Source organism: Roseobacter weihaiensis (genome assembly GCF_020622345.1).
GTDB lineage: Bacteria > Pseudomonadota > Alphaproteobacteria > Rhodobacterales > Rhodobacteraceae > Roseobacter > Roseobacter weihaiensis.
On the sequence record NZ_JACNMO010000010.1, the window covers coordinates 1 to 54,839 of the forward strand.

Genomic DNA, 54,839 nt, shown 5'->3' on the forward strand with positions numbered 1-54,839 from the left:
AAGACGTGCTTGCCATCGGCATCAATCACGCAAACGGCCACAGATCGTAGCGACACGTCCAAACCCACATAGTAATCCATCTCGTTCTCCTCAGGTTGCAGTAATCACCGCAACTCTATCGAGAACCCAACCCAGCCATCAGGCCAGCCCGATTACTCATGCTATGTCCCGCGATCCGGACCTTTCTTATGTAGACCGGTGTAACAGTGGGGTCCGATGCCGCGCCCATGTAGCCCGCTCTCGGGCGTTCGGTCCGGGCTTGCAATTTTTCCGCCTGGCCGCGAAAGTCTCTCTCGTTTGAAACCCGCGCGACGCTGAAAAAGGAAAATCGCAGAATGATTGACTGGCTGATCTTTATCCCGGCTTGCTTTGCGCTCAATCTCGCATTTGGTCCGAATAACCTGTTGTCGATGACAAACGGCGCGAGATCGGGGGTCACCTTCGCGCAAAGGGCCGCAATGGGACGTCTCTTGGTATTTGTTCCGATGATCGCCGTCAGTGCGCTGGGTTTGGGTGTTATCCTGACCACATCGGCATTCGTGTTCAGCGTCGTGAAGGTTATCGGTGCCGCGTATCTGATCTGGCTGGGTGTTTCTTTGTGGCGCAGTGCCAGAATTCTGGAGACGGATGGGATCGGCGCGGCGCCTTCCACTTTGGCAGGGGCGTTCCGGTCTGAAGCTCTGGTTGCCATCAGCAACCCCAAAGCCATCCTGATTTTTGCAGCATTCTTTCCGCAGTTTGTCGTTGTCGAAAGCTATTGGCAGAGCTACGCGATGCTTGGTGCCGCATTTCTGCTGATGGAGGCCTTGGCCATTTTTGCATATGCAGCCCTTGGAAAGTTTGCGTCTGCATTTGCGTCGAAAGGGTTGCCGACCCTGCAACGGGTTTCCGGTTGCACGATGTGTCTGTTCGGCGCGTTGCTGCTCGTCAGTCCCCAGCCAGCCCGGTCTTAGGAACCTATGAGCCTCGCCAACAAAAGAGCAGCTTTGCGCCCTCTTTTTGGCGCTTGAGACCCGCCGGCAGACGACCGGATGATGGAAACCAGCCTCGCGCCCGGCATCCTGTATTGACGCCGCGCTATTTCGACCGCCTTCGCGACATCCTCCGGAAGGGTTTTTCTATTCGGCTTCTGTTTCAAGGCAATGGCGGCGAAAGGCCCGTTTCAGCATGTCCAGTTCCGCGCGCAAGAGATCAACCTCGGCGCGCAGGTCATCTGCGAGCGTGTCGCCTGCCAGAAGCGTGATCTTATCCAGCGTGGCCCCGCTTGACGTGTCCGTAATGAGCAGGGTCTGAATGCCGTCCGAAATCGCCTCCGCCGGGATCGGAATTGTGAGCACCCAGGCGCCGTTCTCTTTGGTGGGCAAAAGGGTGACCCCCTCCACCGCCTTGTCGAGATGGGTCACCGAAAGGGCAGGCGTTGCAGCCGCCCCCAGCACCAGCCCCTCCCAGATACCGGCGCGCAGTGTGGTCTTGGTCAGCGTCAGGTCGGACATTGGTGATGGTTCCTATAGTTGCGCGCGGGGGCGGCGGCTGAAGGTCAGGTCCTGCACTGTGATCCGGTTCATCCTCGGATTGTCAAAGATCAGATCAACCCAGGCCTTCTCCAGCCGCGCTTCCTTCACATTGGCGTAGGCCAGGTCAAATTCGACGCTTGCCTCTTTCGCGTCAAAGGGAAACTCGCGCACGATCTGCTCTGTATTCGGGCCATGGCGGAGGTTCAGGCGGACAAAGACCTGAACGGGTCTGTCGACGTCAAGGACGTTACTGACCCGCAGGATATGGTTGCGGTTCAACCCGGTCACGGCCTCTTGCGGCAAATCGAGGACGCATGACAGGAAAGACCCGCCAAATTCGAATACATCAAGCCTGATGGCCCAAGCGGCCATGGAGTGGTCGTGTGGGTTGCTGATCTGGCGCAGCGCGATCTCCGATCGGGGGCAGTCGTGAAAGAGGGTGATCTCCTCCCCCACCCGCGTCCTGTTTTCGACAGAGGCCATCCCGCGCACAGGCAGGGGCACACACCATATCCGCGGCCGCCACGCCCAATCTGAATTTGGCGGTGTCGGGATGTCCGTTTGACCGGAAACCGGGGCCGCGAGCCGCGCGTCGGCGACTTGGATCAGCCGGTCAAGCTGGGCGCGCAGCAGGCGCGCTTGCACGCGTTGGCGGCGCAGAGCACCGAGTTTTGCGGTGCTGGCGCCCCGCGCCGATGCGGTCCAGCGCTTTACCGCGCGGCGAAGGAGCGCTGTATCCCAGAATGTTTCACCGCTTTTCCCCATATGCCCGGACAGCCCTTTATGCGCGTTGGTATCTTATCTGAGACAAGCGTTACGGCCCCCTAAACCGATAGGGTTCATCGGGTGTGCCTTCGCGCGGCACGCCGCACGAAGGCTGCCGGTGTCACAGCTCCATGTAGTCGTGGCCTTCCTTTGTCCCACCGGGGTGGGTGACCGCACCAAGGTATGTGGGGCCGACCAGCTGCGCGTATTTCCACAGCGCTCCCGCCCCGTAGATTGTCGGGCGGGCCCCGGCCCAGTCCTTCTTGCGCTCCGCCATCTCCGCATCCGAGACATCGACGCTGATGGTGCCTTCCAGCGCGTTAAGCGTTATCATGTCACCATTCTTGAGCAGTGCGATGGGCCCCCCGTGGGCCGCTTCTGGGCCTACATGGCCCACGCAGAACCCCCGCGTCGCGCCCGAGAACCGGCCATCGGTGATCAGCGCGACCTTCTTGCCCATTCCCTGACCGGACAGGGCCGCCGTGGTGGCCAGCATCTCGCGCATGCCGGGGCCGCCTGCGGGACCCTCGTTGCGGATGACAAAGACATCGCCTTCCTCGTAGGTGCGGTTCTGGACCGCTTCAAAGGCATCCTGTTCGCATTCGAACACCCGCGCAGGTCCGGTAAAGAGCAGATGCTGTGGCTCCATCCCGGCGATTTTCACAATCGCGCCTTCGGGGGCTAGGTTGCCTTTGAGACCCACCACGCCGCCGGTTTTGCTGAGCGGTGTCTCGACAGGGTAGATGACGCGGCCATCCGCCTCGAGGGTGACCTTGTCGATTTCCTCGCCGATGGAATAGCCTGTCACGGTCATGCAGTCTTCGTGGATCAGACCCGCCTTGCGTAGCTCTTTCATCACGACGGGCACGCCGCCCACTTCGTACATGTCCTTGGCCACGTACTGGCCGCCGGGTTTGAGATCGACGAAATAGGGTGTGTCGCGGAAAATCTCGCAGACGTCTTCAAGGAAGAAGTCGATCCCGGCTTCATGCGCCATGGCGGGCAGGTGGAGCCCTGCGTTGGTCGACCCGCCGGTGCAGGCGACGATCCGGGCAGCATTTTCCAGCGATTGGCGGGTGACGATATCGCGCGCACGGATGTTTTTCTCGATCAGGTGCATGACCGCTGCCCCGGAGGCTTCTGCGTAGGCGTCGCGACTTTCATAAGGGGCCGGTGCGCCGGCAGAGTTGGGCAGCGCCAGACCGATCGCCTCGGAGACACAGGCCATGGTGTTGGCGGTGAACTGCCCGCCACATGCCCCGGCAGAAGGACAGGCGACGGCTTCGAGTTTTTCCAGCTCGCAGGTGGTCATATTGCCGGCCTGATGCTGGCCCACGGCCTCAAAGACGTCCTGAACGGTTACATCCTTGCCATTGAGACGCCCCGGCAAAATCGATCCGCCATAAAGGAACACCGACGGCACGTTCAGCCGGATCATCGCCATCATCATGCCCGGAAGGGATTTGTCGCAGCCCGCAAGGCCCACCAGCGCGTCATAGCAGTGCCCGCGCATCGTCAGCTCGACGGTATCGGCAATCGCCTCCCGCGACGCGAGCGACGACCGCATGCCCTCGTGCCCCATGGCGATGCCATCGGTGACGGTGATGGTGGTGAATTCGCGCGGCGTGCCGCTTTCGCGTTTCACGCCCATCTTGACGGCCTGCGCCTGTCGGTTGAGGGCGATGTTGCAGGGTGCGGCCTCGTTCCAGCAGGTGGCCACACCGACAAGCGGTTGGTGGATTTGTTCGTCCGTCATGCCCATCGCATAGTAGTAGGACCGGTGCGGCGCACGTGCGGGCCCTTCGGTGACGTGGCGGCTGGGCAGCTTGGATTTGTCAAAGCGCTGGCTGGACATGAGATATCTCTCCCTTGGATCAGTGCATTGGAGATACCCAACCCCCCTGATGGCTGCAAGGCTCAAGCGTGCGCCAGTGCCGCCGTTCTTACCGTTTGTGCGCTTGTATTGGGAAATGCGCAGCCCTAAGTTGAGGGTCAGGCAAATTCTGCCCACGTCCTGCGGGTCCAGTCGGCCTGTCCTCAGGCAAGTATTGAAAGCCGGTTTATGGAACCCTCGTTATTTTCTTTCATCTGGAAGCACTCCAAGCGGGACCAGATTTTCCTGCTGTGCTTTACCGTGTTCACGTTTCCCTTCCTCTACGCGACGCTTGAGCTTCCCAAGCGTATCATCAACGATGCCATCGGCGCGCAGACCGAGATGGTCGATGTGTGGGGCGTGGACGTCACGCAGATTGAGCTGCTGATGATCCTGTGCGGGTGCTATCTGGGGGCGGTGCTGTTGCACGGCCTTCTCAAGATGCGTCTCAACACCATGAAGGGGATATTGGCGGAGCGTCTGCTGCGCCGGTTCCGGTTTCAGCTGCTGGGGCGCATGATGCGTTTTCCGCATGCCTATTTCCGGTCCACGAGCCAGGGTGAGCTGGTGTCGATGGTCACCTCTGAGGCCGAACCCATGGGTGGCCTGATGGGGGATGCCGTGGCGCAGCCGGTTTTTCAGGCCGGTCAGATGCTCATCATCGTGGTGTTTCTCTTTGCGCAAAGCGTCTGGTTCGGGTTGGCGGGTATTGCGCTCATTCCGTTGCAGGCCTGGCTCATTCCGATGCTGCAGCGACAGATCAACCAGCTCAACAAAAGGCGGATCGTGCAGGTCCGCCACTTTGCCGCCGAGATCGGCGAGACCGCCGCGGGCATTACCGACCTGCGCACCAATGGCGGATGGCGCTACCGGCTGGCGGCGTTTACCGACAGGTTGGGGCGGCTCTTTGATATCCGGTTCCAGATCTATCAGAAAAAGTTTTTTATGAAGTTTCTCAATAACTTCATTACCCAGCTTACACCGTTCTTTTTCTATTCTGTCGGCGGCCTGCTTGCCATTCGTGGCGATATCACCGTGGGCGCGCTGGTTGCGGCTCTGGCAGCTTACAAGGATCTCAGCTCTCCCTGGAAAGAGCTTTTGACCTATTACAACCAGGTGCAGGACATGTCGTTGCGCTGGGAAATCGTGACCGAACGCTTTGCCCCCCGAGGTATGATCGAGGAACGGTTGTTTGAGGGTGAGCCGGAAGAGATGCCGCATCTTGACGGGGCGATCTCGATCAAGAACGTCACGGTGCGCAACAGCGATGGCAACGCTGTTCTGGAAAACATCAACCTTGAGATCCCGGCAGGCGCGCGCGTGGCCGTCAAGGCCAGCAGCCAGACCGAACGGGAGGCCTTTGCGGAGCTGTTGACGCGCGAGGTCGTCCCGGCGCGCGGCGATATCACCATCGCCGGGCGGCAGCTGAACGATCTGCATCAATCGGTGATCGCGGCCCGCATCGGGTACGCGCATTCGCGACCCTACCTTTTCGATGGCACATTGGGGGACAACCTCTTTATGCCTCTCAAGGCGAGCCCGAAGACGGTCTTGTGGGACCCTGACAAAAAGGACCGCTGGACGCTGGAGGCGGAGCGCTCCGGCAACAGCCTCGACAGTACGCGTGCCGAGTGGCTGGACCCGGACCTTGCAGGGCTGACCAACGACGAGGAAGTGCGCGGCTGGTGGTTCAATCTGGTCGAGGCGATGGGCACGGATGACATCATGTTTCGCCGGATGCTTGGCGCTTTCATGGACCCTGAACGGCATAAGGAACTGGCTAAACGGCTCGTCAAGCTGCGCGATGAAGTGCACCAGAAACTTGAAGAGCGCGGTCTTGCGGCGTTGATAAACCGCTTTGACCCCGATGAATTCAACCCTTCCATTCCACTGGGCGGCAACCTGATGTTTGCCTCGCCCAAGCGCTACATCACGCAGGAGGGTCTGGCGGCCGAGACCGGTTTTCTCGCGCTGATCTCTGAACTGGGCCTGGCAGAGCAGGGCATCGCCATCTCACAGACGCTGATCGAAACGCTGCACCAGACCTTTGGCATGGACGGCACGAAACATCCGCTGTTTACAGCGCTGGGGATCGACGAAGAGCTTTACGAGCGGCTGGTGGATATCGCCACGCGTCGCCAGGATAAGGGCGATCAGGCGATCAGCGAAGAGGAATTCGCGTTGCTTCTGACCGTCCCCTTTGCTTTCACGGCAGAGCAGATCGGCCCCGGTTTCCCTGAAAGCTTCAAGCAGGAAATTCTTGAAATCCGGAAATTGAAAAGCGAGGAAATGCGCAACCGGATGAAAGACCTCTTTGTGCCGGTGTCGCCTGAAAACTACCTGCCGCGCCTGACGCTGATGGAGAATGTGCTCTATGGCCGGGTTTCGGCCATGGCGGGGGTGCAGGGCGAGTTGATCGAGGATCTGGTCGCTGAAATCCTGGAGGAGAACGGGCTGAAACGTCTGGTTGCCGAGACGATCCTGGATGTACCGACCGGGCTTGGCGGTTCGAACCTGGCAAGCATCTTTCAGGAGCGCGCAGCCTTCAGTCGGGCAGGCATCAAAAGACCCGACATCATGATCCTCGATACCGTTCTGGCCAGCCATGACGCCGTCTCACGCAAACGCACACGGAGCAGGTTGCAGGAACTGCTGCCAAAAACCACGATGATCTTTATCGAGGATAAATTCGAGAACCCGCAGTCCTACGACATTTATGTCGAGATCAAGAACGGCCGGATCGATGGCACCTCCGAGATTGATGAAATGGATGAGGGCGCGTCCGGGTCCGACGATCTGCGGCGCAAGATTCGGGTCATTTCGCGCACTGAGCTTTTTGCCGATCTCGACGCGCGCAGCCAACGCCTGCTGGCCTTTGCCGCACAGTGGTACGAAGCGCCAAAGGGCAAGCAGGTCTTTGCGCAGGGAGAGCGGGCGGATGCGGCATACCTGTGCCTCTCGGGAAGTGCGATGATGAGCTATGTGGACAACGAGGGCGTGCGCCGGGATGTGACCATCGTGGAGCCGGGGCGGCTGATTGGTGATCTGGCGATCATTCTGGATGAGCCGCGACAGCTTGACCTGATCGCCCAGGAAGACAGCCAGTTCCTGCGCATCGGAGCGGAGCAGTTCAGGGCCGTGATCGGCGATGATCCGCAGGTGTTGATGAGCCTGCTGCAAACCGTGGCCAGCCATCTGTCTGGTGCGGCCGAGATCATGCGGGACGCGGGTGTGAGTATCCGCGAATACGAGGAAGAACAGGAAGCCGCCGCCAAATTGGCGCGCGAAACGGCCCATTCGGGCGAATAGGGAAACCCGGCGTGCTGAACCTTTCCGCATATGTGGCGCATAACGCGCTGGTAGAGCCCGCACGCGCAAAGGCGCAGATGTGGCGTCTGGTGATCGGCGTGATCCTGATTGCCGGGGTGTTTTTGCTGATAAACCAGTTCCTGCACCAGACGCTCTTTACCTTTCTGGGCGCTCAGACCTACGCCGCGCTGACGGGGGCCGACGGCAGTATTTCGCAGATCTCGATGGTGTTTCTGCTGTTCTCTTTCGGGGTGCTCACACTGGGTGTGGGCGTGGCGCTCAAGGTGGCGCATGCGCGGGGGCTGGGGGAGGTGCTGGGCAACTGGCAGCTCTGTCGGCAGCAATTCTGGGCGGTGCTGACGATCCTTTTTCTGCTCAACGTCGTGGTGCTGGTCTTGCCGCCCTGGGATCTGGGCGCGCCGCTGGTGCGGAATGTGCAGACCGTGCCGTGGCTCATCATGCTGCCCTTTGCGCTGTTGGCCATCATGGTCCAGGTCAGCGCCGAGGAGATTCTGTTTCGGGGCTATCTGCAACAGCAACTGGCGGCGCGGTTCAGATCACCGCTGGTGTGGCTGCTGGTGCCCTCGATCCTGTTCGGCTGGGGGCACTACAGGCCAGAAGAGGCGGGCGAAAACGCGCAGCTCATTGTGCTCTGGTCGCTGGCTTTTGGCGTGCTGATGGCCGATCTGACCGCCCGTGCAGGGACCCTGGGACCCGCGATTGCGGTGCATTTCATGAACAACGTTGTGGCAATCCTTTTCATCTCGATGCCGGATAGCCTGTCGGGCCTGTCGCTCTATCTCAGCCCTTTCACGATGGCGGATACACAAGAGGTCCGGGCCTGGCTGCCGGTGGACTTCGCGATGATGGTGGTCAGCTGGCTTGCGGCGCGGCTGGCCCTGCGCCGCTGATTGCACTTTCGCCGGGACCCGATTATCTAGAGCGTGAGCATGCCGGAGGGGCGGAGTAATGAACTGGATCACCAACTACGTCCGGCCACGGATCAATTCGATCTTTTCGCGCCGGGAAACCCCGGATAACCTTTGGACCAAGTGCCCAGAATGCGGCACCATGCTGTTTCACCGTGAAGTGTCGGATAATCTGAACGTCTGCACAAACTGTGACCACCACATGCATATCACCCCGCGTGACCGCTTCATCGCGCTGTTCGACGGGGGCACGTTCACCGAAGTTGCGGTGACTGCACCAGAGCCTGATCCGCTGAACTTTCGCGACCAGAAACGCTATCCGGACCGGTTGCGCGCGGCACAGAAAGAGACCGCAGAGGCGGAGGCGATGTTGGTCGCGCGGGGTGATCTGGGGCGCACACCCATTGTGGCGGCAGCGCAGGATTTCTCTTTCATGGCCGGATCCATGGGCATGTATGTCGGCAATGCGATCATTGCGGCCGCGCGCGAGGCGGTGAAGCTCAAGCGTCCTCTGATCCTGTTCTCTGCGGCGGGTGGGGCGCGGATGCAGGAAGGCATCCTGAGCCTGATGCAGATGCCGCGCACGACCGTGGCGTTGCAGATGCTCAAAGAAGCGGGCCTGCCCTATATCGTCGTGCTGACCCACCCCACGACCGGCGGTGTCACGGCAAGCTATGCGATGCTGGGGGATGTTCATATTGCGGAACCCAACGCGCTGATCTGTTTTGCCGGCCCCAGGGTGATCGAACAGACCATTCGCGAAAAGCTGCCTGAAGGCTTCCAGCGGGCGGAATACCTGCTGGATCACGGCATGCTGGACCGGGTGACGCACCGGCTCAAGATGCGCGACGAGCTGATCACGATCACGCGGATGCTGCTGAACCTGCCGCCTGCGGTCCGGGCGGATTTGCCACCACCGGATAAAACGGCGGAGGCTGCCGAGGCCGTGCTGGAAGAAGCCGCAGACCCCGCCCCGGATGCCTCCGACAAATGACCTCCACCACATCGGACGCCATTCTGGACCGGATGATGGCGCTGCACCCAAAGGTTATCGACCTGACGCTCGACCGGGTCTGGCGCTTGCTCGAGGCGTTGGGCAATCCGCAGAATGACCTGCCGCCCGTGATCCACATTGCCGGGACCAACGGCAAAGGCTCCACGCAGGCGATGATCCGCGCGGGGGTTGAGGCCGCAGGCAAGACGGTGCACGCCTATACCAGCCCGCATCTCGCGCGGTTTCATGAGCGGATCCGCATCGCAGGCAGCCTGATTTCGGAGCCCGACCTCACCGCTGTGTTGGATGAATGTTATGCGGCAAACAAGGGCGCGGATATCACCTATTTCGAGATCACGACCTGTGCGGCGTTGCTGGCTTTTGCCCGGACGCCGGCAGATTACACATTGCTTGAGGTGGGTCTGGGGGGCCGGCTTGATGCGACCAATGTGATCGCCCGGCCCGCCATGACCGTGATTACGCCGGTGTCAATGGATCACGAACAGTTCCTGGGCGATACCATCGCCAAGATCGCCTTTGAAAAGGCCGGGATCATCAAGCGCGGCGTGCCCTGCGTCGTGTCGGGGCAAGACCCAGAAGGGCTGGAGGTGATCGAGGAGGTGGCGGCGCGTTGCGCGGCCCCGTTGCTGGCTTATGGCCAACAGTGGCACGTGGGACCCGACCGGGATCGCATGAGCTATCAGGATGAGACCGGCTTGCTCGATCTGCCACGGCCGAACCTGCCGGGCGCGCATCAGATCATGAATGCAGGTGCGGCGCTGACGGTTCTGCGCCAATTGGGCTTTGGGGCCGCGGCCTGCGAGGCGGCGGTCACCGACGCTTTCTGGCCTGCGCGGATGCAGCGGCTGTCCTCCGGCCCGCTTGCCGACAGTGCGCCGCAGGCGGAGATCTGGCTCGACGGGGGGCATAACCCGGCCGCAGGCGTGGCGCTGGCCGCACATCTGTCCGGCTTGCCCGCCCGGCCGACGTATCTGATCTGCGGGATGCTCAAGACCAAGGATATCAGCGGCTACCTGACCCCACTGGCTGATGTGGCAGACAGCCTGACCGCCGTGTCCATTCCCGGAGAGGCGAGCACATTGCCCGCCGAGGTGACCGCAGAGGCGGCCCGACAGGCCGGGTTTCAGGCGCAGGAGGCCTCAAGTGTGACCACGGCCCTCGCGGAGATCGTCCGGCAAACGCCCCATGCGCGTGTTCTGATTTGCGGCTCGCTCTATCTGGCCGGGGCGGTTTTGCGCGACAGCGCTTGAGGCCGCACATCCGTCTGAGGTTGAGTCCGGGCCAGAGCCGGCGCAGGGTCAGGCCCCCCAACCCTCCGCCTGCATTTCCCGCAGGCGGGACGCGGTACGCTCGAACTCAAAGGTCCCTTCGCCCTCAAGATAGAGCATCTCCGGCTTGGCCGCGGCAGAGCAGATCAGCCGCACCCGTGCCTCATAGAGCGCATCAATCAGCGTCACGAAACGCTTGGCCTCATTGAAGTTGGAGCGCGACAGCGTCGGGATGCCGTCGATCATCAGCACCTTGACCGTCTCGGCCAGCGCCAGATAGTCCGCCGGGCCCAGCGCCTTGCCGCAGAGCCGGTGAAATCCGGCCCGCGCGACACCGTTGCGAAAGGCGGGGATTTCAACCTCGCGCCCCTTGACCTTGAGGATCAGCGGTGCGCCCGGTCCCCCGGCAAGATCATCCCAGACCGTATCCATGGCCTGGCGGGCCGTGACATTCACCGGTGTGAAATAGACCTGCTGGCCCCCCAGGCGGTCCTGGCGGTAATCGGTCGGGCTCACAAGCTCATGCACCACCATCCGCTCCTTGATGAGCGCGATGAAGGGCAAAAAGAGATCGCGGTTCAGGCCGTTCTTGTAAAGATCATCCGGCATCCGATTGGAGGTCGTGATGACCACAACACCGGCCGCGAACAGCGCCTCGAACAGACGCCCGACGATCATCGCATCGGTGATGTCGGTGATCTGCATCTCATCAAACGCCAGCAGTCGCACATCGGCGGCCACATCCGCGGCAACGGGTGCTATGGCGTCCTCGACACCGGTCTTGCGCACCTCGTGGATGGCCGCATGGATCTCCTGCATGAAGGCGTGAAAATGCACGCGCCGGGCCGGGATGCCGTCAAGATGCTGCACGAAGAGATCCATCAGCATGGATTTGCCGCGCCCGACCCCGCCCCAGAAATAGACACCTTTCGGTGGTTCCGGCGTTTTGCGGAACAACCCCTTTTTGACCGGTTGCAGCAGCGCGTCATGCACGCGTTCGAACTCCGGCAGGGCGGCGATCTGGGCAGGATCCGCCTTGAGCGTCCCGTCCTGCGCCAACTGCATGTAATGCTCGGTCAAACTTGCCATAGGCCCCAATAACTTCTGATCTGACCCGAGGAAAGACCCCGGCGATATCAAGAAAAGTGATGGGGGCGTAAAAACTCCTGAATTGACCGCTGCGGGAACCCGTTTAGGGTGCGAGGGGTAAAGGACACCACCATGCAGCCTCGCACCCCGATTTTTACACCTGTCCTGCTGGTCGGCTGCGCCATCATTCTTGTCAGCTTTGCGGTCCGTTCCACCTTTGGCGTCTTCCAGATTCCGATTGCCGAGGAGTTCGGCTGGTTGCGCGCCGAATTTTCGCTGGCCATTGCCATTCAGAACCTGGCCTGGGGCATCGGCCAGCCGCTCTTTGGCGCTTTGGCTGAGAAGATCGGTGACCGTAAATCCATCGTCCTTGGGGCCGTGATCTACGCGCTGGGGCTGCTTCTGTCGGCGGGGGCGAGCACCCCGATCGAACATCAGCTTTATGCCTGGCTTTTGGGTTTTGGCATCGCGGGCACCGGCTTTGGTGTGATCCTCGCTGTTGTGGGGCGGGCATCCTCGGATGAGAACCGGTCGATGTCGCTGGCGATTGTCTCAGCGGCGGGCAGCGGCGGCCAGATTTTTGGCCCGCCGGTCGCGGAATGGATGCTGGGGGTGATGACATGGCAGGCGACCTTTGTGGTCTTTGCCATCGCCATCCTCGCCATCCTGCTGCTCTTGCCGATGATGCGGGCGCCGGTGATGGCCGGCAAGACCGAGCTAGAGGAAAGCCTGAGCCAGATCCTGGGCAAGGCCTTTCGCGACCCGTCTTTCACCTTCATCTATATGGGTTTTTTCTCCTGCGGGTACCAGCTGGGCTTTATCACCGCGCATCTGCCCGCCTTTGTGACGGAGCTCTGCGGCCCGATCATGCCCGGTGGCATGCTGGACAGTATGGGGATCAGTACAACCTCTGCCCTGGGGGCGGTGGCGATCTCATTGATCGGGGTTGCCAATATCGCGGGGACACTGCTGGCCGGGTGGGCAGGTAAATACTACTCCAAGAAGTACCTGCTGGCGGGCATCTACACGGCCCGTACGATTGTGGGCGCGCTGTTCATTCTGTTTCCGATCACACCCGCCAGTGTGATCCTCTTTTCACTGGCCATGGGGACGCTTTGGCTGGCCACGATCCCGCTGACCTCGGGTCTTGTCGCGCATATCTACGGGCTGCGGTACATGGGGACGCTTTACGGTATCGTGTTCCTGAGCCATCAGCTTGGCGGGTTTCTGGGCATCTGGCTGGGCGGCAGGCTCTACGATGTCTACGGAGACTATACGCTGGTGTGGTGGATCGGCCTCGCGGTCGGTGCCTTCAGCGCGATCATCCATCTGCCGATCCGCGAGCGCCGGCTCGAAGGCTTGCAGACCGCTTAATCCCCCGGTTGCAGGAAGGCTTCGATCCGGGCCAGCACCTGCGGCGTATGCGTGTAGGGCAAGCCGTGACCGGCCCCGTCGATGACATGGTGCTGAACATCCTTGTTCCAGCCCGCGAGCGTCTCCTTGGCGGAGAGCGGGATCACATCATCCGCCGCCCCCCAGATCGCCAGCACGGGCACTTGCTCCTGTCGCAGGGTCTCATGCTCCGGCTGGAAACTGTCGTTGAGCAGATCGAGAAGGCTCGCATGCACCGCAGGCACAAACCCGCGGTAGTCCAGCTCCGCATTCTGCAACCGGGTGATGTCCGGCACGCTGGACGGCAGATGCTCCTCCTCGCGCAGGCCCTTGCGCAAGATCTCGGGATAGCGAAACAGCATCAGCCACAGCCCGATAATCGGTGTGCCGGCCACATAGCGCAAGGTGCCCGCCGCCACCGATTGCATGCCGGCCGGGGCCAGTAAAACCACCTGCCGGATGCCCTGCGGCTGACGGGCGGCAAAGGCTGCCGCAATCGCACCCCCCATGGAATAGCCGATGACGATGATGTCATCGTCGACTTTCTGGCTTTCCAGCAGATCGTTGAGTTGGCGCAGAAAGAAGCCCCGATCCTGCACGCCGCGCGGGCGATCAGAATAGCCGCGCCCGTAAAGGTCATAGGTCAGGACCCGAAACCCAAGGGCGGCAAGCCCTTTGGCAATGCTGCCCCAGACAAAGCTGGGGGTCGTCAGCCCGTGGATGCACACAATGACGGGGCGGTTTTCAACACCGGTTTCAGGGGCATGCCACTGGTAATGCGTGACACCTTGCGACAACGTGACAAAAGACCCCGGCGCATCCAGCCGCGCCTTTTTGTTCATCGGCTTGCGGGTGGCCTCAACCACCAGCGGGACCGCGACCACCCCCGCCAGCAGGATCAACGCCCACGTCAGCATGGTCTGGCCTGCCATCTGTCGAGGATGTAACGGCTCGTCATCAGATCGAGATGCGCGCCCCCGCCGTTTTTAAACAGCGTAATCTCGTCCGGGCTCTGACGGGTGAAGGCGTCGAGATCGTAGTAATCCGCCACGATATGCTCTGCGGTGAAAGCCCCGGTTTCGATCGGGATCTTCAGTTCCCCGATATGGTTTATCGTCGTGTCCCGGCTGTCCACAAAGACCCTTGCCCGTTGCAGGGCGGTGTCATCGACCTCGCGCATGTCGGGGCGGTAGGCCCCGATCAGATCGATGTGCTGACCGGGGCGCAGCCAGTCGCCGCAGATCAGCGGCGCGGTGGACATGGTGACGGAGACGACAATATCCGCCGCGCCAACAGCCGCTTTGAGGTCGGTCGCAACGGACAGGTCGGGAAGCGCCGCCGCCAGCGCGTCGGCATTGGCGGCGGTCCGGTTCCAGACGGTGAACCGCGCCGCCGGAAAGAGCGCGCTGTAGGCGGCATGGACCCCGCGGGCCTGGGTGCCTGCGCCGACAATCAGGATGTCGCGACTATCCGGTCGGGCCAGACGCCGCGCGGCAAGCAGGCTGTCCCCGGCAGTTTTCCACTTGGTGACCAGGTGGAAATCGACCACGGCTTCCAGTGTGCCGGTGTCGTCGGCATAAAGCGTGACACCCCCGTTGACCGTCGCGGCCCCCTTTGCCGGGTTGTCGGGAAAAATTGTGGCGGATTTGATCGCCAGCCCCAGGCCATCGATCCAGGCTGCGCGGTTCAGCAAGGTGTCGGAGCCGCGATACAGAAACGTATCCGCGATCTCGGCCTTGGGCAGCCGGTGACCGGCGGCGAGCGCATCTGTCAGCCCCAGCCAGTCCAGCGGCACTTCGCCTTCTGCGAAGGGGATGAAGGGCACGGCGGTCACGCGGTTTGCGCCGGTGTCAGCAGCCCTGTGGTCCCGCGCTTGCCCGCCCATCCGCGTGATCCTTTAAAGAGGTGGGTCTGCCAGCCGCGCCCTTCTGCGCCCCTGGTGCTTTCGGCGCGGTCCTCGGTCACAAGCCGTGCCTCGCCGGGCAGCCCGGGATTTTCGTCGCGCCGGTCAGAATACTCTTCGGCGGTGCTGCAAATCGTCTCGGTGAAAGGCGCGCCATGATCAACGCGTTCAGCCGTCCTATACAGGTCAACCGCCTCGACCATCGCTTGGCTCGGTTTTGCAGCGACGACACCATCCTCAAAACGCCCTGGCTGCCATTCAATCAGCACGTTACCAATATCAAAGACAACAGCTTCTGATTGTAATTTTGTTACCATTTACCGCTCCATGTTGTAACTTTAGCCCAACGTCACCGCCTTTCGCAAGGTGCGTTCCAGCGCGTCCAGAAACCGCGAGCGGTCCGCTTTGGTAAAACCTTTGCCGCCACCCTGCCGAAAAAGGTCAGCGGCGCGCAGGTCCGTCATCAGATCACGGGTCGCCAGAACATTGCCGATATTGGCCCCCGTCAGAGCCTCGCCGTTGTGCTTGAGCACCTGCGCCCCGGCGTCGATACATTTGGCCGCAAGGGGGATATCGCCGGTTACGACCACGTCGCCGACCCCGCAGCGCTCCGCGATCCACATATCGGCCACATCGGGGCCATCGGGCACGATAACGGTTTCGACCAGCGGGTTCTGCGAGGGCCGCAGCCCCCCGTTGGAGACCACGAACATCCGCAGGCCATGACGCGTCGCCACCCGTTCGGCTTCGGCTTTGACGGGGCAGGCGTCTGCGTCGATGTAAAGCGCTGTCATGCGTAAAGCGCGTCCGCGTGAAAGGCGATATGCTCCTCCATGAAGGTCGCGATAAAGAAGTAGCTGTGATCGTAGCCCGGTTGCAGCCGCAGGATGGCCTGTTGACGCCGCGCATTGGCGGCTTCTGCAAAGGCTTCGGGCTTGAGCAGGTCGATGAACTGGTCCTTGGTGCCGGTATCCACCAGCACGGGACCGTCAAACCCCTTCTCGCGCATCAGATGCGTGGCGTCATGCGCGGCCCAGGTGCTTTGGTCGTCACCAAGATAGGCCGCGAATTGCTTGCGCCCCCAGTCGCTGGCCATCGGATTGGCAATTGGCGCAAAGGCGGAAACCGAGCGGAATCGCCCCGGCAGCGACATCGCGATGGTCAGGGCGCCGTGACCACCCATGGAGTGCCCGGTGATGGCCTGACGGTCCATGTCCAGATCAAAGTTGCGGCCCAGCAAGCTGGACAGTTCCTGGGTCACGTAGTCCCACATCTGAAAATGCGCAGCCCAGGGCGCTTGGGTCGCATTAACGTAAAAGCCCGCCCCCTGACCCAGATCATAGGCCTCGTCATCGGCGACACCATCGCCCCGGGGCGAGGTGTCCGGAAAGACCAGCGCGATGCCCTGTTCCGCCGCCCAGGCCTGCGCACCCGCCTTTATCATCGCGTTCTCATGGGTGCAGGTCAGACCGGAGAGAAACCACAGCAGTGGCGCGGGGCCGTCTTGCACTTCCTGCGGCAGGAACAGTCCAAAGGTCATGTCGCAGGCGCAGCTTTTGGAGGGGTGTGAATAGACCCCTTGCGTGCCGCCAAAGCAGGCGTTCTCTGAGATCGTTTCCATCGCGGGTCTCCCTGTTTTTGTTTCTTCTTGGCTAGCGTCTGTTGTGCGGCCCGGCAAGCCCCAAGCTTATACCGGGCTGATCGTGCCGATAATGGCACTGACGGTCACGATGCTGAGCACGGTGGAGACCAGAATGGTCGCTGACACCCGTTGGGGGGCGACGCCGTAGTGCTGGGCGAGGATATAGACGTTGCCCGCCACCGGCAGCGCTGCGGCAGAGATGACGACAGTGGCCGTATAGGGATCGACCGGAAACAGATAGATCACGCCGATGGCCACCAACGCGGGGTGCAACGCCAGCTTGCAAAAGCTCAGCCAGCCCGCAATCGAAAGCCGCTCAGCCGATTTTGAGGCAAGCGAGGCGCCGATGGCAAAAAGCGCGCCGGGTGTGGCGGCCGCCCCCAGAAGCGCCAGAAAGTCATTCATCGGAACAGGAATGGGAATTTCGAGAGCGGACCAGAGCAAACCGGTCGAAATCGCAAGGATCATCGGGTTCCTGATCAGGCCCAGTCCCACCGTTCGCAGCACGCGCAGGCTGAACCTGCCATCGCGCGAGCCGGTGATGAGGATGACGATCAGGCTGGAGAACACGATCAGATCGACGGCCAGCGCCATCATGATGGGGCCGATGGCCGCCTCACCCAGCAGGAGGGTCAGCATCGGGACCCCCAGAAACCCGACGTTTCCGATGGCGGCACATTGCGCCTCGACCGCTGCCGTGGCCACGTCTAGCCGCCGCAGCATCGCAACACCGGTGGCAATCAGATAGACCGCCAGCGTGCCGACCAGATACCCGGCGATCAGGTTCGCATCCCAGACATCGGCCAGCGTCAGGTTCGCGGAAAACCGGAACAGCATGGCACTGAGCGCAAAGTAAAACACGAATTTGGTGAGGTAGGCCGTCGCCTCTTCGGTGAAAAAGCCCGTGCGACCGGCCCAGTACCCCAGCGCGATCAGCGCAAAGAAGGGCACTGTTTCGAAAAAGATATCAATCATAGTGGCACGCCGGGCGTGCAGCCCTTTCCCTAACCGGACCCGATCAACACGCCCGCGGCAAAAACCAGCGCACCGCCCAGCACGACCTGAAGCGTCGCCCGGAAGAAGGGTGTATCCATATATCTGTTCTGAAGCCAGGCAATGGCCCAAAGCTCGATAAACACCACGATAATGGCTGTGACGGTTGCGGTCCAGAAGTCCGGGATCAGATAGGGCAGTGCGTGCCCCAGACCGCCCACCGTTGTCATGACGCCGGAGGCGATCCCGCGTTTGAGGGGGGAGCCGCGCCCCGAAAGCGCGCCGTCGTCGGAGGCGGCTTCGGTAAACCCCATGGAAATCCCCGCCCCAACCGAGGCCGCCAGCCCCACCAGAAAGGTGGTCCAGGTGTCCTGAGTGGCAAAGGCCGTGGCGAAAATCGGCGCCAGCGTGGAGACAGACCCGTCCATCAGCCCTGCCAGACCCGGCTGCGCCCAGGTCAGGATAAACTGGCGTCTGTCCTGCTCTTCCTCGGTCTTGCGGGCGTCCGCCGTCAGGTGTCGGGCTTCCAGCTCTTCTGCTGTGTGCTGGTGCCCGGCCTCCGCCGTGGCAAGATCACCCAACAGCCTGCGGGTCGCTGCATCGGTGGTTTGCGCTGCGGCCTTGGTATAGAACCGTTCCGCCTCCTGCTCCATGGCCGTGGCTTCAGCGCGTATCCTTTCAAGGCCAAGGTTCTCAACCAGCCAGATCGGACGGCGTGCGTAAAAACCGGCCACATGTTCGCGGCGGATCAGCGGGATCGCGTCGCCAAAGCGATGCTGGAAGAGGTCGATCAGGCGTTGCCGGTGCGTGTCTTCTTCGCGCGCCATCCCCTCGAAAACCTTTGCGCTGTCGGGAAAATCAGGTCTCAGTCGCGCTGCATAGCCACGATAAATGCGCGCATCGTCTTCTTCGGACGAAATGGCAAGGGCCAGAATCTCCTGCTCACTCAGGTCGCGAAAGTGTTTGCGGGATAAGGAAAAACGCATGGCAGACAGTCCTCACTTTAGAATTATTCTAAATAAGTTATCTGACGGGTCAGATCAAGTTTGGTGGGGCGGTCTGGATTTTCTTTTTGGCAACTGAACTGATCGGTTTATAGTTAACGGGGAACGATCCGAGGTTAGTATGACGATTGCAACCATTAACATCCGAAAGGGCCGGAAATTTGAGCAGGTTCTGGAGGGGGCCCGACAGGTGTTTCTATCCGGTGGGTTCGAGGCGGCCAGCGTTGATGAAATCGCGCGCGTGGCAAATGTTTCGAAGGCCACTTTATACAGCTATTTTCCGGACAAACGCCTGCTGTTTATGGAGGTGGCAACGCTGGAATGTCAGCGGCAAGCGCGCGAGGCCTTGGACAATATCGACATGGAGGCTTCGCCGCGTGCGGTCCTGACCCAGACCGGCCTGCATTTTCTGCGTTTTATCACATCAGATTTCGGGCAGCGTATTTTCCGGATTTGTGTCGCTGAATCCGACCGGTTTCCTGACCTGGGGCAGAAATTCTACAATTCCGGGCCTGCGGTGTTTCGTGGCGAGATGGCCGCCTATTTCAAACACGCCGAAGCGCGGGGAGAGGTGAAGATGTCAGACCATGATCTGGCGGCGGATCAGTTTGCTGAACTTTGCAAGGCCTGTGTCTGGCCCAAGCTGATCTTTGGCGTGATGAAGACCGTGCCGGACGTGGAAATCGTCCGTGTGATCGAAAATGCAGTGGAAACCTTCATGGCGCGCTACGGTGCTTGACCTAGCCAAGGGCGCGCACCCGGCGTATGTGCGCGTAAAATTCTGAAATTGAAAGATTTTATAAGGTTCGCGGTGTCAAACCCGGCAAGGTGCTGCAACAGGGCTTGATTTGCAACGGGATCGGCGCAACTGTTGGATCATGAATTACCAAGTACCGCCGGCAAATAATCTGCACCAGTTGCCGCCTGCCCAAGTTGCGTTTCACCGCACTGAATTGTCGGTTATCCTCTCCCTCTATGGTCGTTTTGTGGCAGCCGGGGAATGGCGTGACTACGGTATTTCCTGTCTGAAGGAGGTGGCTGTCTTTTCCGTGTTCCGCCGGACGGCAGAGACACCGCTCTACCGGATCGAAAAGCGCCCCAAGATGCGTGACAAACAGGGGATGTATGCTGTTGTCGGGATGGATGGTCAGATCATGCGGCGCGGCCATGACCTGAAAACCGTTTTGCGGGTCCTTGAACGCAAGCTGATCCGCGCTGTTGACTGACCTCTAACCGGTGCGCGGCAACCTTTTGAAGTGGGTGGGTTTACCATCCCCCTGGGTCTCAATCCGCACGATTGCCTCTGAAACGCTCTCGTACACAACAGCCATATGCCCCGCATTGGCATGAATGAGCGTCATTGCGTCGGTGACCAGTGCCACATGGCCATCCCAAAAGATCAGATCATTGCGCTGCAACGGTGTGTCCTCGGGCAAAGGGGTGCCTACCCCCTCCGCCTGCTGGTCGCTGTCTGCCGGGCAGGGGATGCCGCAGGCCAGACACGCGGCCTGAACAAGGCCAGAGCAGTCGATGCCAAGGTGCGAATTCCCGCCCCACAGGTAGGGTGCGCCCAAAAACAGGGCGGCAATCGCCGCCGGGTCCGTCGCCACCGTGTCACTGGTGCGGACATGCTGCCGGGGCACAAACCCCAGTGCCGTCTCGATAAAGGTCGGCGTTTCCGACAAGGCCGTGCAGGCGGCGCCAAAACTCAAACTTGCCTGATCGGGTGATTTGAAATCCGGTGCAGCATAGGCATGTGTTGCACGGGCTGTGACTCTATGGGTCGCTGGGGTTTGCGGTGAAATCGCCGACAGTGGGACATACCCGCAGTAGCCATCCTTGCCTGCGCGGATCAACGCATGGCTTTCCATACGATTAAGTATGGTAATGTGATCGCCAAAAAGCAGCTGACGATCCCGTGGACCGCCTGGATCACGCAACAGTTCAACAAGGGGGCTGCCAATTTGAGCTGGCTCTTCACTCACGACCTGGTCGGGATCAGGGGTTGTCCGGGGATCCCTCATGTTCTGCTGAGGCTGCCAAGTACATCCAACAGCGCGCGCGTGGCCTGACCGACACCGCCTTTTGGGCGGCCGGGGGCATCTGTCGGGTTCCATCCGTAGATATCGAAATGCGCATAGGTGCTGCTCTCCACAAACCGCCGCAGGAACAACGCGGCGGTGATCGATCCGGCAAAACCGCCCTTGGGCGCATTGTCCAGATCAGCGATGTCAGGTTCTATCATCGCCTCGTAGGGGGCGTGAAATGGCATGCGCCACACGGGATCATGATGCTGTGCCGCTGCCGCCTCAAGATCAGCAACAAAGCGGGGATCATCGCAGTAATAGGGGGCCAGATCGGGGCCGACGGCCACGCGCGCAGCCCCCGTCAACGTCGCCATGGAGATGATGATCTCCGGGTCTGCCTCCTGCGCGTAGGCCAGCGCATCGGCCAGCACAAGCCGTCCTTCCGCATCGGTGTTATTGATCTCGACACTCAGACCCTTGCGGGAGCACAGGACATCTCCGGGGCGGAAGGCATTGGCCGACACGGCATTTTCAACGGCAGGGATGAGAATACGCAGGCGTATGTCTGTCTTGGAGGCCATCAGCATATGGCCAAGACCCAGAACATTCGCCGCTCCCCCCATGTCCTTTTTCATCAATCCCATCGACGCGCCAGGCTTCAGGTTGAGCCCGCCCGTGTCAAAGCACACTCCCTTGCCGACAAGAGTGATGGCCGGGCCGGTCGTCCCCCAGGTGATGTCGATCAGCCGCGGCGCGCGATCAGAGGCACGACCAACGGTGTGAATAAGCGGGAAGTTCTGGTCGAGCAGCGCATCACCGGCAATCACCGTGATATCAGCGCCATGCGCGTGGGTCAGATCGCGTGCCTCCTTTTCCAGCTCCGCAGGACCCATGTCGTTTGACGGTGTGTTGATGAGGTCGCGGGTGAGCATTTCACCCTCTGCGATGGTTTCGAGCTGCCGGGTGTTCAGGTCATCCGGTGCCACGAGGCTTGCGGCCATTGCCTGCGTCTTGCTGTAGCGGTCAAACCGGTATCCGGCGAGCAGCCATCCCAGAACCTCAACCTCCGCCTCCGCCTTGGGCAACCCGGTCACAACGCGGTAAGCCCCTTCTGGCAGTTTGACGGCAGCAGCGGCGAGGTGAAAGCGGCCCCTGCGCCTGCTGCTCTGCGTGCCGTATCCCGCCAGCGCCATGTCCGGAGATCCATCAGGTGTAGGGACAAGCAGAGCCTGCCCAAGCCGGGCCCCGAAGCCATTGGCAGTGACCCAGGCGCGCAACTCGTCAGACTGCTGTTCAAGCCAGCCGCCCAGCTCATCCTGCGAGATCACATGGAGCGGCGTTTCTGGGGCATCTGTTGGAGCGAAAAGAGCGGTCATGGGGATGCCTTTCAAAAGCAGTTTCCCCGTAGCCTAGCCTGATCCCCTTGGGGTGCAAGGCATCAAATGGTGATGTCCTGCAGGTCCCAAATGGCGGTCAGGGATTGTTCCCCGATCCGCAACATGCGGGCGAGTGTTGCCGAAACCGCGGGGCTGTCGTTGGCGTCCAGTGTTTCGATTACATCCTTGGCTACACGGGCCAGCACCAGCATGCCGATCTGGTCGGAAATCGCGATCAGCGACCGGGCACATTTGCGCAGCTCGTCCCAATGGCCGGCACCATGCAGCCTGCTGCAATGGGACAGACGCAGCGCCAGTTCTTCCATCGCACGGCAAACAACGTCTTCCGCACCGGCCTCACCCAATTCGGCATATAGTGCGCCAAGTCGGTCCTGATCGACATGCACGGTCTCTTTCAACCTGATATTCAGGACATGATTCATCTTTTTACTCACCCTTTTATGCCCCCACGGCACGACAGTAATATCCGCTTTAAATCTCACCAAAGGGTTGAGACCGGACAATGTTTCCGCTCGAATTCAATTCGAATTGCGGCTACTCTGCGTCGTACAGAGCGCGAAAGACAAAGATTTATGGATCAGGCCAAACCGCTACCGGGCTATCTGGTACAGCGTTATCACGGGTGGAAAGCCACCGGATATACCGACAATAAAGCGTGGTACCGACAGTTGGCAAAAGGCGGGCAGCACCCACGTGCCATGGTGATTTCCTGCTGTGACAGCCGCGTGCATGTGACGTCGATTTTTGGCGCGGATCAGGGTGAATTCTTCATTCACCGCAACATCGCCAACCTTGTGCCGCCCTATCAGCCGGATGGCGATCACCACGGAACCTCTGCCGCCGTTGAATACGCGGTAACGATGCTGAATGTCTCGCATTTGATCGTTTTGGGTCATTCCAACTGTGGCGGCGTTCAGGGGTGTATCGATATGTGTCCGGGCAAAGCCCCGGAGCTTGAAGAGGAAAGCAGCTTTATTGGCCGGTGGATGGATATCCTCAAGCCCAGCTATGGGATCGTCGCCGCCGAGAACGACCCGCACGTCCAGGCACAAACGCTGGAAAAGCAGTCTGTTCTGGTCAGTTTGCAGAACCTGATGAGTTTTCCTTTCATCAAGGCCCGTGTGGACGACGGGCTTTTGACGCTGCACGGCCTTTGGACCGATATCGGTGAGGGGGGACTGGAGTTTTTCCACGCGGGCGATCAGGTCTTCCGCCCTGTCTAGCGGCGGGCGGGTGTGTTCGCGCTTGATGATCGGGGTAAAGCCTCCTAAACGCCTCTAAACCTTCTGCGGAGGCGCATGTGGACCAAATTCTGTCACTGGCGGCGACTAACCTTCTATCCCCTATCATCCTGTCCTTTGCCCTGGGGGTTGCGGCATCCCTTGCGCGCTCCGATCTCAGTGTCCCGGAGGCCGCCGCCAAGGCGCTGTCCATCTACCTGCTCTTTGCCATCGGCTTCAAAGGCGGGGTGAGCGTGGCGGATCACGGCATAGACGCAAAGCTGGGCATGACTCTGCTGGTGGGCATCATCCTGTCTGCCGGTCTGCCCATCATCGCCTTTGGGTTGCTCAAGGTCATGACGGGTCTCAGCCGTCTGGATGCGGCGGCGGTGGCGGCGCATTACGGCTCGATCTCGATTGTGACCTTCGTGGCGGCGACCTCCGTGCTGCAAAGCAGCGGCATTGCCTCCGAAGGATACATGGTCGCCGTTGCCGCCGCGATGGAAGCCCCGGCGATCCTGTCCGCACTCTGGCTGATTTCGCGGGGCGGCGGCGCGCAGCGGATGGACAGCGATCTGTGGCGCGAAATCCTGCTGAATGGCTCGATCGTTTTGCTGGTTGGCGCGTTTTTCATCGGGTGGATTACCGGCGAAGAAGGCCTGCGTGAAATCTCCAGCTTTATCGTGGCCCCCTTCAAAGGCGTTTTGTGCCTCTTCCTGCTCGACATGGGGCTGGTGGCCGGGCGCGGGCTGCGGGGGCGCAGCGGAGCGCTGCGGCCCGGCGTGCTGGCGTTTGGCATCCTGATGCCGGTCATCGGCAGCAGCCTTGGGGCCGCGTTTGGCTTGCTGCTGGGGCTTTCGACAGGCGGTGTGGCGCTGCTGATGGTGTTGTCGGCCTCTGCCTCCTACATCGCTGTGCCTGCCGCCATGCGCGTTGCCCTGCCCGAGGCGAATCCCTCGATCTACCTCACGCTGTCGCTCGGCGTGACGTTCCCTTTCAACCTGACGCTGGGCATCCCGCTCTATGTGGCGGTCGCCTCGGCGCTGACCGGAGTATGACCAGATGAAAACACATCAAGCCAAGCGGGTGGAAATCACCATCGAAGCCATCATGCAGTCGCGTCTGACCGATGCGCTGCGCAAAGCCGGGGTCACCGGCTACACCGTGCTGCCGGTTCTTGGGGGCTCCGGGCGATCCGGAGACTGGGTGCGCTCTGGCGAGATCGGGCGGGCCAGCGGGATGGTTCAGGTCGTCTGCATCATCCGACCTGACCGTCTGGATGGTTTGCTTGAAGCTGCGTTTTCAGTTGTCGACAAACACATCGGTGTGGTGTCGATTCTTGATTGTGACGTGGTCCGCGCGGAGCGTTTTTAACCCTTTTTAAACGAAGTTTAAGCAAATGTGCCAAGTATGAATAAGCGCGCTGTCACCGTCGAATTACCCGCCGATATTGCCCTTGCAGTCCACGATCTCGCCACCGAAAAGGAGGGAACGGTGGCACAGTTTGTCGAAGCTCTGGTGGTTGAGCATCTGGCCCAGAAAAAAGGGGCCAAGGCCAAGCCGTCGCTGGCCAACGAAAGGTTGGTTTTTGCCCTGCAAAAGCTCCTGTTTCGCGATATGGCCGAGGCTCAGAACTGGGATGATCTTGACCGGCGGATGCAAAAGCATGGCTACTTTCTCAAGATTGGATGGGGCGGGTTGTCGCTGCATACAGAGACCAGCGGGCAAAAGCTGTGCCATAGTCATGACCTTGGGTTTTCCTACGGGACGTTCCTGCGCCGATTCGGACCGGGCAAACCAAAGGACCCGCGGGAGGTCTGAGGCGGGATAGGTTTCCGATGGTCAGGTAGGCCGGATTGACCTGTCGGTTTTACTGCCGTGCGGGTGTGCCGAACAGAGGTTCGATGAGGCCTAATCCGGCTGTTCATCAAGACTGAGCATCCATGTCATTGCCCAGTCGCCAAGAGGTTCGAGATGGCCAAACAGGTCTTTCGCGGTCTCGGTCAGAGCATATCCGCCAGACGTCCTTTCAACCAGCCCAACGCTGCGCAGCTCCTCTATGCGGCCTCCACCGTCTATATCAGGTGCTTCGTCACCCGCCCGCCGCTCGAGATGGCGACAGGCTCGATGATCGTGGGAACGGTGTTTGTCGGGGTACTCGTTCTGATTTCTGGTGACGATATCCGGTCGATTGAGCCAACCCTGCCCTCTCTCGGCACGATCCTTTATCTCGGCCCGTTCTCGACGGGCTGCGCAAATCTGATCTATTTCCACCTTGTGCCCCGGCTTGGTGCGACACGGATGTCGCAGGTAGATTTTGCCGTGCCCGTGGGAGGAGCCCTGCTGGGCTATCTGTCGCTCGGCGAAGCCATGACCGGGCCGCGGCTGGTGGCGCCGCTGATCATCATAGGCTTGGGTTGTCTTGGAACAAGATCAGGTCGTCGGTCCGGGTTGCAAAATGCGTAACTGCAATGATCGCCGCGCATGCGGGACTGTCTTGGGGCGCTGACAAAAGCCGTTCTGCACAAGCGAACTCCAATCCGGCGAAAGGTGCCGCCTTGCCAAGATAAAACGCACCCCAGAGCTGCCTCCGGCGCGCGTTTTGCAACAGGGGGCCGGGACGGCTAGCCCTTCTTGAGGATTCGGTTGCCCAACAGCTCCGCGATCTGCACGGCATTGAGCGCGGCCCCTTTGCGCAGGTTGTCGGAGACGCACCACAGGTTCAGCCCATTGTCGATCGTGCTGTCCTGTCGGATACGGCTGATGAAGGTGGCAAAATCGCCCACACATTCCACCGGTGTCACGTAGCCGCCGTCTTCGCGTTTGTCGATCACCATGACACCGGGGGCTTCGCGCAGGATCTCGCGGGCCTCATCTTCGTCCAGATGATCTTCAAATTCGATGTTCACCGCCTCAGAGTGACCGACAAAGACCGGCACCCGCACGCAGGTCGCCGTGACCTTGATCTTTGGATCCACGATCTTTTTCGTCTCGGCCACCATCTTCCACTCTTCCTTGGTGGAGCCGTCCTCCATGAAGCTGTCGATATGCGGGATCACGTTGAAGGCGATCTGCTTGGTAAACTTTTTCGGCGGTTTGTCATCGGTCGGGTTGTAGATCGATTTGGTCTGATCCCAGAGCTCGTCCGCGCCTTCCTTGCCTGCGCCCGACACCGACTGGTAGGTGGAAACAACCACGCGCTTGATCGTCGCGCGGTCGTGCAGCGGTTTCAGCGCCACGACCATTTGTGCTGTCGAGCAGTTGGGGTTGGCGATGATGTTCTTTTTCGCATAGCCCTCGATAGCATCGGCATTCACCTCGGGTACGATCAGCGGGACATCCGGATCATAGCGGTAGAGCGACGAGTTATCGATCACCACACAGCCGGCCTTGGCGGCCCCGGGCGCGTATTTCTTGGTTGCCTCGGAGCCCACGGCAAAAAGTGCGATGTCCCAGCCGGTGAAATCGAACGTGTCGAGGTCCTTCGTCTTGAGCGTCTTCTCGCCAAAGCTCACTTCCGTGCCCAGCGACTTGCGCGAGGCAAGCACCGTGATCTCATCCACCGGGAAGTGGCGTTCGGCAAGGATGTTCAGCATTTCGCGGCCCACATTGCCTGTGGCACCCGCAATAACGACGCGGTAACCCATCTGTTTTGCTCCAGTATAGAAAGGGATGGTCCGCGCCTCATATACCGCTCTGCGTGCTGTGGAAAGAGGGGGCGTGCGCGCAAAGCGGCCCGCATTCGCCCGAGGGCGATTTTTTGTGTTAGGCTGCTCACAGATGACAAGGCGCGGGCCGACGGATGACTGCAACAAACACAGCCTGCGCATTCTACGACAGCCTGCCGCGCGAAAGCGCCTTTGCACAACTGACCCAGGATCAGCGCTACCATCCTTTGCCCGGCGATTGGTCTGTCGGGGTGGCCGATATCGTCAATTCCACTCATGAGGTTGCTGCCGGGCGCTACAAGACCGTCAACATGGTTGGGGCCGCGATCATCTCGGCCGTGATGAATGCGCACCGGGGCCGGGCCTTTCCCTTTGTCTTTGGCGGTGATGGCGCAGGCTTTGCTGTCAGCGCGCAGCAGGTCGCGGCTGCCCGGTCGGCGTTGGCTGCCGTGGCAACCTGGGCGCAGGCGGAGTTTCAGATCACCATGCGGGTTGCACTGGTGCCCGTCAGCGATGTGCGCGCGGCAGGTCATGACGTGCGCGTGGCGCGGTTTCAGGCCTCGGAAGGGGCGGATTATGCGATGTTCTCCGGCGGCGGCCTGCTTTGGGCCGAAGCCGAGATGAAGGCCGGGCGCTTTGTGATCGAGAGCGCACCGCCCGGCGCCACGCCTGACCTGACCGGGTTGTCGTGCCGCTGGGCGCATATGCCGGCCCGTCACGGGACCATTCTATCGCTGGTCGTGGCGGCGGCGCCCGAGGCTCATCCGAAAGATGTGGCCGGGGTCTACAGCGATGTGGTCGAGATCGCCGCCGGTCTTGAACGGGGCGGGCATCCTGCACCACGTGTCGGGATGCAGGCCCGCTGGCCACCTGCGGGCGCTACGCTTGAGGCGCATGCGGCCCGCGGCACAAAGAGCGTCAGCGCGGCAAAACGGCGTGCTCTCTTTGAAACCTTGATGGCGTGGCTGCTGATCCGCACAGGGCTCAAGGTCGGTGGGTTTGACGCGCGCCGCTATGCCCGCGTGGTTGCCGCCAATGCAGATTTTCGCAAGCTGGACGACGGGTTGAAAATGACCCTCGACTGCGATCCGCAGACCCACGAGCGGCTGGACGCCCGGCTGTCGCAGGCTGCAGCGGACGGGTTGATCCGCTACGGCATCGCTACCCAGGACGAGGCCATGATGACCTGCATTGTCCCCTCGATCCTGACGGACGATCATCTGCATTTTATCGACGGGGCGGCGGGGGGTTACACGCAGGCCGCGACCCGAATGAAAGGGCGCTAGGCTGGCTTCCACCTTGCGACGGAGGCTTTTGCGCCGTTGAGCAAAAGCGCGATGTCCATCGCCACCGCCACAAACCGCGCACCCGCCTCCAGTGAGGACTGGACCATGGCCTCATCCGAGGTCAGGATGCCTGCAGCCTTGCCGGTGTCACTGATCCGCCTGATCGCGTCCAGAATGGTGGTCTGCATGTCCGGGTGCATGGTCTGGCCCAGATATCCCAGACTGGCCGAGAGATCTGCCGGGCCGATAAAAACGCCATCCACACCGTCGACGGCCAGGATCTCGTCGAGATTGTCCAGGCCGGTTTTGTTCTCGACCTGCACCAGCAGGCTGATCTGGGCGTCCGCCGTGGGGCCGTAATTCTCCATCTGACCGAAGTCCGAGACGCGACCCACGGCATAGCCCACCCCGCGTGTGCCATGCGGCGGATAGCGACAGGCGCGTACCAGGTCGCGGGCCTGATCCGCTGTTTCGACCATCGGGACCAGCACGGTCTGCGCTCCGACATCCAGGACCTGCTTGATGATCCAGGTCTCGCCCACGGGGACCCGCACGACAGGATGGCTGGTGCTGCCTTTCAGCGCGATCATCTGATCCCGGATCGAACGGATATCATTGGGCGAATGCTCTCCGTCGATCAGCAGCCAGTCAAACCCCGCCTGACCCATGATCTCGGCGGTATAGCCTTCCGCCAGGCTCATCCAGCACCCGAAAAGCGTCTCCCCCTCTACCAGAGCTTTCTTGAATGTATTCAGCGGGGCGGGCATGGGCGATATCCTTTCGGGCTGTGCTTTTCCCGCAGTGTAGGGGGATTGCCACAAAGAAGGCCAGAGCCGCCGGCGCGTGTATTTTATATTGGAGCAATCCCTAAAGGGCCGTTAGGGTCACGGGAATTACAAGCGTTCAGACGGGCGCATTTTGAGGTTTGATATGGCTGACAATATTCACCCGATGGCACCGCACCACCTGCCCCCTTTTTTCTCTGGTCCTGACGGTGGAGATTCGCTGTTTACGATCATGATCTTTGTGGTCGTGGGGGCCATTCTGCTCTTGGGCGTGCTCTATTTCACGCTGCACTCCCTGCCGGAGCGGATGGCGCACAAGGGCAATGCAACACAGCTCCAGCTTATCAGCATCCTGTGCATTCTGGCGCTCTTTACCCACAACAACATCTTCTGGGTCATCGCGTTGGTGTTGGCAGCCTTTCGCCCGCCTGATTTTGCCACGCCGTTGAATTCAATGGCAGATTCGCTGCAGAAAATTGTCAGTCGGGACCGTCCAGATGATTGAGCTTTTCCTCTGTTCGCTGGTCACGATCCTGCCCGATTACCTGCTGCGCCGCCGTTTCCAGGGCAAACGGTTTGGCGAACATATCACCTTTTTCACCGTCTGGTACGAGCTGCGCTGGGGCATCACCATGTGCGCGATGCTGACAATCACTCTCGTCACGATTGTGTTTTACTATCACCCGTCGACCTCCAATGTCGTCTCTTACTTCAGAACCGTGACTATTCTGTCGGAATCCGCCGGGCGGGTGGATGAGGTCTTTGTGCGCAACAATCAACGGATCGAGGCGGGGGACCCGATCTTCACTCTCGATAGCAGTCGCCAGCAAGCCTCACGCGACACGGCCCTGCGCCGGATCGACGAGGTCGACGCGGCCCTTGTTCTCGCACAGGCAGACCGGGCCGCAGCAATCGCCGCAGTCGAACAGGCAGAGGCAGAGTACCAGCAGACCTCTGACGATCTTGACCGGCGCCGGACGCTGCAGGCCGGTGGCTCTACCGTTGTGTCTCAACGAGACGTCGAAGTGCTGGAAAACCAACTGGCCGCACAGCAGGGTGCGATCGATGCGGCGCGGGCGCAGGTGGCGTCGGTGGATGCTAACACGGCTATCGCGCTTCCTGCGCAGCGCGCCAGTGCCGAAGCGGCCTTGGCGCAAGCCGAGGTGGAGATCGAAAAGATGACCGTTTATGCCGGGACCTCGGGCACGGTGGAACAATTCGCCCTGCAGGTCGGCGATATCGTGAACCCGATCCTGCGCCCTGCCGGGATACTGGTGCCGACGGGCTCGGGCGAGGGCCGGTTTCAGGCCGGGTTTCCACAGATTTCCACGCAGGTGATAAAAGCTGGTGGCGTGGCCGAGATTATGTGCATCTCCAAACCCTTCACGATTATTCCCATGGTGATCGTTGAGGTGCAGGACGTGATTGCAGCCGGTCAAATCCGGCCTTCCGATGCTTTGATCGACGCGCAGGTGCAAAGTGCCCCCGGCACGATTGTCGCCATATTGGAGCCTCTTTACGCCGGTCAAACCGATGACATCCCGCCAGGAAGTCGCTGTACGGCGAATGCCTACACGAGCAATCACGCGCGGCTCAGCGAACCTGATATCGGCTTTGGGCAGTCGGTCTTCCTGCATGTGGTGGATACGGTTGGGGTGATCCACGCGGCCGGGTTGCGAATCCGGTCGCTGTTGCTGCCCCTGCAGACGTTGGTGCTGACCGGCCATTAGGACCTCTTTTGTGGACACTTGGGCTGTTATCTGACGCAAAACGCCCTGCCGCAAAACGCCTTTGGGCGGTGTCGATCCTTCGGGGGCTGCTTTGGCTAGATGACCTTGATGACATCCTTGTCGATGGCCAGCATATAGCCGCGCCGGGCGATGTTTTTGACCAGCAACTCCGACACAATCTGATTGCCAAGGGTATCGCGCAAGCGTTTGATTCGCGTCGCCCCCGCTGCCTCATCGCAATCCACCGCGCTGCGGCCTGAGATCATCCCCTCGATTTCCGAACCCGAAAGCACGTCGTCATCCATGCGTGCCTCGGCCAGCACCGACATCGTTTCCATCGCGGCATCGGTCAGTTTGAAGCCCAGATTGTTGAGATAGACTGTGTTTTCCTCGCGGCTGATGAGCAGGGAGTTGACCTGAATGCCTGCGCGTTCAATCTGCGCCATGCGGCGATTGAATACCACCAGCAGCACCAGAAAGATCAGGGCAGCCACCAGCATGGCGGTGGCAAAGACCAGCAACACAAAAATGACCAGCCGGTAGCTGGCCAGCGTGTCTGAAAAGGCGGTGCCGGATTGGGCAAGGATTTCCAGCAGCTTGACCTCGGAGGGGGCGGTCAGGTTGTCGTTCTCCACAAAAATCCGCTCGACCCGCGCGTTGAAGGCATTGGCATCGGGAAGTGTCCAGAACAGGACAGCCGCCGCAATCATCAGAATGGCCACAATGCCCGTGATGCCAAAGGTCACGGTCCGCCCGCCGGATCGACGCATGTCAGAAGCGGAGGTAGTTACGTCCTGCACTTTCTTTCCTTTCTGCCAGCCCGCTCTGATCGAAGACCGACATCACATTGAGCAGTGTCCATCCTTGTGCGGCGAGGCGCGCCGATAGCTCGGCCTCGGCAGCCTGTACCGAGCACTGCGAGATTTCCGCCACACCGTAGTGCAGGCGCAGCGGGTCATCCTGCTTGGCCTTGTAATCAGCATAGCACTCTGCCGCATGCCCCGGTTTTGCCCCGGCGGTCAAGGCGATCAGCGTGAAAGTCAGGAGGATGTGTCTCATATGTCAAATCTGCGCGGGATGGGCGGAGTATTCAATAACAAAAGGGGTTTAGCCGCGACGCTATCTGATAACAGCGCAACGTTATTGCCTGTCGGGGCAGGGTCGCCCCAGATTGAGAGCACCACGGCATTCACCCTGGATGCTCAACAACGGCAAGAAAGGACTTTCTCATGACACGCAGGTTTATCGCCATTGTGGTCGGGGCTGCTGTGGCTGTGACAGCGATCGGAAACGCGCCCGCACGGGCGGATGACGATGTGGCGCGCGCGCTGGCCGCGATTGTGGGTCTTGCAGTTGTCGGCAAGGTGATCAGCGACCGCCTGGAGGATGATAATTACGGTGATGTGATCACACGGCGCTACGACAACCGCGACATATATGCGGCGCCCTCTTTGCGCAGACCGGACAGTATGATTCGCAGGGTAGATCCAAGGCCGCTGCCCCGGCGTGTGGCAAAGAGATTGTTACCGGGACACTGCCTGCGCAGCTTTGACACGCGCGACGGGCGCTACCGTATCTTCGGCAAGCGCTGCCTTGAGCGGAACTATGACTACACCCGGTCTCTGCCACGCGCGTGCAAGGTGAGTTTCCGCGCCAACCAAAAGAAACGCCATGGCTATGATGCCAGGTGCCTGCGCCATGAAGGATACCAGTTGGCCCGCCGCTAAGGACGGGTCGATCCAAGGCCGGGTGGGATCCCTGATCCGGTCTTGACCTGAGGGGGCGACGTTCGGGCGTTTCCCCCTCTTTTTTAACGAGTAATGCGCCTCCGCCGACGCGGGGGCGCGTTTTTGGGTGTGTTGGCCAAAGAATTTGCCGTCTCGGCCTTGCCATCCCCCTTGTGCTGATGGGCGGAACGTTGGATGACAAGGCATGGGACCGGATTTCAGGATGGAAGAGGCGGCGATGACTGCGGGGGCGGCTCGTGTTGCCGGGGTGGACGAGGTCGGGCGCGGGCCTCTTGCCGGGCCGGTAATGGCGGCCGCCGTGATCCTTGATCCTGACCGGATCCCGGAGGGGCTGAACGATTCCAAACAGCTGTCGGTGAAACGGCGGGGGGCCTTGGCGGAGATGTTGCACGCCAGCGCCCGGATCGGCATCGGGCTGGCCACGGTCGAGGAGATCGAACAGCACAACATTCTGCGGGCCAGCCATATCGCCATGCAGCGGGCCATCGCCAATCTGCCGGTCTTGCCGGATCACGTGTTGATCGATGGGTCGATGGTCCCGCGCGGGCTCAACATCCCCGCACAACCTGTGGTCAAAGGTGACACGCGCTGTGTGTCCATTTCTGCCGCGTCAATCGTGGCCAAAATCGCCCGCGACAGGGTGATGGTGGATTTGGCGCAACAGCATCCCGGATATGGGTGGGAGACAAACATGGGATATGGATCAAAAAGCCACATGTCTGCGCTCCAAAATCTTGGGGTCACCCCACACCATAGACGAACCTTCAAACCGGTACACAACATGTTGTATCAAGAATAATTCATAACATGTTGATTCAAAAAAGAAATTGACCGCGAATCAGCTTTGACTCATCTTGGACCGCAGACACGAGTGCAAAAATGCACCGGACCAGAGGCGGAACAATGATGATAAAGACCAAGGGCGCCACGGCGCTTCCTTTGAACACGGTATTGGGGGGCGACTGCATCGAGGTGATGAACAGTCTGCCGGAGGCGTCGGTGGACCTGATCTTTGCGGATCCCCCGTACAATCTGCAACTTAAAGGTGATCTGCACCGCCCGGACAACAGCCGCGTCGATGCGGTCGATGACGAGTGGGATCAGTTTGCGAGCTTCAAGGCTTATGACGCGTTCACGCGGGCCTGGCTGAAGGCGGCGCGCCGCCTGTTGAAGCCTGATGGGGCCATCTGGGTGATTGGCAGCTATCACAATATTTTCCGCGTGGGCGCGGCCTTGCAGGACCAGGGGTTCTGGATCCTCAATGACGTCGTCTGGCGCAAGTCGAACCCGATGCCCAATTTTCGCGGCAAGCGGTTCACCAACGCACATGAGACGATGATCTGGGCGGGCCGGGGCGAGACCAGCAAATACACCTTCAACTACGAGGCGCTCAAAGCGCTGAACGAGGGTATTCAGATGCGCTCTGACTGGGTGCTGCCGATTTGTACCGGACATGAGCGTCTCAAGGACGAAAAAGGCGACAAGGCGCATCCGACGCAGAAACCCGAAAGCCTGCTGCACCGGGTGCTGGTCGGGGCCACGAACCCGGGCGATGTCATTCTGGACCCGTTTTTCGGCACCGGCACGACAGGGGCCGTAGCCAAGATGCTGGGGCGTGATTTCATCGGCATCGAACGCGAGGCAGCCTACCGCAAGGTCGCCGAAAAACGGCTTGCCAAGGTCCGCAAGTTCGACCGCGAAGCGCTTCAGGTCAGCGCCTCCAAACGTGCGGAGCCGCGGGTGCCCTTCGGCCAGCTGGTGGAACGCGGCATGCTGCGTCCGGGCGAGGAGCTTTATTCGATGAACAACCGCTACAAGGCCAAGGTGCGCGCCGATGGCACCTTGATCGGCGGCGATATCAAAGGCTCCATCCACCAGGTGGGGGCGGCATTTGAAAAGGCGCCAAGTTGCAACGGCTGGACCTATTGGTGCTTTAAACGCGAGGGCAAGAAGATCCCCATCGACGTTCTGCGCCAGCAAATACGGTCAGAAATGACCAACTGACGGCTCTCACCTTCAACCAACACCGCCGGTGCCTGTGGCCTTCTGAACGAGGCTGCCTGTAAGGGGCACCCCCCTAAACCCCGCCTTCCCATGGCGGGGTTCTTTTTGTGGCGTGGGCCAGCCTCAAAACGCTCAGCGCGGCATCGGGTTGGTGGCCTTGTTGTACGCCGCCCACTGGGTGATCTCGGGGTAGTAGGTTGCGCGCCACTGCCGCACCCGCGGGTTCATGATCCGGCGCCACAGCGGCGGGACCATCGCTGCCATGGTCATCACCGGGTACCCATAGGGCAGTTGCGGCGCTTCTTCGGCGGAATAGGTCTGCAGAACCGGATAGCGGCGATTCGGTTTGAAATGATGGTCGGAGTGCCTTTGCAGGTTGATCAGCAACCAGTTCGACGCACGCTGGTCCGAATTCCAGGAATGCTGGGGTTTTACATGCTCGTATTTCCCGTCGCCCAGATGCTTGCGGGTCAGCCCGTAGTGTTCGATGTAGTTCACCAGCTCAAGCTGCCAGATCGCGGTGCCCGCCTGTACAAGAAACAGGGCAAGCCCCGGCCATCCGCCCAGGATAAACGCCAGCGCCAGCATGGCCGCCTGCAACGCCCAATACTTGAAAAAAGGGTTCGACCGATGGTGCCAGGGCAGATCCTTGCGGGCCAGCATCTTGCGTTCCGCCTCAAAGGCCGACTGCAGCGACTGCCGGAGCACGCGCGGATAGAACCGGTGAAACCCTTCGTTGTAGCGCGCCGTGACCGCATCTTTGGGTGTGCCGACATAGCGGTGATGCACCAGCAGATGCTCTGAGCGGAAATGCGAATAGAGCACCATGGCCAGCAGGAAATCGGCCATCCACCGCTCTGCCTTGTTTTTTTGGTGCATCAGCTCATGGCTGTAGTTGATCCCGACGGTGCCGGTGATCACGCCGATGCCAAAGAACAGCGCCACACGCTCAAAGCTGCTGAGGTGTTCGGCCTGGGGGACATACCAGATCAGGCTGAAGAGCATGATGAACTGGACCGGGGCCCAGACCATGGTGATGATCCGGTAAGCGGCCAGCGACGCCTCCGGAGTTTCAGGATCGGGGTTGTTGGAGTTGCGTCCGATCGCAAGGTCGAGACCGGAAAACAGGTACCATGTGTAGAGCGGCAACAAAAACACCGTCCACCCCCCGAAGGCCGCGCCGATATAGGCGAGCGGGACCAGCGTCAGCGACACCCAGAAGGGCGCGGCAGCGGGCAGGTATTTTGGATCTTGTGTCAGCATCTCTGAACTCATCACCCTATCTTAGGCTGTCTGCCGGTGTTTGGCCAAGATATAGCGTCGCGTCACCTGCGGAACTTGGCGCAGCCTTGCCGGGATACCGGAGGTTTCCTGAATCCTGCCGATATGGTGGGCCAAGAAATCTCGGTCCAGACGTCACGCAGTGCGGATTCAATGGCCGTTTTGGGGTGCATCAAGGCAAAAACACCTGATCGCAACCGCTTCCGAATTCTAGCTCGTTTTTGCACGCATCGTTAAATCAAGAGCTTCAAGAATTGTTTGCGCGACGGCGTCACACTCCTGAAGGTTGAGCCGAGCCGGTAGACGCACGTCGCAAGCCCGATCAAGCATTGCCCGGGTTTTTGGCAGATCAGGGTTGTTGCCCAGGAACTTCCAGTTCCAGAACACGCGCGCATTGTCCTCAGAACGCCCAAAAATCTGAACCTTCAGCCCCAGTGCGCCCGCTTTGAGGACAAAGTTGTCAACCTGCTCATCAGACATATCAACCAGATTGAACTGGATTGAATCAGGGGCGCGCTGCTCTTTTGGCAGCGATCGGGGTACGGAAATATGTTTGCTGCCATTTAAAGCAGCGGCAACGTGGTCATGATTGCGGCGTCCTGCCTTTACACGACTGCCAAGTGCATCAAGCTGAGGCCGGATCAGCGCTGCCGACATTGTGTTCAGTCTTTGGTTGTACAATGGCAGCCGGTTCTGCCATTTCGCAAAAGCCGTATGAAGCACCGGATGTCGTTGCCAGTTATGTTCATAGGCACCGGACATGATGACCGCTTTCGCAATGAGATCTTCGTCATCGGTGATCATGATACCGCCTTCGCCCGCATTCAGCAGTTTGTAGGACTGAAAGCTAAAACACCCGACCTTTCCGAGAGTCCCGATATTGCGCCCTGCCCAAGTTGTGCCGAGACTATGTGCGGCGTCCTCGATTACCGGGATGTCGGCGGCATCACAGAGCGCCATAATGGCATCCATATCAGACGTATGGCCACGCATGTGGCTGATGATGACGGCACGGCAGTCCGCGAGCTTGTTTTCAAAATCAGCCAGATCGATCCGGTAGTCGTCTCCGCATTCGCACAGCAGCGGAACACAATCGGCATGCACGACGGCTGATGGCACGGCTGCAAACGTAAAAGCTGGAATCATCACTTTGGCGTCACGTGGCAGGTCGAGTGCCTTCAGGGAAAGAAACAAAGCCGCGGAACAAGATGACACCGCCAATGCATACTTGCTGCCAAGCGCCTGGGAGAACTCGGCCTCAAGCAGGGCGACAGGTGATTGATCTGAGCCATACCTAAACAAGTCGCCTGTGCGCAATATCCGATCGACCTCTGCCATGGCAGCATCCGGGATTGGTTCAGCGGCGGTAAGGTTTGGCAGCTTGGCCATTCTCTTCTGTTCCTTTTCCTGTGTATGAATTGACGTGTCTGACAAAGAAATATGCATGTATTTCCACCTTGTGGTGGCTCAAAGGATGTTAGAGCCAGAGGATGTGTTAAGCGCGCCCGCAGGTCCGTTTGACAAAGCTTAGCGATTGGCTGGAAAGAAGAGAAGCCGACACTGATGTCCGCCGCAGCATCTGTCCTGATAGGCTCCAACCAGCCATCGGATGCGACACAGGGCCTGCTCAGTCCTAGCCTTGGCTGGACAGAGTCATGCGCTGAACGACCCCGGCCATCATACCACCCAGAACGGCCAGGGCGTCGGTCAGCTGCTTGCCTGGGAGATTGATTGCGAACCGGTGCCGCCAGATATGCGCGGTGCCTTTGGTCAAGAAGTTAAAGATACCGTAGATGTCCGCCAGGTCGCCGATCTTCTTGAACACCAGTTTCAGGATACCCTTAGCGAGCGATCCGAGGACCGGGACCAAGCCAATCAGCGTGATGATCCGTAGGATCCAGGTCCACGAAACGTCATATTCCCGTTTCCAGATCAACCGGTAAAGGATGGTTACCATGTCCTGTGCATCCACCAGCTGGTCGATACCGGGGATCATCGTCACGACCATGCGACCGATGATTTGGCTGGTCTCGGGATCTTCCTCGAAATCGCCTTTCAGGATGCCCTAGATCGGTAGCGGTAACGCCGAGAGATGCAAGAAGATCGCGGTAGGCCTCAAACAACTGGCGGGCTGCCGTTTCGGGCCAGTCTTCCTGCGTCCTGTGTTCGGAAGCGGCGAACTGTTCGTTGGAAACCATACTTCCCGGTCGTTGCTCACGACGAGGCGGTCCTGACACACCATGAACTCATCGTGGTGATTAATACTGATCTCAAGTGGGTGCTTCAGCCAAACTGCAAATTGTGCAGGTCCGCGCACAAAACTCACAAGCAGTCCTTGGTGGGCATGCCGCAAAATTCAGCACCGTCCGAGTGTCCATTCGTAGAGGACGTCCGGGGCGCCTTCTTCATTTGTTGTTCCATCGCCGAACGCGATCGGGGCGAAACCATGCGCCTCGTAGAACGCGCGAGCAGCGTGGTTTTCCTGAAAGCAATAAAGTTCAAGACGATGGGGGCTCTGTGTCTTCGCATGTGCCATCAGCGCGCTACCGATTCCTTCCCGGCGGCGGTCCGGTCGAAGGTATAGTTGCTCAATATGCTCGCCGTTGAGCGTCATCAGGCCACAGAGCACGTCGCCGCGATACGCGGTCCAACTTGTACCAAGGGGTAGTAAAGCATCGCGAATCCATGCCTTCGTTTCTGCAGGCCCATGGACCTCTTCAAGGAATGCCAACGCAGCGGCACGTGAGGCGACGTAAAGATCACCGATCTCCTCAGCGTCGACGGTGCGAGCCCTTCTGATCGTTGTTTGTTCCACCATAGGCCTAGGCAATCGGCGATTCCGGGCAATGTTTCAAGGCAGAACCCAATGGTCGATGCTTTCGTAAAACGTGTCAGTGGCGAAGCAGACTTTCGAACCGGCATCGGCAAAGGCCAGTTTGTCCGCTGGGTGTGCGCTGATGCACTATGCCGTTAAAGTCGGCCCGACCCAGACCGGCCGTTCATGAAACGCGCAGAAAATGCCGCGCCGAGCCCAATCTGACGGATTCCGCGCGATGGTCCAAGGGCGGCTGTCCGAAGAACCAATAGCTTCGCTTCTACTGGAGAGCTATAACGACAGTCGCACGTTAAGAAGGCCCGGACATAGAATGGACAACACGACACCTCCGTTGAACGCCCTGAAGGTTTTTGACGCCGTGGTTCGCTTCGGCTCCATGAGCAAGGCGGCAATTGAGTTGGGCATTGCACCGTCCTCAGTCACACAGCACATCCGAAACCTTGAAGATTACGTCGGAGGGGATCTGTTTGACCGCACTGCGAACGCGATTGCGCTCAATGCGCGCGGGAAGGCTTACTCCAAGAGCATTCTCACCGCCTTCGACTCCATCCACCAAGCCACCGGTGCGATCTTCAGAGAGATAAGCGATGCCCCGCTTCGGATCAGCTGTGTGCCGACACTTGCTGGCCCTTGGCTGGCAGAGCAGCTGGCAGTCATCAAAAACGAGTTTCCCGAGCAGGAAATCCGCTGCGAGTTTTCCCCAGCTCTCGCAGATTTTGCTTCGGACGAGGTTGATCTCGCCATTCGCTATGGGGCTGGTGACTATCCTGGTGCAACGACCGAACTCATATACACAGATGTGCTGGCCCCTGTTTGCGCCCCAGAAACGGTCGCAAAACTTAACGGCCCGGATGATCTGGGCGAATGCTTGCGCCTCGACAGCGTTGAGAGCGCGCCGAGCGGCCTGTCAATCTGGCGGTATTGGGCAAGTCTGGCGGGAGGTGACGCGCTTGAGAAACGACTGGAAGCAAAGAGCCCTTGGATCTTGCAAAGCGCGGCCTTTTCCATAGAAGTTCTCCAGTCAGTGCCCTCTGTCGCTATTCTTGAGCGCGCAATGGTTCAACCCCACCTCGACCGAGGGCTGCTTGTTTCACCATTCGATATGTGGGTATCCGCCCCTTATGGATACTACATTGTGACCTCAAACAGGCGTGTGTTGCAGCCGTCCGCGAAGCGCTTGAAAGCGCTGTTGAAACGGTCAATTAAGGACCATTGTCATTTGCCGGAATAGAATCTCCTTCATCAGCTGGACCTATCTAGCTTGATCGACGAGGGCGCTCCAAGGGCCGCGAGGGCAACACCCAGGATAATCAAGATACCGCCCACAATTGTCGTGCCGGAGAGGGTCTCTTGCAAGAATGCAACGCCAGCTGCGATGGAGAACAGCGGCACGAGTAGGAGAAATGGCGCGACATCATGAAGAGGATGGCGTGCCACAAGGTGGAACCAGATACCTTGTCCGATAACTGTCATTCCAAGCCCGAGATACAAAACCTGCATCCAGACCAAGGCCGAGGCTTGGCGAACTGCTGCTGCCTGTCCGTTCTCAAAGATGAGGCTCAATACCAGAAGCTGCGGAGCCGCCAACAAACAAAGTGCTCCCAACAGTTTGAGCCCACCATCGTTCAGACCGAACCGCCGTACCTGAATTTGGCCCAAAGCCCAGATGAACATGCTGACCATGACCATCATTATCGCAAAGTGTTGATGTTCAGCGGCAGGCGCTCCCACGACAAAAACGACGCCTGCAACGGCCAGAACGACCCCCGCGATGGCTGAACGATCTGGAACTTCTCGTAGTAGAACCGCAGATAATACGATCAGAATTGGCGCTTCCAACTGAACCAGCAGCACGGTGACTGAGACGTTGAGTTGGCTTAAGCCGATGTAGGAAAAGCTGTATGGGATGCCCAATGCGCAAGCTGAGGCGAACCAAAGCTGCCACAAGGGAACTTTGGGCCAGCCACACAGGATAACAAGCAGAATTCCCGCAAACCCAAACCGGAACATCGCCACCAAGATGGGTGAAAAATGTGAGGTCGCAGTTTTGCCAAAAACCCAACCTGCGCCAAAGACAAGTGACATGAGAAAAGCGAGCGCAAGGTGTGATCGAGACATCTCTGTGCGTATCCAATCCGAAGTGCCGGAAAGTGATCTCACAGCGTTGGAAAGTGCACATCCGCTCTAATCCTGAGGCACGTTTAGGTTATCCGAAGCCCACAGGCCTCGACCGTTCAGAGCCGTCGTTCGTCACGTCGCAGCGAATGGCAACGAAAATCCTGGTTCCAGTCATCTGTTGCTGCTCAAGGCCGCGTGACCGGCCAACGTCCGCTCCGGCGCAGTTGCAACACCGTCGTTGACCAAAATGTTTCCAGGTCAACGCCCAGATATCGGACAGTGCGATACATCTTGGTATGTCCAAGGAGGAGCTACACGGCCCGCAGGTTGTTCATCACCAGAAAACTTGGAATTCGCCGGACCCTAAAAGCGATCCGCCATGCATCCCGCGGCGTTGGCAAGCCTGAGCCCTATCCAACCTTGGCCGCGTTCCGCACGAGCGGCAGTTTTGGGTTTAACCGCTGGTCTGGCGCGTGCTTCTGACGGAAAGGTCAAACATATCTGGGGTTTCACATTATCGTGCCAGATCAAAGGCCTTGCGCATCACTGTCGGCAGATCGGTGGGGCGAAACTCGGTCGGTTGCATGAACCGTCCGGCGGCAGGGTCTGTGGTTTGCGCAACATCTGCACGGAACACATGCAACACAAGGTGGAAATGGGTAAAGGTGTGTCGGACGTCGCCCTCTATCCTTTGCCACTCTGCAGCGCAGGGTGGGCTGGCCTGGGGCAGAGGCTGTGCCGTGTCGGTCCAGTCTGATCCGGGCCAGCCGAGCATGCCGCCCAGCAGCCCCTTGTCAGGCCGGGTTTCCAAAAGCCAGGCACCATCCTCGCGCCGGGCCAGAAAAACAGTGCCGTGACGGGTGGGTTTTGGCTTCTTGGGCGCTTTCTTGGGTAGATCCTGCGCGGTGCCCCTGGCCTGCGCGACACAGGGCGTGCGCCAGGGGCACAGGCCACAGGCAGGGGATTTCGGCGTGCAAATCGTGGCTCCAAGGTCCATGACGGCCTGGGCATAGTCGCCGGGCCTTTCGGAGGGGGTCAGCGCCTCGGCATGCGCCATCAGCGCGGGCTTTGCCTCCGGCAGGGGTGTGTGGAGATCATGGAGCCGCGCCATCACCCTTTCCACATTGCCGTCGAGCACGGCGTGGCGCAGATCAAACGCGATGGAGGCGATGGCCGCGGCAGTGTAGGGCCCGATGCCGGGCAGCTTCAGCAGCGCGGCGTGATCCGCGGGAAAGCGGCCCGCGTGCTGGTCCACCACCTGACGCGCGCATTTCAGCAGGTTGCGGGCCCGCGCGTAGTAGCCCAGCCCCGCCCATTCCGCCATCACCTCGGCGTCTTCGGCGGCGGCCAGCGCGCCGACCGTAGGCCAGCGCCGGGTGAAGCGCTCAAAATAGCTTTTGACAGTGACCACCGTGGTTTGTTGCAGCATGACCTCGGACAGCCAGATGCGGTAGGGGTCGGGCTGCTCTCCGGCCTTGCGTGCCTCTGGGCCGACGCGCCACGGCATCTCGCGCGCGTGCCGGTCGTACCAGATCAGCAGGTCGCGGCTCATCCAGGTCAGATCATCTGCATTGTCACGCAATGTTTATGTCTCTCTTCTCTTGCTTGGGCTGGTTGCGGGGCCGGTCGGACGCTATGATGACAGCGAATATCAGGAAAGATAGCAATGCCACCGCGCCGCGCCACTACAAAAGGGTTTGCCCGGACGTCAAGTTTGTTGACGCAGCGTATTCGTGCGGCCTCTGAGACGCGGGGGTTCGCGCAAAGCCGGTTGCTGACGCAATGGGCCGAGGTCGCCGGAGCGGCCATCGCCGCCATTTCGCGCCCGGTTGAGGTCAGCTATGGACGGGGCGGCATGGGGGCGACGCTGACCCTGCTGACCACGGGGGCGAATGCCCCGATGCTGGAGATGGAAAAAGAAAAGCTGCGGGCCCGTGTGAATGCGGTCTATGGTTACAACGCCATTGCGCGCGTCAGGATCACCCAGACCGCGGCCACCGGATTTGCCGAGGGGCAGGTTGATTTCCAGCAGGGGCCCCGGACATCACCAACGCCCCCCAGTGACCCGGCGCTGCGCCAGAAGGCCGCAGAGGTGACACAGCCGGTGGCAGATGAAACGCTCCGCAGCGCTCTTGCGCGTCTGGGCGAAAACATTCTCAACAAGACAAACCGATGAAAAGGGACCTTCAATGTCGCGTATGATGATTATTTCGGCTGCCGTGGCAGTCATTGGCCTTGGCGCCTATTTCGTGACCACGCCAAGCTCAACCTCCGTCACGCCCGCCGATCCGCTGGGGGCCGCCCACGCACAGGAAGCAGGGGAGATCGACACATCGTCGGTCGTTGAGATGTCCATCGGCAACCCCGACGCACCGGTCACCGTGATCGAATACGCCAGCTACACCTGTCCGCATTGCGCCCGTTTCCATGAGGGGCCGTTCAAGCAGCTCAAGGCAGACTACATCGACACCGGCAAGATCAACTATGTCTACCGCGAGGTGTATTTTGACCGCTACGGTCTCTGGGCCTCGATGATCGCGCGCTGCGCGGGCACGCCGGAGGCCTTCTTTGGCATGAGCGATCTGATCTACGAACAGCAGTCCGTCTGGGCCAGCGCCGGTGATCCGGCGGCCATCGTGGAGGAGCTGCGCAAGATCGGGCGGCTGGCCGGGATGGACAGCGATGCGCTGGAGGCCTGCCTGCAAGACGGTGAAAAGGCCCGTACGCTGGTGGCGTGGTACCAGGAAAATGCCACAGCCGATGGTGTGGACAGCACCCCCAGCTTTGTCATCAACGGCCAGCGCTACACCAACATGGAGTACTCGGAGATGACAGCCCTGATCGACGCCGCGGCAGAGTAACTGCCAGCCTACCGGATGCTGGCCCGTAACACCCCGAGAGCGGACAATGGCGTGAGGCCCTCGTCTGCTTTGCTATTGGCGGTCCATGACCTGCGCGATCCGGGCCTTTAGCGCCGCACCACCATCCTCAAACGACAGGCGCACGGGCAGGGTGATGACCTTGCTGCGAAAGCTGGCAGGCAGACGCACCGCATCCTTCTCCGTGGTCACCAGTTGCGCGGCATGGCGTTTTGCATCCGCCTCCAGCCGGGTCATCAAGGCGGGGGTCAGCGGTTGGTGGTCGTCCAGGGGTTCGGTATGGATGACCTCCGCGCCCAGGCTGCGCAGCGTCGCAAAGAACTTTTCGGGATGCCCGATACCGGCAAAGGCCACCACGCGGGTCTCGGTCCAGACCATGCCGGTCTGCAGCGGTGTGAGCGCCGCGCGCAGATGCGGCAGCTGCAAGGGGAGCAGGTCGGTGTCAAAGCGCGCTTGCGCCTCCGGGGGACCGATGGACAAGACCGCATCTGCCCGTGCCAGCCCGACCGGGACCGGTTCGCGCAGCGGGCCTGCGGGCAAGCAACGCCCGTTGCCAAAGCCCTGGGCTGCATCCACGACAATGAGGCTCAGGTCTTTGTGCAAGGAGGGATTCTGGAAGCCATCGTCGAGCACGACAACGCTGGCACCGGCCTTTGCGGCAGCCTGGCCCCCGGCGGCGCGATCCTCGGCCACCCAGACCTCTGCGAAGGCAGCCAGCAGGAGGGGCTCGTCGCCGACCTCCGCGGCGGTGTGACGTGACGGGTCCACCCGCACCGGCCCCTTGAGCGTGCCGCCATAGCCCCGGCTCACAACGTGGGGTGTCTGCTGCAGGTCCGTCAGCGCGCCGAGCACGGCCATGACAGTGGGGGTCTTACCGGTTCCGCCGACGTTCAGATTGCCGACACAGATGACGGGGACATCCAGCTTGGCAGAGGCAGGATGCGCCACGCGGCGGGCCGTGGCGCGGGCATAGAGCCAGCCCAATGGCCCCAGCAGCCGGGCCTGCCAGGACGGCTGCTGGGGCGAGGTGAACCAGAATTCAGGCGCGCGCATTGTGCACCGTCAATTCCCCGTCAAGACCCGCCTGCACGAGCTCAATCACCCGGTCCGTCAGATCAGCGCCCTGACTGACCACATCCCACCCCGCATGCGCCATTGCGGCGGCCTGATCAGGGGCGATCAACTGCGTCACAGCCGCCCCCAGTGTTTCGGCGTCTTTCACGATCCGGGCCGCACCGGCCTTGGCCAGCCGCGAGTAAAACGGCATGAAGCGCCTGACATTCGGACCGTAAAGCACGGCTGACCCCAGGGTCGCGGCCTCGAAAGGATTGCGCCCGCTGTGGCCTGTGGCCAGCGAACTTCCCATGAACGTCACCGGCGCCACCCGGTAAAAAAGGCCCAGGTCGCGATGATCGGGTGCCAGCAGGACCTGTGTGGCATCGTCCGGGCTGTCGCCTGCTGACCAGTCCGCCAGCCGTAACCCGTCATCGGTGATTTGCCTTGCAAAAGCATCCATGGGGCTGCCTTCTGCGGGGTTCAGTACCAGCAGCAGCCGGTGCGCCAGTCGCATCGCCTGACGGTGCGCTTTGAGGACCGTTTTCAGCTCGGCCTGCTGCACGTTGCTGGCCAGCCAGACTGGCCGCCCACTCAGTGTCTGAGACAGGTCCGCCAGATCACTTTCGTGACAGGAGAGGGCATGCCCGCCCGCCTGCAGCGGCGGGGTCACATCAATGCGCCCGGTGCTGACGCCGAGGTTTTCGAGCTTCTTCAGGGCCGCACTGGATCGGACCAGAAGCGCGGCACAGGGCTGGAGCAACTGGCGCGACAGGTCAGGCAACCATCTGTCCCGCCTGCCGTCAAAGCCCGAGGCATCTGCATCTATCAGGGCGACAGGGCAGGTTTTCTTGTGCGCATGATAAAGCAGGTTGGGGCGCAATCCGCCCCATGCCCAGATCGCCATATCCGGCACCCAATGGCGCCAAAACGCGTTGACCGCATGGGGATGCTCGGTTGGGGCAAGCTCCAGATGCATGCGCTCGTCTGGCTGCCAGGTCGCCTGTGCTGCATCATAGCTGTGCTGATCGGGTAGGGTTATCAGAACATGCAGACCAAACCTTGCCATACAAAGCCGTTGGGCAAGATCCTGTATCGCCAGCAGGTTCTGCGCTTCGGCGGCATGTATCCAGACAAGCTGGCCCACCGGGCGCGCACCGCTGGGTACAAACTGGCCTTCTGATGTGCGGCGGGACAGCGCGCGATAGGCCGCCAATCCCAATGAGCGGCCCATTTGAATTCAGCCCAGCTCTTCGGTGGAGGATGCGGCGGCTTCCTCGTCGCGCAGGCGATGAAGATGCGCGATGTAGTAGCGCATATGCGCATTATCCACGGTGCGCTGCGCTTCTGCTTTCCAGGCATCGAATGCGGCAGCATAATTGGGAAAGATGCCAACGATATGAATGTCGTCCACATTTTTGAAAATATTCTGGCTGGGATCAACCAATTCGCCACCAAAAACGAGGTGCAGCCGTTGTGTCATGAGGTCTTCCTTAGATCAGAAGGTAGTGGGCGAAAGGTTGCCGATATGTCTTCCGGGGTCAAGCCGGTGCCCCGGTTATCTGCCCAAAGCATCAATCAGGCGTGCATGTAAAGGCTGCCCCGAAGCGACAACGCCATTGAGTAGCGGTTCGGGATTGTTAAAGCGCAGCGCCGCCCCGGTTTTGTCGCTGCAGGCGCCCTGTGCTTCCTCAACGATCAGGGCACCTGCGGCCACGTCCCATTCCCATGTCGGACGGAAGGTCAGCATGGCGTCAAACCGACCTTGGCCGACCAGACCCATCCGGTAGGCAAGCGATGGTCTGTAGGCGCGGTCAAAGCCCGGTACGCCATTGGGCCAATGATCCGGTGACAGGATCGGTTTGGCGGCAAGCACTTCGGCTGTTTCCAGATTGCTTGCCTTTGTCGTGACAAGCGGCGCACCATTGAGCATCGCGCCCTGCCCGCGTGCCGCCGTATAGAGCAGCCCGCGGCGGGGCAGAAAAATAGCGCCTGCCGTGATGGTGCCCTGATGCGCCACGGCAATGGAATGTGCCCAGGTTTTTGAGCCTTCAACAAAGCTGCGGGTCCCGTCAATGGGGTCGATGATGAAGACGGTGTCGCGCAACAAGCGGTCCCCGTTATCCTCGGTTTCCTCAGACAGCCAGCCATAGTCAGGACGCGCCAGCCTCAGAACCGTTTCCAGATAGCTGTTCACGGCCAGATCCGCTTCGGTGACGGGGCCGGCGTTGCCCGGCTTTTCCCAGCTCTGCGCGCCGCTCTCCACGTAGCTTGTTGCGATCCGCCCGGCTGTCCGGATGGCGTGCGTGATGAGCGTCAGATCAGTTGCCGGCAAGGGTCATTCCCGAAACCAGCAGCGATGGCACCACACGGCTGAGATGCGCGCGCGCATCATTGGCAGGTATGATGTTCAACAGCATATCGCGCAGGTTCCCGGCGATGGTGCATTCGTTCACCGCATGGGTGATCTCGCCATTCTCGACCCAGAGACCGGCAGCCCCGCGAGAGTAATCACCGGTATTGGGGTTGATGGTTGACCCGATCATCGAGGTCACCAGCAGGCCGGTCCCCATATCCCGGATCAGATCTTCGCGGCTGTTTTGCCCCGGTGTCAGCGCCACATTCCACGTGGTGGGTGACGGGCCGGACGAGGTGCCGCGCGCCGCATTCCCGGTCGACTGCATGCCGAGCTTTCGGGCGGTTGCCAGATCAAGGGTCCACCCGGTCAGGAGGCCTTCTGCCACGATGTCACGCGGCTGCGTGGGCAAGCCTTCGGCGTCAAACGGCCGGGAGCCTGATGCCCGTGCGCGGTGTGGGTTTTCATGCAGCGACAGCCCGGCAGGCAGGACCTGCGTTCCCAATGCGTCGCGGAGCCATGATGCCCCGCGGGCCACCGAGGCCCCATTTGCCGCCACCAGCAGGTGACCAATCAGGGTCGAGGCGATTCGTTCGTCAAAAAGCACGGGATAGCTGCCAGTAGGAGGTTTGCGCGCACCGGCCCGCGCGACAGCCCTTTCAGCGGCCCTGCGGCCAATGTCCTGCGGGTGGCGCAGATCCGATTGAAAGATGCGGCTGTCTCCGTCGTAGTCCCGCTCCATCTCCGTGCCTGTGCCGCAGATGGCGACGCAGGACAGGCCCCGATCGGTGCGCCGATAGCCGCCCGAAAACCCGTTGGTTGCAGCCAGGTGTACTTCACGCGCGGAATACCCGGCAGAAGCCGCCTGAACCTGCGACACCCCCTTGTTTTCAAGGGCCGCCGCTTCGGCTGTTGCGGCATCCTCCTGAAGGGCCGCAGGCGACGGCTCAGGCGCCGGATCGCTCAGCTCAAGGGCTGCGACGTCGAAATCCCTGCTCAACTGATCCGAGGTGGCCAGACCCGCGTTCGGATCTTCCGGCGCTTCCTTCGCCATGGCCACCGCACGGATCGCCATATCCTCAAGGGTCGACGGGCGGACGTCCGACGCGGACACATTTGCACTGCGGTGGCCGAGGAAAACGCGCAACCCCAGGTCAACGCCCTCGGACCTCTCGGCCTGTTCCAGCGCGCCCCCCCGGACCTCGATGCTCAGCGACGTGCCCCGCACGGCCATGGCATCGGCGCTATCGGCCCCCGCCCGTTCTGCAGCTTTCAAAAGGCGTTCGGTCAGATCGTTGAGAGGCTGCGTCATAGGGGGCTCCGCTTGCGTGCGCATGAGGTAGCCGCCCACAGGCCGATCGGCAAGGGGCGGTCTGAAAAAGCGCAGATGCGAAAGCCTATTGGATGCGCTGACCGTTGGCCAGAACATGGCCTTCTGCGTTGATTTCGATCTTTGAATTCAGCGTGTCGGGCTCGGCCCCGGGCACGGCTAGCAGACCCATCATCATACGCGCGCCCATCGCCTGCTCTTCGGGCAGGAGACCGGTGGCGACCAGCTTGTCGATCAACCCGTTGCCGCCGGTCAGCTTCAGATCGACAGACCCTTGCGGCTGTGGCGCACCATCGGCGCTGTTGTCAAACTCAAAGGCCCCCTGACCGGTCAACTCGGCCCCGGCAGCTGTGATCTGCACCCTCTGTATGTCCAGCGCATCGATTTCAGCGGGCGTGATATCCGGGTCGTTGCTGACATCGGCAGCCGAGGGGTCGAGGAAATCGAACAGCAGCCGTCCCTTGCCCACCAGATCCAGGGCAATGGTTGCCGGGTCCCTTGGGATCTGGCTGGTGGGATCAAACAGACCCCAGATGGCATCTGACACGGAAAAACCCTCGAGGTTGAAGCCCAGGGCAAAGTCGTCCGGCGTGTCCGATTTGCGCAGGGGCATCGCCATGTTGAAGGCGCTTTTGGCTACGTCAAAGTTGATCGGCACAGGGAATTGAGCCGAAGTGATCTCAACCTCAAGGTCGTTTTGCGTGACCTCATAGGTCATACCATCCGGCCCCATCACCATATCCAGATCGCCGTCCCCTGCCAGCACCGAGGCATCGACCGCACCATCCTCTCCGGACAGCGCGAGCGTCATCGCATTGGCGGCGAACGTGAAGGTACCATCGGCCGTAAAGCCCGCAGCGAGCATGGCGTCGATGTCACCGGGGTCGATGGCGCGCAACGGGATGACGCTGTCGCCCGAAAAGGTAATATCGCTTGTCTGCCCGGTGATATCGCTGGTTGCATCTGCCTCCGGGGCCGACACCTTGAATGCATATCGCACATTGCCGACCTGCAGCGCCTGCGTATAGCGACGCTGCGCGTCCAGCGTCATTTCCGTGTCACCGGTCATGTCCTCGAAGACGATCTCGATGACGTTGCTCTCAGGTGGCAGGATCTGCCCGTCGACTTCGAACCCGGTGCTCTCCAGCGTGACGCTGTCTGCCTCATAGTCATAGCGCATGTTCTCCGGCGTGCCGGAAGCCACGATGGCAAGGTCGGTATGCCGGTAGTCCATCGAGATCCGCGTCGTGCCACCGGTCTCGCTGGGGGTGGCCATCTCGAAGGGCATGACGGTCGGCAAATCAATCGTCACCGTGCCATCCGACTGCTCGGTCATCACGATCTGGTCCATCGCGATGGTCGCCGCGCCACCGGCGGCATCCGGTCCGGTGGTCATGGTCACACCCGTCACCGAAAAGACATTTCCGGCGCGGTTTTCCTGCCCGGTAACCTCATAGCCAAAGCTGCTGATGTAGGTTTTCCAATCGTTCCAGACGTCATCTGCCGAAAGATCGGCGAAAGCCGCAGGTGCAAGCAGGGTCAGGGCCGTGCTGGCAAGGATATGACGTGTGAGAGAGGGCATGAAACGATCCTTTTTACCGGTTTACCCGCGTATCGTCTGCCATGCCCGCAGGATGGTCAAGAGGAGATGGGGTGGACCCCCGGCGCGCTGCGCAGTACCACAGAGACGACAATCCCCCCAAGGAGGACGGCCGTTATGGATATGACAGGCAAAACCGTGATGATTACCGGGGCAAGCCGCGGCATTGGCGCCGAGGCCGCTCGGGTTTTCGCGCAGGCGGGGGCCAATGTGGCCCTGCTGGCCCGGGGCCAGAGCGAGATCGCTGATCTGGCCGGCGAGATTGGGCCAAAGGCCTTAGCCATTCCCTGCAACGTGGCGCGTTACAGCGAGATGGCAGCGGCGGTCGAGGCCACGCAGGAAACCTTTGGGACGGTCGATGTCCTTGTCAACAATGCGGGTGTGATCGAACCTATTTCGCATCTTGCCAGCGCCGACCCCGACGGCTGGGGCGATGTGATCGACATCAACCTCAAGGGGGTTTTCAACGGTATGCGCGCGGTGCTGCCGGTGATGAAAGAGGCGGGCGGCGGCTCGGTGCTGACAATCAGCTCGGGCGCGGCACATGGTCCGATCGAGGCCTGGAGCCACTATTGTGCCTCTAAGGCGGCGGTCCACATGCTCACGCGGTGTCTCGATGGCGAAGAACGCAGCCATGGCATCCGCGCCATCGGGCTGTCACCCGGTACGGTGGCCACGCAGATGCAGCGCGAGATCAAGGCAAGTGGCATCAACCCGGTCAGTCAGCTTGATTGGGAGGTGCATATTCCGCCTGACTGGCCTGCGCGGGCTCTGCTGTGGATGTGCAGGCCCGAGGCGGACGAATGGTGTGGTCAGGAAATCTCGCTGCGGGACGACGCCATCCGGCGCAAGGTCGGCCTGATATGATCGACGTGGATCGCGAGGGCGATGTCTGGACGGTGACACTGAACCGACCGGACAAGGCCAATGCGCTGACGGCCGAGATGCTGGGTCAACTGGTCGAGACAATGCGGGCCGCGCAGGAGGCGCGCGCCGTTATTCTGACGGGCAAGGGCAAGATCTTCAGCGCGGGGGCTGATCTGGAGGCGGCGCGTGCGGGCCTTGCCACCTCGCCGCTTTGGGAGGATCTCTCAGGCGCGATTGCAGGCCTGCCCGGCCTGACGGTTGCTGCCCTCAACGGCACGCTCGCAGGCGGTGCCTTTGGCATGGCGCTTGCCTGTGATCTGCGTATTGCGCCGCCGCATGCCACGTTTTTCTATCCGGTGATGCAGCTCGGGTTTTTGCCGCAGCCCAGTGATCCGGGGCGGATGGCGGCGCTGATCGGCCCGGCCCGTACCAGGCTTTTGCTGATGGGCGCACAAAAGATCGACGCAGAGACAGCGCTTTCGTTCGGGTTGATCGACCGCATTGTCCCCGCGGATCGCATCGCCGCCGAAGCGGTCGATCTTGTGCAGGCAACGGTCGCGGCCCCGCGTGACGTCGCCACAGGTATCAAGGAGTTGTGTCACTAACGCTGGCGTTTTCGCATCCCGCCCGGAACCTTTGATGTGAACTCCGGTGGGCGTTTGCGCACCCAGAGGGCGAATTTTGCAAGGCGCGGATGGTCGCGCAGCGCTTCCACGGTGTTGTAGTCCCGCGCCAGTTCAGCCTCTGTCAGAGAGGCATGGATTTCGCGGTGACAGATATGGTGCAGCAGCACCGTCGGCCCGCCCTTGCCCCCTTTGAGCTTCGGCACAAGGTGGTGACGGCTTTGCTTGACGCCCTTCGGGATCGGGCGTCCGCATAGGGGGCAAATGGGGTCGGACATTCGGCTTGCTCTGTCGCTCAGGGGGTCGTCAGGTAACTAGGGGGCGATGCCCGGATTGAAAGAGGACCAGTAGGTGGAAACCCACAGCATGATGAGGCCCGAACAACCACAGGATATGGCGTGCGCACGGCACTTGTGATCGGGGGCGGGCCGGCGGGGTTGATGGCGGCTGATGTCCTGGCAGAAGCGGGGATCAGGGTCATCCTCTGTGAGGCCAAACCCTCCATCGGGCGGAAACTCCTGATGGCCGGCAAGTCAGGCCTGAACCTCACCAAGGACGAGGCGTTCGATCCCTTCATGCGTCAGTACACCGGTGCGTCCGAGGCTTTGCGCCCGATGATCGCAGCCTTTGATGCGGGTGCCGTGCAGGACTGGGCGCGGGGGTTGGGTCAGCCGGTCTTTACCGGATCGTCGGGGCGGGTCTTTCCAGCGGCCATGAAGGCGTCACCGCTCTTGCGGGCGTGGCTTGCGCGCCTTGACCGGCTTGGCGTGCACCGGCGGGTGCGTTGGCGGTGGAGGGGATGGGACGGGGCCGAGGCCGTGTTTGAAACACCGTCCGGGCGTCAGACCCTGGCCGCGGATGCCACGGTCCTTGCGCTTGGCGGGGCCAGTTGGGCGCGGCTCGGCTCGGACGGGGCCTGGGCCGAGACGCTGCGCGGGGCGGGATGCGATCTTGCCCGCTTTGCGCCCGCGAATGCGGCGCTCTCGGTGAAGTGGTCGCATCACATGAGACCGCATTTCGGGGCGGCGCTGAAAACCGTCGGCTGGCGTGCAGGCAATCTGACCTCGCGGGGGGAGGCCGCGATTTCCGCGCGGGGGCTCGAAGGGGGTGGCCTCTATGCGCTGACGCCGGCGTTGCGGCAGAGCGAGGCGCTGTTTGTGGATCTGATCCCGGACCAGCCTGCGGAAAAGGCACTGGCCAGACTGGCGCAGAAACCCTCAAAACTGCGATTGGGGCACTGGCTGAAAAACACCTTGCGTCTGCCCGAGGCAAAGACAGCGTTGTTTTTCGAGATGACAGCGGGCGCGCTGCCGGAACGGGCGGCGTGGGTCAAAACGATCAAGACCCTGCCCATCAACTATGCCGGGCTGCGCCCGATGGATGAGGCGATCTCGACCGCCGGGGGGGTGCGGTTTGCAGCGTTGACGCCCGGATTGATGCTGAAAGCCCGGCCGGGTGTCTTTTGCGCCGGCGAAATGCTGGATTGGGAAGCGCCTACGGGCGGGTACCTGTTGACAGCCTGCCTCGCGACGGGCCGTTGGGCAGGGCTGTCCGCGGCCGATTACCTGGCCGCAGCGGCCTGAAACGCGGGGCGTGCCCGCAGGGATTTACCGTAGGCAAAGAGTTTCTCGTCGACGCGCGGAAATCCTGCGCCCACCGCCCAGTTCAGACAGTGACACGCCAGGATATCCGGCAGGCTGAAGTGGTCACCCATCAGGAATTCTCCCTCCAGCCGCTGAGAGAGTTTGGCGGCAGAGGTGCTGAATTCGGCTTTCAACGAGGCTTTCACGGCAGGCAAGCGGTGCTCTTCCGGCAGCACGAAACTGTGTTTCGCCGCCGCCCAGAGCACCGCGTCAAATTCGTCGATGAGCCAGAAGGTCAGCGCGTCTTGCCGCGCGCGGGCAATCGTCCCGGCGGGGGCTGTGAGCCTGCCGTGTTTGTCGGCCAGATAGGTCAGAATGGCCATCGAATCGGTCAGGAGGTCGTCGCCGTCCATCAGGGCCGGGACTTTGCCGGAGGGGTTATAGGTCTTGGCTTCGTCCGATCTCGGGGCGGCAGGCACATGCGCATAAGGCTCGCCCAGCTCTTCGAGCATCCAGAGAACCCGCATCGCGCGGGATTTCATGGGGCCGACGACGGTGTACATTTGTGATGTCCCTTTTTTGGTGTCTAGCGACCGGCGAGCATCGCCAGCCGAATGAAAGCCCGCTCAACCAGCGCCATGCCCGGCGCATGTTGCCCGGCGGAGCGCAGTTGCAGGTCGGTATCGGTCAGCACGGTCAGCGCGGTTTCGAGCCGTACCGCCCCCCATTTGCGGGATTGCGCCAGCATCCGGTCGCGGTTTGGGCCAAAAATCACCGGCCTGCCGGAAGTATCGCACGCGGCCCGGTGCAGCGCGCGAAAGTGACGCGTTGCCCCGATACACAGGCCGACCGGGCTGGCCCCCTGCGCCACCAGTTTCTGCATCATCGGCCCGATTTCCTGCGCGCGCGCTTCGGCGACGACCATCAGCACGTCATCCACATCCGCTTCGGTCGAGGTGGGGGCACAGGCGGCAATATCCGCCATGGAAAGAGGCGCGGGGTCGTTCAGCTTGTAGAGCGACAGTTTCTCGACCGTCTGGCGGAAATCGCCGGGGTCCAGCGCCTGCGCCAGATCATTAAGCGCGGCCATCACGTCGCCCGACGGCATTGGCAGGCCCGCATCGCGCAACGCCTGTTCGATCTCTTCACCTGTGGGCGGGTTGTCGTAGATCCCGACAGCAAAGGCATTCTGGTGTGCCTCAAAGGCCTTGCGCAATTTCGACGTGGGCTTGAGCGCGCCGGCGGTCACGATGATCTGCGCATCCCCCGGCTGCCAGTCTTCCAGCGCCGTCAGGATGGCGGGGGCGGCGTTTTCGTTTGCCTGCTCCACAAAAACCGCGCGCGCGCCGGGGAAAAACCCGACCGCCTTGACGGCATCCAGCAGCAAGGCGGGGTCCTTGCGCAGATCGTTGCCGCTCATCCGGCTGAGGCGCATTTCTTCTTCCGCCCCGTCCCCCAGCAGCGCGGCCAACACCTGCTGCCGCTTGAGCGAGACCCGCATGGCGTCCCCGCCATAAATCAGCAGGCCTGTCTTGTCGGGATCAGGCTTCGCGAAATAGACCGTGGCGTCCCGCGTCGAGAGCTTCATGTCAGATCGGTGCTGAGCAACCGCACCACGATCTGATCGGCCAAAAGCGTCATCAGCCGCTCGCGGGCATCGCGTCTGGCGGCAAGGGTTGCGACCGTGGTTCCGGTTGCAGAGGCACCGGTGAAGTTGTCGACCTTGCCCGAGGTCACCACCCTGCCGGTGGC

The 54,839-nt window shown here is 60.9% G+C and carries 59 protein-coding genes (1 of these 59 running past the window's edge); 25 read left to right on the forward strand and 34 right to left on the reverse strand.

Going from position 1 to position 54,839, the window contains the following annotated elements; translation table 11 throughout:
* The first annotated feature begins 335 nt into the window (after nt 1-335).
* Nucleotides 336-953: a LysE family translocator gene (locus tag H7847_RS12805; RefSeq protein ID WP_227269874.1), complete on the forward strand. Its 618-nt coding sequence runs from the start codon at nt 336-338 to the stop codon at nt 951-953.
* A gap of 165 nt (nt 954-1,118) precedes the next feature.
* Here the strand turns inward: H7847_RS12805 and H7847_RS12810 are convergent, their stop codons facing one another.
* The 3 genes from H7847_RS12810 to ilvD form a co-directional block, all read right to left on the reverse strand.
* Nucleotides 1,119-1,493, reverse strand: a complete 375-nt coding sequence (locus H7847_RS12810) for a hypothetical protein (protein WP_227269875.1) — start codon at nt 1,491-1,493, stop codon at nt 1,119-1,121.
* A gap of 12 nt (nt 1,494-1,505) precedes the next feature.
* Nucleotides 1,506-2,279, reverse strand: a complete 774-nt coding sequence (locus tag H7847_RS12815; protein WP_227269876.1) for a DUF6478 family protein — start codon at nt 2,277-2,279, stop codon at nt 1,506-1,508.
* Between the two features lie 121 nt (nt 2,280-2,400).
* Nucleotides 2,401-4,134 carry a dihydroxy-acid dehydratase gene (ilvD, locus tag H7847_RS12820; RefSeq protein ID WP_227269877.1) on the reverse strand — a complete coding sequence of 578 codons (1,734 nt, stop codon included), beginning with the start codon at nt 4,132-4,134 and terminating at the stop codon, nt 2,401-2,403.
* A gap of 207 nt (nt 4,135-4,341) precedes the next feature.
* Between ilvD and H7847_RS12825 the strand changes: the two genes are divergently transcribed.
* The 4 genes from H7847_RS12825 (at nt 4,342) to H7847_RS12840 (ending at nt 10,655) form a co-directional block, all read left to right on the forward strand.
* Complete coding sequence (locus H7847_RS12825) at nt 4,342-7,461, forward strand: ABC transporter transmembrane domain-containing protein (RefSeq protein WP_227269878.1); 3,120 nt, start codon at nt 4,342-4,344, stop codon at nt 7,459-7,461.
* Nucleotides 7,462-7,538: 77 nt separating this feature from the next.
* Complete coding sequence (locus H7847_RS12830; RefSeq protein WP_227270048.1) at nt 7,539-8,372, forward strand: CPBP family intramembrane glutamic endopeptidase; 834 nt, start codon at nt 7,539-7,541, stop codon at nt 8,370-8,372.
* A 58-nt stretch (nt 8,373-8,430) separates the two neighbouring features.
* Nucleotides 8,431-9,384: an acetyl-CoA carboxylase, carboxyltransferase subunit beta gene (gene accD / locus H7847_RS12835; protein WP_227269879.1), complete on the forward strand. Its 954-nt coding sequence runs from the start codon at nt 8,431-8,433 to the stop codon at nt 9,382-9,384.
* Nucleotides 9,381-10,655 (forward strand): bifunctional folylpolyglutamate synthase/dihydrofolate synthase, encoded by a 1,275-nt coding sequence (locus H7847_RS12840; protein WP_227269880.1) that lies wholly within the window; start codon nt 9,381-9,383, stop codon nt 10,653-10,655. Before accD ends, H7847_RS12840 begins: the two co-directional genes overlap by 4 nt.
* Before the next feature lie 48 nt (nt 10,656-10,703).
* Here H7847_RS12840 and zapE read toward each other — a convergent pair whose 3' ends face one another.
* A complete protein-coding gene (gene zapE, locus H7847_RS12845) occupies nt 10,704-11,762 on the reverse strand; it encodes a cell division protein ZapE (RefSeq protein ID WP_227269881.1) in 1,059 nt (352 codons plus the stop codon).
* A 132-nt stretch (nt 11,763-11,894) separates the two neighbouring features.
* Between zapE and H7847_RS12850 the strand changes: the two genes are divergently transcribed.
* Nucleotides 11,895-13,136, forward strand: coding sequence for an MFS transporter (locus H7847_RS12850; RefSeq protein ID WP_227269882.1), 1,242 nt, complete (start codon nt 11,895-11,897; stop codon nt 13,134-13,136).
* On the opposite strand, the gene H7847_RS12855 is transcribed toward H7847_RS12850, so the two are convergent.
* From H7847_RS12855 to mbfA, 7 genes are all read right to left on the reverse strand, one after another.
* Nucleotides 13,133-14,071 carry an alpha/beta fold hydrolase gene (locus H7847_RS12855; protein ID WP_319799768.1) on the reverse strand — a complete coding sequence of 313 codons (939 nt, stop codon included), beginning with the start codon at nt 14,069-14,071 and terminating at the stop codon, nt 13,133-13,135. The two genes, H7847_RS12850 and H7847_RS12855, sit on opposite strands and share 4 nt — an antisense overlap.
* Nucleotides 14,065-15,039 (reverse strand): ornithine cyclodeaminase family protein, encoded by a 975-nt coding sequence (locus H7847_RS12860; protein WP_264479565.1) that lies wholly within the window; start codon nt 15,037-15,039, stop codon nt 14,065-14,067. The genes H7847_RS12855 and H7847_RS12860 overlap by 7 nt, the downstream gene beginning before the upstream one ends.
* On the reverse strand, nt 14,985-15,374 hold the full coding sequence (locus H7847_RS12865; RefSeq protein WP_227269883.1) for a hypothetical protein: 390 nt from the start codon (nt 15,372-15,374) through the stop codon (nt 14,985-14,987). The genes H7847_RS12860 and H7847_RS12865 overlap by 55 nt, the downstream gene beginning before the upstream one ends.
* Nucleotides 15,375-15,395: 21 nt before the next feature.
* On the reverse strand, nt 15,396-15,851 hold the full coding sequence (locus H7847_RS12870; RefSeq protein WP_227269884.1) for a YaiI/YqxD family protein: 456 nt from the start codon (nt 15,849-15,851) through the stop codon (nt 15,396-15,398).
* Entirely contained in the window at nt 15,848-16,678 is an 831-nt protein-coding gene (gene fghA / locus H7847_RS12875) for an S-formylglutathione hydrolase (RefSeq protein ID WP_227269885.1), read from the reverse strand. Before fghA ends, H7847_RS12870 begins: the two co-directional genes overlap by 4 nt.
* A gap of 66 nt (nt 16,679-16,744) precedes the next feature.
* Complete coding sequence (locus tag H7847_RS12880) at nt 16,745-17,674, reverse strand: AEC family transporter (RefSeq protein WP_227269886.1); 930 nt, start codon at nt 17,672-17,674, stop codon at nt 16,745-16,747.
* Nucleotides 17,675-17,703: 29 nt separating this feature from the next.
* Entirely contained in the window at nt 17,704-18,678 is a 975-nt protein-coding gene (gene mbfA / locus H7847_RS12885; protein ID WP_227269887.1) for an iron exporter MbfA, read from the reverse strand.
* Between the two features lie 139 nt (nt 18,679-18,817).
* Here mbfA and H7847_RS12890 point away from each other — a divergent pair, with 139 nt between their 5' ends.
* Nucleotides 18,818-19,435, forward strand: a complete 618-nt coding sequence (locus H7847_RS12890; RefSeq protein WP_227269888.1) for a TetR/AcrR family transcriptional regulator — start codon at nt 18,818-18,820, stop codon at nt 19,433-19,435.
* A 139-nt stretch (nt 19,436-19,574) separates the two neighbouring features.
* A complete protein-coding gene (locus H7847_RS12895) occupies nt 19,575-19,922 on the forward strand; it encodes a DUF2794 domain-containing protein (RefSeq protein WP_227269889.1) in 348 nt (115 codons plus the stop codon).
* Between the two features lie 3 nt (nt 19,923-19,925).
* On the opposite strand, the gene H7847_RS12900 is transcribed toward H7847_RS12895, so the two are convergent.
* The 3 genes from H7847_RS12900 to H7847_RS12910 form a co-directional block, all read right to left on the reverse strand.
* The gene (locus tag H7847_RS12900) at nt 19,926-20,720 is read right to left on the reverse strand and encodes a C40 family peptidase (protein ID WP_227269890.1); all 795 of its coding nucleotides are present in this window, start codon (nt 20,718-20,720) and stop codon (nt 19,926-19,928) included.
* Nucleotides 20,717-22,099, reverse strand: a complete 1,383-nt coding sequence (locus tag H7847_RS12905) for a leucyl aminopeptidase family protein (RefSeq protein ID WP_227269891.1) — start codon at nt 22,097-22,099, stop codon at nt 20,717-20,719. Before H7847_RS12905 ends, H7847_RS12900 begins: the two co-directional genes overlap by 4 nt.
* A 62-nt stretch (nt 22,100-22,161) precedes the next feature.
* On the reverse strand, nt 22,162-22,542 hold the full coding sequence (locus H7847_RS12910) for a hypothetical protein (RefSeq protein WP_227269892.1): 381 nt from the start codon (nt 22,540-22,542) through the stop codon (nt 22,162-22,164).
* Nucleotides 22,543-22,692: 150 nt separating this feature from the next.
* Here H7847_RS12910 and H7847_RS12915 point away from each other — a divergent pair, with 150 nt between their 5' ends.
* The 5 genes from H7847_RS12915 (at nt 22,693) to H7847_RS12935 (ending at nt 25,806) form a co-directional block, all read left to right on the forward strand.
* Nucleotides 22,693-23,343 (forward strand): carbonic anhydrase, encoded by a 651-nt coding sequence (locus H7847_RS12915; protein ID WP_227269893.1) that lies wholly within the window; start codon nt 22,693-22,695, stop codon nt 23,341-23,343.
* A gap of 77 nt (nt 23,344-23,420) precedes the next feature.
* Nucleotides 23,421-24,398: a sodium-dependent bicarbonate transport family permease gene (locus H7847_RS12920; protein ID WP_227269894.1), complete on the forward strand. Its 978-nt coding sequence runs from the start codon at nt 23,421-23,423 to the stop codon at nt 24,396-24,398.
* Nucleotides 24,399-24,402: 4 nt separating this feature from the next.
* Nucleotides 24,403-24,714 (forward strand): P-II family nitrogen regulator, encoded by a 312-nt coding sequence (locus tag H7847_RS12925; protein WP_227269895.1) that lies wholly within the window; start codon nt 24,403-24,405, stop codon nt 24,712-24,714.
* A 36-nt stretch (nt 24,715-24,750) separates the two neighbouring features.
* The gene (locus H7847_RS12930; RefSeq protein ID WP_227269896.1) at nt 24,751-25,161 is read left to right on the forward strand and encodes a hypothetical protein; all 411 of its coding nucleotides are present in this window, start codon (nt 24,751-24,753) and stop codon (nt 25,159-25,161) included.
* A 153-nt stretch (nt 25,162-25,314) separates the two neighbouring features.
* Complete coding sequence (locus H7847_RS12935) at nt 25,315-25,806, forward strand: DMT family transporter (protein WP_227269897.1); 492 nt, start codon at nt 25,315-25,317, stop codon at nt 25,804-25,806.
* Between the two features lie 158 nt (nt 25,807-25,964).
* Here H7847_RS12935 and H7847_RS12940 read toward each other — a convergent pair whose 3' ends face one another.
* Nucleotides 25,965-26,987 carry an aspartate-semialdehyde dehydrogenase gene (locus H7847_RS12940; protein ID WP_227269898.1) on the reverse strand — a complete coding sequence of 341 codons (1,023 nt, stop codon included), beginning with the start codon at nt 26,985-26,987 and terminating at the stop codon, nt 25,965-25,967.
* Nucleotides 26,988-27,142: 155 nt separating this feature from the next.
* On the opposite strand from H7847_RS12940, the gene H7847_RS12945 reads away from it, so the two are divergent.
* Nucleotides 27,143-28,294 (forward strand): DUF3095 domain-containing protein, encoded by a 1,152-nt coding sequence (locus H7847_RS12945; protein WP_227269899.1) that lies wholly within the window; start codon nt 27,143-27,145, stop codon nt 28,292-28,294.
* On the opposite strand, the gene H7847_RS12950 is transcribed toward H7847_RS12945, so the two are convergent.
* Nucleotides 28,291-29,061, reverse strand: a complete 771-nt coding sequence (locus tag H7847_RS12950) for an HpcH/HpaI aldolase family protein (protein ID WP_227269900.1) — start codon at nt 29,059-29,061, stop codon at nt 28,291-28,293. The genes H7847_RS12945 and H7847_RS12950 overlap by 4 nt on opposite strands.
* A 163-nt stretch (nt 29,062-29,224) precedes the next feature.
* Here H7847_RS12950 and H7847_RS12955 point away from each other — a divergent pair, with 163 nt between their 5' ends.
* Both H7847_RS12955 and H7847_RS12960 read left to right on the forward strand, forming a co-directional pair.
* Nucleotides 29,225-29,584 (forward strand): hypothetical protein, encoded by a 360-nt coding sequence (locus H7847_RS12955; RefSeq protein WP_227269901.1) that lies wholly within the window; start codon nt 29,225-29,227, stop codon nt 29,582-29,584.
* Nucleotides 29,577-30,809 (forward strand): HlyD family secretion protein, encoded by a 1,233-nt coding sequence (locus H7847_RS12960; RefSeq protein WP_227269902.1) that lies wholly within the window; start codon nt 29,577-29,579, stop codon nt 30,807-30,809. The genes H7847_RS12955 and H7847_RS12960 overlap by 8 nt, the downstream gene beginning before the upstream one ends.
* A gap of 95 nt (nt 30,810-30,904) precedes the next feature.
* Here H7847_RS12960 and H7847_RS12965 read toward each other — a convergent pair whose 3' ends face one another.
* Nucleotides 30,905-31,579, reverse strand: coding sequence for a winged helix-turn-helix domain-containing protein (locus tag H7847_RS12965; RefSeq protein WP_227270051.1), 675 nt, complete (start codon nt 31,577-31,579; stop codon nt 30,905-30,907).
* A gap of 1 nt (nt 31,580) precedes the next feature.
* Nucleotides 31,581-31,868, reverse strand: a complete 288-nt coding sequence (locus tag H7847_RS12970) for a hypothetical protein (RefSeq protein ID WP_227269903.1) — start codon at nt 31,866-31,868, stop codon at nt 31,581-31,583.
* A 170-nt stretch (nt 31,869-32,038) separates the two neighbouring features.
* Between H7847_RS12970 and H7847_RS12975 the strand changes: the two genes are divergently transcribed.
* The 3 genes from H7847_RS12975 (at nt 32,039) to H7847_RS12985 (ending at nt 34,561) form a co-directional block, all read left to right on the forward strand.
* A complete protein-coding gene (locus H7847_RS12975; RefSeq protein WP_227269904.1) occupies nt 32,039-32,536 on the forward strand; it encodes a hypothetical protein in 498 nt (165 codons plus the stop codon).
* A gap of 205 nt (nt 32,537-32,741) precedes the next feature.
* The gene (locus tag H7847_RS12980) at nt 32,742-33,356 is read left to right on the forward strand and encodes a ribonuclease HII (protein ID WP_227269905.1); all 615 of its coding nucleotides are present in this window, start codon (nt 32,742-32,744) and stop codon (nt 33,354-33,356) included.
* A gap of 104 nt (nt 33,357-33,460) precedes the next feature.
* Complete coding sequence (locus tag H7847_RS12985) at nt 33,461-34,561, forward strand: site-specific DNA-methyltransferase (protein WP_227269906.1); 1,101 nt, start codon at nt 33,461-33,463, stop codon at nt 34,559-34,561.
* 132 nt (nt 34,562-34,693) lie between these two features.
* On the opposite strand, the gene H7847_RS12990 is transcribed toward H7847_RS12985, so the two are convergent.
* From H7847_RS12990 to H7847_RS13005, 4 genes are all read right to left on the reverse strand, one after another.
* Entirely contained in the window at nt 34,694-35,836 is a 1,143-nt protein-coding gene (locus H7847_RS12990) for an alkane 1-monooxygenase (RefSeq protein ID WP_227269907.1), read from the reverse strand.
* 216 nt (nt 35,837-36,052) lie between these two features.
* The gene (locus tag H7847_RS12995; protein ID WP_227269908.1) at nt 36,053-37,231 is read right to left on the reverse strand and encodes a DegT/DnrJ/EryC1/StrS family aminotransferase; all 1,179 of its coding nucleotides are present in this window, start codon (nt 37,229-37,231) and stop codon (nt 36,053-36,055) included.
* Nucleotides 37,232-37,475: 244 nt separating this feature from the next.
* Nucleotides 37,476-37,850, reverse strand: coding sequence for a hypothetical protein (locus tag H7847_RS13000; RefSeq protein WP_227269909.1), 375 nt, complete (start codon nt 37,848-37,850; stop codon nt 37,476-37,478).
* 348 nt (nt 37,851-38,198) lie between these two features.
* Complete coding sequence (locus H7847_RS13005) at nt 38,199-38,660, reverse strand: GNAT family N-acetyltransferase (RefSeq protein WP_227269910.1); 462 nt, start codon at nt 38,658-38,660, stop codon at nt 38,199-38,201.
* A 328-nt stretch (nt 38,661-38,988) separates the two neighbouring features.
* On the opposite strand from H7847_RS13005, the gene H7847_RS13010 reads away from it, so the two are divergent.
* Entirely contained in the window at nt 38,989-39,909 is a 921-nt protein-coding gene (locus tag H7847_RS13010) for a LysR substrate-binding domain-containing protein (RefSeq protein ID WP_227269911.1), read from the forward strand.
* 11 nt (nt 39,910-39,920) lie between these two features.
* Here the strand turns inward: H7847_RS13010 and H7847_RS13015 are convergent, their stop codons facing one another.
* Together H7847_RS13015 and mutY are read right to left on the reverse strand one after the other, a co-directional pair.
* Nucleotides 39,921-40,796 carry a DMT family transporter gene (locus tag H7847_RS13015; protein WP_227269912.1) on the reverse strand — a complete coding sequence of 292 codons (876 nt, stop codon included), beginning with the start codon at nt 40,794-40,796 and terminating at the stop codon, nt 39,921-39,923.
* A gap of 514 nt (nt 40,797-41,310) precedes the next feature.
* Nucleotides 41,311-42,378, reverse strand: coding sequence for an A/G-specific adenine glycosylase (mutY, locus tag H7847_RS13020; RefSeq protein WP_227269913.1), 1,068 nt, complete (start codon nt 42,376-42,378; stop codon nt 41,311-41,313).
* An 84-nt stretch (nt 42,379-42,462) separates the two neighbouring features.
* Between mutY and H7847_RS13025 the strand changes: the two genes are divergently transcribed.
* Nucleotides 42,463-42,972: a DUF721 domain-containing protein gene (locus H7847_RS13025; protein ID WP_227269914.1), complete on the forward strand. Its 510-nt coding sequence runs from the start codon at nt 42,463-42,465 to the stop codon at nt 42,970-42,972.
* A 13-nt stretch (nt 42,973-42,985) separates the two neighbouring features.
* A complete protein-coding gene (locus H7847_RS13030) occupies nt 42,986-43,657 on the forward strand; it encodes a DsbA family protein (RefSeq protein WP_227269915.1) in 672 nt (223 codons plus the stop codon).
* Between the two features lie 72 nt (nt 43,658-43,729).
* Here the strand turns inward: H7847_RS13030 and lpxK are convergent, their stop codons facing one another.
* From lpxK to H7847_RS13060, 6 genes are all read right to left on the reverse strand, one after another.
* On the reverse strand, nt 43,730-44,728 hold the full coding sequence (gene lpxK / locus H7847_RS13035; protein WP_227269916.1) for a tetraacyldisaccharide 4'-kinase: 999 nt from the start codon (nt 44,726-44,728) through the stop codon (nt 43,730-43,732).
* Nucleotides 44,715-45,962 carry a 3-deoxy-D-manno-octulosonic acid transferase gene (locus H7847_RS13040; RefSeq protein ID WP_227269917.1) on the reverse strand — a complete coding sequence of 416 codons (1,248 nt, stop codon included), beginning with the start codon at nt 45,960-45,962 and terminating at the stop codon, nt 44,715-44,717. The genes lpxK and H7847_RS13040 overlap by 14 nt, the downstream gene beginning before the upstream one ends.
* A 6-nt stretch (nt 45,963-45,968) precedes the next feature.
* Nucleotides 45,969-46,211, reverse strand: a complete 243-nt coding sequence (locus H7847_RS13045) for a DUF4170 domain-containing protein (RefSeq protein WP_227269918.1) — start codon at nt 46,209-46,211, stop codon at nt 45,969-45,971.
* Between the two features lie 75 nt (nt 46,212-46,286).
* Complete coding sequence (locus H7847_RS13050; protein ID WP_227269919.1) at nt 46,287-47,063, reverse strand: 3'(2'),5'-bisphosphate nucleotidase CysQ; 777 nt, start codon at nt 47,061-47,063, stop codon at nt 46,287-46,289.
* Nucleotides 47,050-48,396 (reverse strand): TldD/PmbA family protein, encoded by a 1,347-nt coding sequence (locus H7847_RS13055; protein ID WP_227269920.1) that lies wholly within the window; start codon nt 48,394-48,396, stop codon nt 47,050-47,052. The genes H7847_RS13050 and H7847_RS13055 overlap by 14 nt, the downstream gene beginning before the upstream one ends.
* An 85-nt stretch (nt 48,397-48,481) precedes the next feature.
* Nucleotides 48,482-49,996, reverse strand: a complete 1,515-nt coding sequence (locus H7847_RS13060) for a DUF2125 domain-containing protein (protein ID WP_227269921.1) — start codon at nt 49,994-49,996, stop codon at nt 48,482-48,484.
* 135 nt (nt 49,997-50,131) lie between these two features.
* Here H7847_RS13060 and H7847_RS13065 point away from each other — a divergent pair, with 135 nt between their 5' ends.
* Nucleotides 50,132-50,881, forward strand: coding sequence for an SDR family oxidoreductase (locus H7847_RS13065; protein ID WP_227269922.1), 750 nt, complete (start codon nt 50,132-50,134; stop codon nt 50,879-50,881).
* Entirely contained in the window at nt 50,878-51,486 is a 609-nt protein-coding gene (locus H7847_RS13070) for an enoyl-CoA hydratase/isomerase family protein (protein ID WP_227269923.1), read from the forward strand. Before H7847_RS13065 ends, H7847_RS13070 begins: the two co-directional genes overlap by 4 nt.
* Here the strand turns inward: H7847_RS13070 and H7847_RS13075 are convergent.
* Nucleotides 51,483-51,782, reverse strand: coding sequence for an HNH endonuclease (locus H7847_RS13075; protein WP_227269924.1), 300 nt, complete (start codon nt 51,780-51,782; stop codon nt 51,483-51,485). The genes H7847_RS13070 and H7847_RS13075 overlap by 4 nt on opposite strands.
* 120 nt (nt 51,783-51,902) lie before the next feature.
* Between H7847_RS13075 and H7847_RS13080 the strand changes: the two genes are divergently transcribed.
* On the forward strand, nt 51,903-53,087 hold the full coding sequence (locus tag H7847_RS13080; protein WP_227269925.1) for a TIGR03862 family flavoprotein: 1,185 nt from the start codon (nt 51,903-51,905) through the stop codon (nt 53,085-53,087).
* On the opposite strand, the gene H7847_RS13085 is transcribed toward H7847_RS13080, so the two are convergent.
* The 3 genes in view from H7847_RS13085 to H7847_RS13095 are tightly spaced (at most 23 nt apart) and all read right to left on the reverse strand, a layout consistent with a single transcriptional unit that may run on beyond the window.
* Entirely contained in the window at nt 53,066-53,650 is a 585-nt protein-coding gene (locus H7847_RS13085; RefSeq protein WP_227269926.1) for a glutathione S-transferase family protein, read from the reverse strand. The two genes, H7847_RS13080 and H7847_RS13085, sit on opposite strands and share 22 nt — an antisense overlap.
* A 23-nt stretch (nt 53,651-53,673) precedes the next feature.
* Entirely contained in the window at nt 53,674-54,675 is a 1,002-nt protein-coding gene (gene holA, locus H7847_RS13090; RefSeq protein WP_227269927.1) for a DNA polymerase III subunit delta, read from the reverse strand.
* A protein-coding gene (locus tag H7847_RS13095) for an LPS assembly lipoprotein LptE (protein ID WP_227269928.1) crosses the window boundary here: on the reverse strand, nt 54,672-54,839 show its end. It continues 312 nt past the right edge of the window; 168 of the gene's 480 nt are visible here — the last part of the coding sequence; its start codon lies off the right edge, out of view; the stop codon is at nt 54,672-54,674. The genes holA and H7847_RS13095 overlap by 4 nt, the downstream gene beginning before the upstream one ends.

Excerpts from the sequence above, each read along its gene's own strand:
- ilvD (WP_227269877.1), bottom strand. The coding sequence starts at position 4,134 with ATGTCCAGCCAGCGCTTTGACAAATCCAAGCTGCCCAGCCGCCACGTC.
- H7847_RS13015 (WP_227269912.1), bottom strand. The coding sequence starts at position 40,796 with ATGTCTCGATCACACCTTGCGCTCGCTTTTCTCATGTCACTTGTCTTT.
- H7847_RS12935 (WP_227269897.1), top strand. The coding sequence starts at position 25,315 with ATGGCCAAACAGGTCTTTCGCGGTCTCGGTCAGAGCATATCCGCCAGA.
- H7847_RS12980 (WP_227269905.1), top strand. The coding sequence starts at position 32,742 with ATGGGACCGGATTTCAGGATGGAAGAGGCGGCGATGACTGCGGGGGCG.
- H7847_RS12970 (WP_227269903.1), bottom strand. The coding sequence starts at position 31,868 with ATGAGACACATCCTCCTGACTTTCACGCTGATCGCCTTGACCGCCGGG.
- H7847_RS12905 (WP_227269891.1), bottom strand. The coding sequence starts at position 22,099 with ATGACCGCTCTTTTCGCTCCAACAGATGCCCCAGAAACGCCGCTCCAT.
- H7847_RS12995 (WP_227269908.1), bottom strand. The coding sequence starts at position 37,231 with ATGGCCAAGCTGCCAAACCTTACCGCCGCTGAACCAATCCCGGATGCT.
- H7847_RS13060 (WP_227269921.1), bottom strand. The coding sequence starts at position 49,996 with ATGCCCTCTCTCACACGTCATATCCTTGCCAGCACGGCCCTGACCCTG.
- H7847_RS12870 (WP_227269884.1), bottom strand. The coding sequence starts at position 15,851 with ATGACAGCGCTTTACATCGACGCAGACGCCTGCCCCGTCAAAGCCGAA.
- H7847_RS12915 (WP_227269893.1), top strand. The coding sequence starts at position 22,693 with ATGGATCAGGCCAAACCGCTACCGGGCTATCTGGTACAGCGTTATCAC.
- H7847_RS12855 (WP_319799768.1), bottom strand. The coding sequence starts at position 14,071 with ATGCTGACGTGGGCGTTGATCCTGCTGGCGGGGGTGGTCGCGGTCCCG.
- H7847_RS12990 (WP_227269907.1), bottom strand. The coding sequence starts at position 35,836 with ATGAGTTCAGAGATGCTGACACAAGATCCAAAATACCTGCCCGCTGCC.
- H7847_RS12815 (WP_227269876.1), bottom strand. The coding sequence starts at position 2,279 with ATGGGGAAAAGCGGTGAAACATTCTGGGATACAGCGCTCCTTCGCCGC.
- H7847_RS13065 (WP_227269922.1), top strand. The coding sequence starts at position 50,132 with ATGGATATGACAGGCAAAACCGTGATGATTACCGGGGCAAGCCGCGGC.
- H7847_RS13040 (WP_227269917.1), bottom strand. The coding sequence starts at position 45,962 with ATGGGCCGCTCATTGGGATTGGCGGCCTATCGCGCGCTGTCCCGCCGC.
- zapE (WP_227269881.1), bottom strand. The coding sequence starts at position 11,762 with ATGGCAAGTTTGACCGAGCATTACATGCAGTTGGCGCAGGACGGGACG.
- H7847_RS13045 (WP_227269918.1), bottom strand. The coding sequence starts at position 46,211 with ATGACACAACGGCTGCACCTCGTTTTTGGTGGCGAATTGGTTGATCCC.
- H7847_RS12900 (WP_227269890.1), bottom strand. The coding sequence starts at position 20,720 with ATGAGGGATCCCCGGACAACCCCTGATCCCGACCAGGTCGTGAGTGAA.
- holA (WP_227269927.1), bottom strand. The coding sequence starts at position 54,675 with ATGAAGCTCTCGACGCGGGACGCCACGGTCTATTTCGCGAAGCCTGAT.
- H7847_RS12865 (WP_227269883.1), bottom strand. The coding sequence starts at position 15,374 with ATGGTAACAAAATTACAATCAGAAGCTGTTGTCTTTGATATTGGTAAC.
- lpxK (WP_227269916.1), bottom strand. The coding sequence starts at position 44,728 with ATGCGCGCGCCTGAATTCTGGTTCACCTCGCCCCAGCAGCCGTCCTGG.
- H7847_RS13070 (WP_227269923.1), top strand. The coding sequence starts at position 50,878 with ATGATCGACGTGGATCGCGAGGGCGATGTCTGGACGGTGACACTGAAC.
- accD (WP_227269879.1), top strand. The coding sequence starts at position 8,431 with ATGAACTGGATCACCAACTACGTCCGGCCACGGATCAATTCGATCTTT.
- H7847_RS12880 (WP_227269886.1), bottom strand. The coding sequence starts at position 17,674 with ATGATTGATATCTTTTTCGAAACAGTGCCCTTCTTTGCGCTGATCGCG.
- H7847_RS13005 (WP_227269910.1), bottom strand. The coding sequence starts at position 38,660 with ATGGTGGAACAAACAACGATCAGAAGGGCTCGCACCGTCGACGCTGAG.
- H7847_RS12925 (WP_227269895.1), top strand. The coding sequence starts at position 24,403 with ATGAAAACACATCAAGCCAAGCGGGTGGAAATCACCATCGAAGCCATC.
- H7847_RS13030 (WP_227269915.1), top strand. The coding sequence starts at position 42,986 with ATGTCGCGTATGATGATTATTTCGGCTGCCGTGGCAGTCATTGGCCTT.
- H7847_RS12940 (WP_227269898.1), bottom strand. The coding sequence starts at position 26,987 with ATGGGTTACCGCGTCGTTATTGCGGGTGCCACAGGCAATGTGGGCCGC.
- H7847_RS12860 (WP_264479565.1), bottom strand. The coding sequence starts at position 15,039 with ATGGGCGGGCAAGCGCGGGACCACAGGGCTGCTGACACCGGCGCAAAC.
- H7847_RS13085 (WP_227269926.1), bottom strand. The coding sequence starts at position 53,650 with ATGTACACCGTCGTCGGCCCCATGAAATCCCGCGCGATGCGGGTTCTC.
- H7847_RS12805 (WP_227269874.1), top strand. The coding sequence starts at position 336 with ATGATTGACTGGCTGATCTTTATCCCGGCTTGCTTTGCGCTCAATCTC.
- mbfA (WP_227269887.1), bottom strand. The coding sequence starts at position 18,678 with ATGCGTTTTTCCTTATCCCGCAAACACTTTCGCGACCTGAGTGAGCAG.
- H7847_RS13075 (WP_227269924.1), bottom strand. The coding sequence starts at position 51,782 with ATGTCCGACCCCATTTGCCCCCTATGCGGACGCCCGATCCCGAAGGGC.
- H7847_RS12975 (WP_227269904.1), top strand. The coding sequence starts at position 32,039 with ATGACACGCAGGTTTATCGCCATTGTGGTCGGGGCTGCTGTGGCTGTG.
- H7847_RS12850 (WP_227269882.1), top strand. The coding sequence starts at position 11,895 with ATGCAGCCTCGCACCCCGATTTTTACACCTGTCCTGCTGGTCGGCTGC.
- H7847_RS12945 (WP_227269899.1), top strand. The coding sequence starts at position 27,143 with ATGACTGCAACAAACACAGCCTGCGCATTCTACGACAGCCTGCCGCGC.
- fghA (WP_227269885.1), bottom strand. The coding sequence starts at position 16,678 with ATGGAAACGATCTCAGAGAACGCCTGCTTTGGCGGCACGCAAGGGGTC.
- H7847_RS12830 (WP_227270048.1), top strand. The coding sequence starts at position 7,539 with ATGTGGCGTCTGGTGATCGGCGTGATCCTGATTGCCGGGGTGTTTTTG.
- H7847_RS12930 (WP_227269896.1), top strand. The coding sequence starts at position 24,751 with ATGAATAAGCGCGCTGTCACCGTCGAATTACCCGCCGATATTGCCCTT.
- H7847_RS12895 (WP_227269889.1), top strand. The coding sequence starts at position 19,575 with ATGAATTACCAAGTACCGCCGGCAAATAATCTGCACCAGTTGCCGCCT.
- H7847_RS12960 (WP_227269902.1), top strand. The coding sequence starts at position 29,577 with ATGATTGAGCTTTTCCTCTGTTCGCTGGTCACGATCCTGCCCGATTAC.
- H7847_RS12810 (WP_227269875.1), bottom strand. The coding sequence starts at position 1,493 with ATGTCCGACCTGACGCTGACCAAGACCACACTGCGCGCCGGTATCTGG.
- H7847_RS13055 (WP_227269920.1), bottom strand. The coding sequence starts at position 48,396 with ATGACGCAGCCTCTCAACGATCTGACCGAACGCCTTTTGAAAGCTGCA.
- H7847_RS12840 (WP_227269880.1), top strand. The coding sequence starts at position 9,381 with ATGACCTCCACCACATCGGACGCCATTCTGGACCGGATGATGGCGCTG.
- H7847_RS12965 (WP_227270051.1), bottom strand. The coding sequence starts at position 31,579 with ATGCGTCGATCCGGCGGGCGGACCGTGACCTTTGGCATCACGGGCATT.
- H7847_RS13000 (WP_227269909.1), bottom strand. The coding sequence starts at position 37,850 with ATGGTCGTGACGATGATCCCCGGTATCGACCAGCTGGTGGATGCACAG.
- H7847_RS13010 (WP_227269911.1), top strand. The coding sequence starts at position 38,989 with ATGGACAACACGACACCTCCGTTGAACGCCCTGAAGGTTTTTGACGCC.
- H7847_RS12985 (WP_227269906.1), top strand. The coding sequence starts at position 33,461 with ATGATGATAAAGACCAAGGGCGCCACGGCGCTTCCTTTGAACACGGTA.
- H7847_RS12910 (WP_227269892.1), bottom strand. The coding sequence starts at position 22,542 with ATGAATCATGTCCTGAATATCAGGTTGAAAGAGACCGTGCATGTCGAT.
- H7847_RS13025 (WP_227269914.1), top strand. The coding sequence starts at position 42,463 with ATGCCACCGCGCCGCGCCACTACAAAAGGGTTTGCCCGGACGTCAAGT.
- H7847_RS12890 (WP_227269888.1), top strand. The coding sequence starts at position 18,818 with ATGACGATTGCAACCATTAACATCCGAAAGGGCCGGAAATTTGAGCAG.
- H7847_RS12955 (WP_227269901.1), top strand. The coding sequence starts at position 29,225 with ATGGCTGACAATATTCACCCGATGGCACCGCACCACCTGCCCCCTTTT.
- H7847_RS12825 (WP_227269878.1), top strand. The coding sequence starts at position 4,342 with ATGGAACCCTCGTTATTTTCTTTCATCTGGAAGCACTCCAAGCGGGAC.
- H7847_RS12950 (WP_227269900.1), bottom strand. The coding sequence starts at position 29,061 with ATGCCCGCCCCGCTGAATACATTCAAGAAAGCTCTGGTAGAGGGGGAG.